This is a genomic window from Roseibium sp. FZY0029 (assembly GCF_036350355.1).
GTDB lineage: Bacteria > Pseudomonadota > Alphaproteobacteria > Rhizobiales > Stappiaceae > Roseibium.
In genome coordinates, this window is sequence record NZ_JAZDVZ010000011.1 from 1 (window position 1) to 57,671 (window position 57,671).

Below are 57,671 nucleotides of genomic sequence, written 5' to 3' on the forward strand. Positions count from 1 at the left end.
TGTCGACCTCGTAGCCCCAGTTACCGGCGCGGTCGATATGCAAGCTGCCGCCGAAGGGGTCCGAGACCGCGTGTTCGCCAAACCGGCTCGATTGGAAATGGTCGAAGGCCGTGCCGTCCGGATCGTGGATGGACAAGCTCCCGCTGGCCGAGAGGAGATGTGCGGATGACGGTCCAACATTCCGGTCCTCGGTGATGTCACCCGTGTCGGTGCCGGTGATGACCGCTGCATCCGGCGTTGCCGCCAGTGTCAGGGAAGCCGTCTGGGCGACTGTGCCACCGTGACTGTCCGTGACCTGATAAATCAAGGTCACCGGGCCATTGTAGTTCGGGTCCGGCGTGAAGGTGAAGCCGTGCGCTGCATCGCCGGTGATGGTCCCGTGGCTCGCGCTCAATCCTGTGACGGACAGCGTATCGCCCGTGTCGATGTCCGTGGCGTGCGCCAAAAGCTGCGCCTCGCTGATCTGGACCGCCTTGTCCTCCGTTCCGCTGCCCAGATCGACCGGTCCGGACACAACCGGGCCATCATTGCTGCCGTTGACTGTGATGACGAGGTTCTGGGTGTCGGTCGCTCCCGCGCTATCGGTGACCGTCACCGGAATGGTCAGTTGCTGTGTCTGGCCGGCCGCTAGGTGCTGATAGGCCGCATGGCTGGGATCGAAACTCCACGAGCCATCCTGGTTCATGGTGAAGCCGTCGACCGGGTGGCCGGCCGAGAAGCTCTTTGTATCGCCCGTGTCCACATCCGTTGCCGACATCTGGCCTGTGACGGCTTTTCCATCCTCTGTCGCCGTGGCGACTGAAGCCCCGAGAACCGGTGTGTCATTGGTGCCGGTGATGACAACCCGCAGTTCATGTGTTGTCCCGTCCGCGCTGTGCACGGTTATTTTGTCGATCAAGCTGTCGCTCGGCTTCAGCGCCTGAATGACCGCCTGGCTGTTGTCCGCGGTGTAGGTCCAGCGCCCGTTCTCATCTATCGAAAAGCTGCCGTAACCGGCTGAGCCCGGAACAGCGGTCACTGCCTGGAATTTCTCTTCGCCTGCGTCGGGATCCGTGACGGTCAGAAGTCCGCCGGCAGAGATTTTGCCACCAACAACATTGTGGTCTTCGGTCGCGGTAGACGTATCCAGTCCGGAAATTCTGGCTGCTGTTGCCGTGCCGCCAGAAGTCTGCGTTCCGCCTGGAGGCTGCGTGGTGCCGGTCAGTATCGAGGACGTGTTCGTTCCGCCCGAGGGCGGCGTGGTGCTGGTTGGTGGCGGTGTCTGGGGTCCGCCTTGCGGCGGCGTGCCGCCACTATGGATTTCCGGTGTGGCCCTTTCAGCTGGACCGGGAGCCGCATTTGCTCTTGTCCCGCTCGGCGCACCGGAGACAGTGCCCATCTGGGAAAGTCCAGATGGTGAAACCACGTCAGGGGAGTGGTTTAGAGCAACTTGCGGACCGGGTGCAGGGCCCGCATCCGGATCACCTTGCAAGCCGTGTGATGCGACCGGAGCAGTTTCGGCAGGCGGAGACACGGGCGCAGCAGACGGCGGCGTCCCTGTGGGGTGTTGGGGGTGTTCGGTTAACGTACCGGGTGCAGGCCGCTCTCCGGGGTCGGTGAAAGATCCCGCTCCGTCATCCGGCTGCGTGGCTGGGTGTCCTTCCAGGTCGTCGGCGTCGACGGTCCAGCCAAATCCCTCTTCGGACTGAACTTTTCTGGCGTCCTTGATCTCCTCCGAAGGAAGCTCTTTGTCCTTGTGTGAAGCCTTGCTGCCCGCCTGATCAGCCATGGCGTTTACTCCTACCGTTCGCTCAAGGCCAGATCCAGGTTGGTATAGATCGGCTTCCAGATGTATTCGAAGACAGTTTTCTTGCCGGTGAGAACGTCAACTTCTCCGGTCATTCCGGGGAGCAAGGCAAACTGTTCCGGATTGTCGCGGAAAAAGGTGACCGGGATATCGACCAGGACCTCGTAATAGGCGGTGCCGCGCTCATCCACGATTGTCGTCGGAGATACCTCCAGAACATTGCCTTCGAGTGCGCCGTAGCGGCTGAAATCGAATGCGTCGATCTTGAGCCTCGCCGGCTGTCCGGTGGAGACAAAACCGACGTCGCGTGGCTGCAGCTGAGCTGCGAACCGAAGGCCGACATCACGCGGGACAATCTCGGCAACAAGACCGCCTGCTTCGATCACCCGGCCGACGACCGTGTCCGGCACAGACTGCACATAACCGGACACCGGGCTCTTGAGTTCCGTGGCAAGAACCCTTTGGCGCAAACGTACAATTTGCTCATCCAAAACACGGCGTTCACCATTTATTTCGGCGATCCGGTCGCGCGCGTCAGCAGCCTCGTTCAGATCGACCCGCTCCATCGCCTCACGCAGCTCGGTGATTTCAGCCTCGATAACCGCCTTCCGGCCCGACAGGGTCGCCAATTCGTACTCGTAGCGTGCTTCTTCCTGGACGGCCTCAACCAGCCTGGGACGTGGCGCCAATCCCCGGTCGACCAGCCCGTGAAGCGTCGTGGTCAATTCCTTTGCGACGGCCAGTTGTCGTTCGACAGCCGGCCGCTCATGGAAAATCGCCTCGAGATCAGCGTTTTTTTCCGAAATCTGGCGCCGGATCACCTGTCTCTCATTGTCCAGAAACGCTTTTCGGGCGTCCAGAGCGGCTTCTTCCCGGGCGATCAACTCCCTTACTGCGGCAATGTCATGGTGAGGCACGGCCTCCGTCTGGGTATTGACCTCGAGGAGGTTTACAGGGGCAAGAGCGGCGCCGGAGGCTGTGTTGAAATCCGGTTCACGGTTTTCGACCAGCGCCAGTAGACGCTCCTTTTCAAGCGACAGGGCCAGTGCCTTGTCTTGCGTCTCGCGCAGTTCGGAGCGCACTTCCTCATGGTCAAAGACGGCGATAGTGTCACCTTGGGAAACAACATCGCCCTTGCGCACCAGAACGGATGCCAGGGCTCCGCCATGTTCGGACTGAAGCTGCTGTACCTCGGAGACCGGTTCGACCACACCACGCGCCTTTGCCACCTCATCGATCGGTGTCAGAACCGACCAGGCAACGAAAGCCGCAAGCGAAACGCCGATGGCAGCGGCGGCGACATTGGTCAGCCTGACGGCCTTGCCGTCATTCAGTTCAAACCGGTCACCCGCATTGGAGGGTTTCATAAGCTTGTCTCCTCGGACGGTGAAGGGGATAGGCCGGGGGGCGTGACAGGGCCGAAATAAGCCATGCTGCCTTCGTCCAGAATAAGGGCGTTGTCAGCGAGTTCGGCGAAGGCCGTGTCGTGCGTCGCGAACAGGATCGTCGCCTTGCCTTTCAGAGCCGTCAGCACCTGAAGCAGGTCGGAACGGTCCCTGGTAGCGGCAGGGCCGCTGCTGTCATCCAGCAGGATCAGGTGACTTTTGGCCACGACTTCATGGGTTTCCTGGGAACGCCACATCGCGCTGTCGGAGGCTTCAAGACGAAGCAGGCAGGTGGATCGCGCCAGGTCATCCGCATCATATTGGGTCACCGATCGTCCGTTGATCGAAAGACGACCCGACTGCGGCGAAACAAGACCGGCGACCATCTTCAGGAACGTCGATTTTCCGGATCCGTTCGGGCCCATGACAATGGTGAAGCTGCCGGGAGCGCAATCGAAGGAAATGCCGGTCAGGGCCGGGTCCGCATTCTGGTCGTACTTGAAGAACAGACCCTTGCCACTGATTTCCGGTGCTCCGGTCTCCAGTCTTTCGAGCGCCGCTGGCTGCGCCTGCGGCGCTCCCATCGAAATCGACTGCTCCAGGCCCGAAACGGCCTTGCGAATGGCCTTGAGCCTCGGCATGGCCAGGAAAAAGGCCTGGGAAGGACCGGTCACGCGCCAGGTCAGCAGCATCGTGCCGACAAGCGCCCCGGCGGTGATCGTCCCGGACATGGCAAGGGCGATGCCGATACAAAGGGTTGTCAGCGCTGCGCCGGTGCCAAGCACATAGGCAAGCGATTGAAGAGCCGCGGATCGCTGTGCCTGCCTGTGTTTTGCAAAGGCTGCCCGCCGGGCGATGGATGCAAACCTGGCGAACCAGGCAGAGCCATGATCGATGCTCTGGATGTCCGCCGCCTTGTCGCTCAGTTCCGTAAGCGCTTCCACGCGTTTTGCATTCGCGTTTTCAAGCTGTGGGTCGAGGCCCTGTCTCGCTTCGCTCAAAATCCAGCTCAATGCAAAGAAAAGCGTAAGATAAACAGCGGGCACCACGGCCATCCACCCTCCGACAAACGCGATTGCAAAGATCGACAGCGGGACGAACGGCGCGTCAAAGATTGCCGCAGTGTTCTGGGCGGCGAACACTTCTGCGCTCAGTGAAGTTGTCTGCAAACGGTTTTGGAGCCGGTCAAAGCCGAGCCGCTGGCGGACCATTTGCGGCAGGCGCAGGATACGCGACAGCGATATGAGCCGGGTTGTTGCAACGAGCCTCGCATATTCTGCTGCAAGGATTCGGGAACGCGTGCTTCGCAGAACCAGGATTGCCAGAAGAACGACGCTTGCTCCGGTAAGAAGCGGCACCAGGCTTTGCGATGCCTGTGCGCCCAGGACCCGGTCGAAGATCGCCATCGAAAAGAACGGAATGAAAAGCGCCAGGAGGTTCAGGACGAGGGACAGAAACAGCGCCGTAACGGCAACCTTGTTTATCCGGGTCCGGATGGTCGTTGCGTGAACGGTTGCAACGGAATGCTCCGGGTCGTGGACGAAGAGCATCTTACCGGCATGGTTGATCCGGCGCACAACCTGCTCGTGGGTAAGGTTTGCGGATGAGGACGCGGTCAGACGGGTATCCTTGCGCACGAGGGCATGGACGCCCGTCTTGTCCTGAACCAGCAGGGCGCCATCAAGGCCGCTGCGCCAGGCAGCCGGAACTCGTGCTTCGACACTTGCGCCCACGTCGATGAGGTCGAGCACCATCGCAGCCTCGTCAAGTGTGGCAACACCGGTTTCACGTGGTGTCGCTGCAAGCAGGACGTCATGGGACCGCCGCCAACCGAGGTCGGTCAATGCGCTGTGCAGGATGCTTTCCAGGTTGGTCTCCCGTCTCGCAGTGCCTGTCTCTTCTGTGGCAGGCGTCGACTTATCCCTGGCCAGTTTGGTCTGGACGTTCATGCGGCAGCTTCCGTCTTTTGCGGCGGCAGGCAGACCAGGTCCTCGACCGTTTCAAAGTGTCGGACCAAGCCGCCGGCATCCTCGAACACGACGACGGTCGTCTCGCCCGCAAGGTCTTTCAGCAGCGCGGCAAGCAGCTCCGTGCCACGCGCATCCAGATAGAGCGAGGGATTGCGAAGCAAAAGTAGCTTCGGCTGTCCTGACAAGGCCCGGACAATCATAAGGCGCCGAAGATGGCCGTCGGAAAGCGGAACACCGAGCCCCGGCGACAGCGGCGTTTCCAGCCCCTCCCGCAGGCGGCCGATGGCAGCGTCGAGGCCAAGTCGTTCCGACAGCCAGAGTGCGCGCCCCGTTGCGTCGCTGTTAAAGGCCGTCATGTTCTCAAGTATCGTGCCGTTGAAGACAGTCAGCGCGGCATCGCAGACCGAGACATGGCCCTGGTGCGACGGCATCGGTTCGCCATCGGACGCGACCAGTTCCACGTTATCAAGATTTCCCGCGGTTTCCGGCCTGCCGCTCTCCACGGCGCGCACAAGTTCCTGAAAGAGTAGTTTTCCCTGCTGCGCATCGGCCGGTCTGACGACCAGGCACCGGCCGGGACGCACATCGTGGAGCTGGCCGTCGACCCGAAAGCGCAGCCCGGGAACCTCCTTGCCCTTGTGCGACGGGAGGTCCAGGGAGGACGTCGATGGCAGCGAAAGCAGGTCCTCAATGGTTCTGAATGCGGACGCCGAGACCCGGTGCCGCGCCATCGCGCTGATGAGGCCGAGCAGGCCGGCGACGCCTCTTTGACCGAGAATGAGGCAGGCCGCGAGCCCACCGGTTGTCATGTCGCCTGCGAGGACAACAAGCGACCCGACCCCGAGAACCAGGACCGTCGTTGCAAGCCCGCCGGTCTGGCTCAGGTTGAGCGCGGCAGCCAGGTTGCTTTCGACGACTTCCTGCGCTGCGGCCTTCTGTTTCTCGTAATGGCGCAATTCGCCGGCGAAATCGCCCAGATCTCCTCGCTCGACAATCCGGTCGATCCGCTCCCGATCATTCATGATCAGGGACGTCTGGTCCGCGGATGCCTCGAACAGTCTCACGCCGGCGCGTGCTTGTCGGAAGCCGGCGTAGAGCGCGAGGGCACCAAAGACAAGAAGTACCGCCAGCGGTCCGAAAACCGTGGGCCCTCCAAGGAACCAGACCAACACAAGAAACGTGACGGCGAAGGGCGCGTCGAAAAGGGCGAGCGTCGACTGACCCACGAGAACATCGTTGGATCTGTTGATGGCCGTAAACAGTTCGCGAATGCGCCCCGGGCTGAAACCGGCGAGCTTTTTCGCGTCGATCGTCAGCAGCTTTTCAGCAGTCTTCAGGGAGAGCTCGTATTCGGCCTTGGCGGCAAGGCGCCCGAGAATGGCGGCGCGTGCGTATTTGACCAGTCCATCCATGAGAATGGCGAGGGCCACGGCCGTAAAGATGACGATTGCAGTCCCAACAGCCTGATTGGCAAGGATCCGGTCATAGACCTGAATGAGTGCCAGCGGAAGGGCAAGCGCCAGAATGTTCGAGATCAGGGAGAGAACAATGAGCCAGAGTCGCGTGGTCATGAAACTTGACTTCTGTGACGAAGGAACGAGGCAATTTTCAGTCAGGGCTCGGCACTGGACCCAAACCTACAACCCGCAGAACCTAAATGTTCTACGTGAAATTTTACTTAACGTAACTCAAGACTAAATTCGTAAGTAAAAATTACAATATGATTTTATACTAGATAGCTTTGAAATATCCACATTCGAATATTGAAATATTTTCAAATTTTATTTAAAAAATATTATTTCGAATTCTTCTTTGAAGATTTAATAGCTCTTACTTATTGAAGTTCAGTAATTAGAGTCTATGGTCTTGGCCGGTATCAAGTCTCCAGCTGTCCGCTTGGACAATCCTGCCCCCGGCAGCCGACAGACTTCTTTCGGTCAATGTGCTTTAACAGCTATCCGGGGAACGCGAGCTTCCGCAAACGCACCAATTAGCACCGGATAGTCGGCTCCAGGCCCCTTTTCGGTCGTTCGTTCCGACCAAAGAGAACGTCCCAGTTAGCAGCACATTGCAGCCATTGATGGCTCCAGCCAGTACCAGACCCGAAGCTGTTTCGCCTCACAGGTCCGCGTGCAAAGGCGTTCGGAAATAATGACGCTCGCGTTGATGGATGGTTTTCAAAACACGCTTTCGGGACGAGAGCATAACAAGAACAGATTTCCCGCCACCAACGGCCCCTGAGGATATGGAACCCATCGCAGACATAAAACAAAGCGGACGGTGGCAGGTTGTGCTGTGCCGTTCTTGCGGACGCTCAATACAATTTCCGTCAGCGCGTTTTCCGTCCAAGTTGATCGCGGATCTGCCAATCAGCCTGGCAGCGATTGCTGACCATCTTCGTTCGCCGGACTAAAGGTGGCGCTCCGAAACCCCTGCATTTCCTTCCGTCGATTCAACCGAAGGTCCATTTCGGTTTTTCGAGTTGCGGCGCGATGACCCTTGCTGAGCTCGCGTCAAGTCCGCGTTGAAAGATCCGTGTGTTTGTCAATATTCTGTCGCCGGGTACCCCAAGTTTCCGCGCGATGAAGCAAGTCGCATTTCTGCGTTCAGTTCGGAATTAGCTGGGCTTTCGAGCGAAACCGAAATCTTTGTCGAGCACTCCGCAGTTGAATCGGCAGAACTGAGAGAAACTGGTCGAGAGAGTGGGGATCATTTGATCAGCTACAGGGACATCTAGCCAAGATCAGCCAATTCCGCAGTGCCGACATCTGGAGGGCAACACCCCTCCCCTTACAGGTTTCCCTGTTTCCGCCGACCTGACCGGGCTGAATTTCTGCTTCGTGAACTTGATTCTGAAAGCATTTGTCGCTCCACACCGTTCGAAACAAATGGTCCCTCCTATTTGGACAGGAAGGTGATCTCCGCGCCAAGCTCCCTGGACACGTTGCAGAAGCTTTCCAGCAACGTATCTTCCAGTTCCGGCAGGCCTGTGCCGGTTCGACGGAAAAGCCCCCATTCGTAGGGAATCTGTTCGACCAACGGCACGATCCGGGCCCCAGCGACAGCGATCCCGCGGGCCGAGACACAATCGACCAGCGCAATACCCAGGCCTTCGGTGGCGGCCCGAATGGCGTTGAGGGAACTGTTGGTGACAAGTTCGGCCACCGGTTCGACCCCGTGTTTGGCCAAGTGCGCGTTTATCGCATGCCGAATTCGATAGGAATTCCCCAACGACAACAGCCGATACTGGCGAAAAAGCGTGACGTCCAGCGGTTCTGTCGGCAGGTCCGGCGGGAGAACGGCCACCAGTCCGGCGCGCGCCACGCAGAGACAATCGAGATCGGAATGAGACAGCGGCATGGCACAAGCGCCGTAGTCCACTGCCCCGGAAAGCAGCACTTGGGCCAGGTGTTCCGCATCCATTGTCTGCAGGCTGACCTTCGGCGGCAGACCTGAGTGACGCTCAAGCGCTGCCAGCATTCCCGGTACCAAACCCGCAGCCATAGCGGGGTTCGCCACCAGTGCAAGCGATTGTATTCGCCCCTCGCGCAGGCTGGTCGCGCGTTGCGTGACCTGCTCGAAGGAGGCGAGAAGCTGCCGGGCGTCTTCAAAGAACTGCACGCCTTTGGACGTCGGCGAAATACGCGGGCCGTTTCGGCGGAAGAGCTCGAAGCCGATGGTTGCCTCAAGGTCGCGTACCATGCGGGTCACGGCCGGTTGCCCGATCCCGAGCTGTCGTGCGGCACCTGTCATTGAGCCTGTTGCCATAACGGACACAAAAACTTCCAGTTCGCGAATGCCGAGAGTTTCATTATTTCCATTTGACATGATTGCGCCTGCATGATCAGAAAGCATGATAAAGAAGCCTCTATCATGCGTTATTGGCATTCTTAGCATGCCAATGCCGTATTCGCCATGTGGAAAGTCCTGTTATGACAACATCTTCTGCCGCTCTGGTCGTGATCGACGGCCGTGTTCTGGACGCCCTGAATGCCAGGCGTCCCGCGTTCGTAGAGGGGATAGAGACCTGCCGTGATGCTGTCTTGTTCCCCGAGGAAGATCTCGGCTTGTCATCCGACTTGCGCGCTGCCCTTGGGCGCCGGGTGGTAGCAACCGCAGAAAATGTCCTGCTGCTGGAGACCTATCCCGCGCCGGGGACGGCGGATCTGAAGGCTTTGGCCTCGGGCGAAATGCCGTCGGATCCAGCACTTGCGGTCTTGGCGCGGCATGCGGACATGATTGCGCGCGAACCGGTGACTTCGGGGCCACAGCATCTGCAGTCTCTTCAGGACGCCGGTTACAGCGTGCCACAGATCATCGCCCTGTCGGAACTGCTTGCCTATGCATGCTACCAGATACGTGTGGTGCATGGCCTCAATTTGCTGGCCGGGAAAACGGATGTGCTGGAACAGGTCGAACCGGGTTCGAGTGAAACAGACGGAATTCCTCAGATTAATCTGAAACCGCTGACCTGGACGCCCTATTTGCCACCGGTGGAGATCGCGGATGCCACGCCGCGCCAACTCGAGGCAATGAAGGTCACTCCCTCGGCCAAGAAGGTTTCGCCCTATGTGCGCACTCTGGCGCACGATCCTGACAGCTATGTAGCCCGGACAGTTCTTTTCAACGCCATCATGTACGCTGACGGTGGCCTGAACCGTGCGGATCGGGAACTTGGTGCGCTGGGGGCGTCGCTCGTCAACGGGTGCCAATATTGCGCGAACGTCCACGCGCGACAGCATGCGCGCCTGAGTGGCACGGCGACGACCTCGGCTCTTTATGCCGGAAGGCGTGACGCTCTTTCCGTGCGTGACGGAACAATCATGGATTTTGCCGAGGCCCTGACGGCAACGCCTCCTCTTGCTGATACCAGCCATATCCAGCGGCTGAAAAGGGTCGGCTTGGATGATGCCGAGATTCAGGACCTGGTGCATTCCATTGCCATTTTCGGCTGGGCCAATCGCTTGATGCATCCGCTGGGTCATTCCAGCTAACGGCAGACCCGGCAACTCTGACCCCATCTTGGCTTCCGCGTTTCAAGCGTGGCTGCCGGATGGGGTTTTTCGTGCCTGATCAGGGGCAAGAAGAAGCGTCGTTTCACCCATCGGGCTGCAACTGATGGCCGGTGAGGAGAAGTTAGGGCGCATTTTTTAGCATAATAAGCTTTTTATCATGCCTATTTCAGCATCATAACGCTCAAATTATTTGCTTTTAGGTCTCGGGAATTGATCTATGTCATTTTTGAATTGATTCCATCGATCAATTCAGAAAACATCAGGTCATGAACAAAAGAGATCTGCAAACCTTTCTGAAAGTCGCTGAAACCGGAAATGTGACCCAGGCAGCCGAACTGCTGGATCGGTCACAACCATCAGTGACGCGCTGCCTTCAGGACCTTGAAAGCAGCCTCGGCTTCGCGCTCACCGAAAGAGTGGGGCGCCGCATTTCGCTGACCGCCGAAGGGGTCGCTTTCGAGGAAGAAGCCCGCCGCCTTCTGGCGATGTTTGAAGATCTGCCTGCTCGTACGCTCGCCCGTGCGAAGGGTTCGGCATTGCCCATGTCGATTTCGGCAACTTCCGCGTTGGGCACCGGATTGGTTCCTCACGTTCTTGAGCGCTGGCCGGAGGCGGATCGCCCAAAAGAAATCCGGCTGATGCAGGCGGCGCCCAACACGGTGGCGCAGGATCTCTTGAGCGGGAATGCACGGATCGGTTTGTCTTCCTTGCCGCTTGATGTGCCCGGCGTGACGGCCGAGCGCGTCTTTTCTGCGCCGCTTGTCGTTGCGCTTCCCGAGTCGCGTGCAGCTGAATTTCCCGAGAACGTTCCCGTATCCCTGACCCAGGTTGCCACCAACACGGTGGTGACGATGCTGGATCAGACGCGTCTTCAGGGCCGCATTCTGCAGGCTCTCGATAAGGCCAGTGTGCATCCTGAACGCGCGATCCGCGTAAATTCCTCCGTTTCGGCGTTGCAGTTCACGCGTCTGACCGGAGCCACGGCCATCGTCGAGCCGATTACCGCCCACGGCATGCGGCCGTCGGGCGTCATCCTGCGGTCGTTGGTGGAGCAGATCGATTTCTCGATCGGCTTCTTCGCCGCAGCAGGTCTCGCAGGGGCGCGCGACACCAAGGAATTCTTCGACCTGTGCGAAGCGACCCTGTTTGATCTCATCCCTCAAGTCCGCCGCATCGACGGCCCACTCCCTTCCAATACCAGAGACTGAAAATGACACATGACCTCGCCGGCATTGCTGGCCTTGAAGCCCGTCTTGCCAAGGATTTGAGCCTCCTTGAAATGCCTTCCAAGTCCTGGGTTCCGGCTCGGACGAAGGATGGGCAGCGAGTGCGTGACGTGATCTTCGTCGGCGCCGGCATGTGTGGGCTGACGGCAGCCGCACGTCTGATGCTGTCCGGCGTGGACAACATTGTCCTCTATGACGCAGCTCCGGAAGGTTTTGAAGGTCCCTGGGAAACCTTTGCCCGCATGAACACCCTGCGCTCGCCGAAGACGCTTGCCGGGCCGGCCCTCGGCCTCCCGGCTTTGACGTTTCGCGCCTGGTTCGAGGCGCAATGGGGCGAGAAGGAATTCGATGCTCTCGGCAAGATCCCGAAGGGCATGTGGATGGATTACCTGCGCTGGTATCGATCTGCACTGAAGCTGCCGGTCATCAATGAAACCCGGGTGACCGGTGTCCTGGATGCCGGAGACGATCTGATTGCCGTGAGCCTCCTGGATGCCGAGGGACCGCGCACCGAATATTGCCGTCACCTGGTCCTTGCCACGGGCCGTTCGGGGCTCGGCGGCGGCGCTGTCCCGGGGTTCCTGGAAAAGGTGGATCGCCGGTTCTGGGCGCATAGTGCCGACGAAATCAACTTTGGGTCCCTACAGGGCAAGCGTGTGGCCGTTATCGGTGCAGGTGCTTCCGCCATGGACAATGCGGCGACGGCCCTGGAAGCAGGGGCTGCAAGCGTTGACATGTTGATCCGTCGCAAGGACTTGCCCCGGGTGAACAAGATGACCGGGATCAGCAGTCAGGGGGTCGTGCATGGAATGCGCCATCTGCCTGACGCCTGGAAGTATCGCTTCAACGACTACGTCAACGATCAACAGGTGCCGCCTCCTCACACCTCGACTTTGCGTGTCACAAAACATGCAAATGCGCGCACCTTCCTGGGGTGCCCGGTAGAGGACGTGATCGAGGCTGGTGATCATGTCATCGTCAAGACGCCCCATGCCGATTTCGAGATGGACTTCGTGATTGCGGCAACCGGCTTCCGCAACGATTTCACGGGCCGCCCGGAATTTGCTTCCTTCTCCGGCCAGATCAAGACCTGGAAGGATGGTGTCTACGAACCGTCGATGGGCTCTGCCAAGCCCTTCATGGTCGATGCGCCCTATCTGGGGGATGCCTATGAGTTTCTTGAAAAGGACCCGGGCAGCTGCCCGATGCTGGCGCGTATCCATTGCTTCAATGATGCAGCGATGCTGTCCCACGGGAAGCTTTCCGGCGATATTCCGGCCATTTCAGCGGGTGCGGATCGATTGATGCGTGGCATCGTTTCCGAGGTCTTCGCGGCCGACGTCGAGATCCATTTTGCGGGTCTGCAGGCCTATGACGTTCCCGAGTTGCAGGGGGATGAATGGGTGGATTCCACTCCAAGCCTGATGGAAGCCGTGAAATGACGTCGAAAACTTCCGGGCGTGAAGACTATATCACCCTGAACGGATGCCGTTTCCGCTACTGCATGGCCGGTGAGCACAATGAGGAGACCATCATCCTTCTTCACGGTGGACGCGGAGCGGGGGACTATCTCGGCGAGTGGGCGGCCTATTCCGCCCTTGCCGACAGATACCGGGTCATAGCCTTTGATCAGCGTGGCTGCGGTCTGAGCGAAATCGCCTACCCAATGAACTTCCGTCAGTACGCAGATGATGTGGAAGCCTTCCGCCGTCATTTCTGTGGCGACGACGGTAAAATCATCCTGCAGGGCGGCAGCTTTGGAGGGATGATTGCCCTGACCTATGCGGTTCACTATCAGAACCATCTCAGCAGGCTGATCCTGCGCGGCACCGCTCCGAGCCACCATCACGAAGCAGAGGCCATCGAGACCTTCAAGGCACGGATCGACAAGGTGCCATCCGCGTCTGCGGAAATGATCGACAAGCTGTTCGGCACCACCATTCAGGACGACACCGAATTCCGTTTGATCTGGTTTGCCCTGCAGCCGCTCTACTACGAGGTTTTCGACCCCAACAGCGCGTTGGAGCGAACTCGGACCATGCATCTGCACGCCGAGACCCACAACGAGATGTTCCGTGAAAAGGAATACGACCTGCGTGAGCAGCTCAGGGACATGACCGTCCCCACCCTCGCCTTCTGCGGGGAGAAGGACTGGATCTGTCCGCCGAGCCAGACCGGGTTGATTGCCGAACTCTGCCCGAATGCCGAACGCTGGCTCGTGCCGGGCGCCAATCATTCCTGCCACCTCGAGAAGAACGATGAGGTCCTGACGCGGATCCGTACATTCCTGGAGGGTGGTAGCACATGACCGGTTTCATTCTCCGAAGACTGGCTGAATCCCTGTTGGCCGTATGGGGTGTCGTGACGATTGTTTTCTTCGTCACCCGCGTCCTTGGCGATCCGGCAGCCCTGCTGCTGCCCATCGGCGCGTCCGAAGCCGATATTCAGGCCCTTCGTGTACAGCTCGGGCTGGATCAGTCCCTGATAGCGCAATATGGCCATTTCCTTGTGAATGTGGTCCAGGGCGACTTCGGTACATCTTTCCAGCATGGCCGTGGTGCAATGCAGGTGGTTCTGGAGCGGCTGCCGGCGACCGCTGAACTGGCGATCAGTGCCATTGTCATCGGACTTCTCATCGGTGCCGTCGCTGGGTCCATCGCGGCCCTGAGGCGCGGCAAGGCGATTGAGCTTGTCGTAATGGCCGTGGCGCTGTTGGGACAGGCTACCCCGGTTTTCTGGCTGGGGATCATGCTGATCCTCTTCTTTGCGGTGAACCTCGGCTGGCTGCCGACCGGAGGGTATGGAACGCTTGCCCACCTGGTCCTGCCGGCCTTCACTCTGGCGGTCTTCGTTTCCGCTTCGATCGCCCGCTTGCTGCGATCCTCAATGCTGGAAATCCTGAAGGAAGATTATATTCGCACGGCCAAGGCCAAGGGTTTGCTGCGGCACACAGTGTTCTTCTGGCATGTGGCGCGCAACGCCCTCATCCCCGTCGTGACCATGACCGCCATTTTGACCGGTGAACTTCTGGGCGGTTCGGTTGTGACGGAAACCGTCTTTTCCTGGCCGGGCATCGGACGGCTGATCATTCAGGCCATCGAGGCCAAGGACTTCCCGGTCATTCAGGCCGGTATCACGCTCATCGCCACGATCTTCGTTCTCATCAACTTCCTCGTCGACCTGCTCTATGGCGTGCTCGACCCGCGTATTCGCGCCAATCGCTGAGGAGCCGGACCATGAAACATTTCTTCAAGGATCTCACGAGTTCGAAGGCGGGTCTGTTTGGCGCGGTGCTGCTGGTGATCATCGTTGCCCTGGCCCTGTTGGCGCCAATGCTGCACCTGCCGGACCCGACCCGCGGTGACCTGCGCGCGCGGCTCGCCGGCCCGACCTGGGATGGTCTCTTCAGCCCTGGAGCCCACCCGCTGGGAACAGACGAGGTGGGACGCGACATTCTCTCGCGCCTGATCTTCGGCTCCCGCATGACGTTGATGGTTGCCTGCACCGCAGTGGTGCTTGGAGGCATCGTCGGCACGATCCTGGGTATTCTTGCCGGTTACAAAGGCGGGTTCGTCGACAAGTTGCTGATGCGGCTGGTCGACATCCAACTGGCCATTCCCCTGATGCTTCTTGCGCTTCTGATTGTCGCGGCCCTCGGCCCTTCAATCCAGAATGTGGTGCTGGTGCTGGCCCTGACCTCCTGGATCCGATATGCGCGCATCATTCGTGCCCAGGTCCTCAGCCTCAGGGAGCGTGAGTTTGTGCAGTCTGCCCATGCCATCGGGGCGTCGACCTTGCGGATCATGTTCCTGCACATTCTGCCGAACGTCATGACACCTGCCCTGGTCGTCGGCACGCTGGAACTTGCCCGCATCATCATCATGGATGCCGCCCTGTCCTTTCTCGGTCTCGGCGTTCAGCCGCCGACCCCGTCCTGGGGCCGCATGCTGGCGGACGGCCGCGTCTACCTCTCCTCGGCATGGTGGGCTGTGACTTTCCCCGGTCTCGCCATCGTGCTGACCGTGCTGTCGGTAAACCTCTTCGGTGACTGGCTGCGCGACTATTTCGACCCCAAAACCCGGAGCGCCAAATGAGCCTCGAAACCACAGCCCCCCGCCCCCGCATCGCACGCCTCAAGGCAGCGATGGCCGAGAAGGGCATCGATGCGCTGGTCTCCTTCAAACCCGAGCACACTTTCTATATGTCCGGCTTCAACCCGGTGCTCTACTCGCATCCGGTGGTGATGATCCTGCCGGCCAATGGTGAGCCGACCCTGCTGGTTCATGCTCTGCGCGATGCGCACGGCCGGGACGAGGGCTTCGTTGAGGATACGCGTGCGTATGGCGTGTGGTCGACAACGAAGACCATGGGCCCGACCTGGCCGGAAGCCCTGCAGAAGATCCTCGGTGAGAAGGGGCTGGAAAATGCCACCATCGGGCTGGAAGCAGACAGCACGCCAATCGCGCGCTGGCAGCAGGTCCAGGGTTTGGTACCGAATGCCAGGTTGCAGGACAGCTCCAAGCTGATCGACCGTTGCCGTCTGGTCAAGGACCCGGACGAGATTGAAATGGCCCGGGTTGCTGCCGATCTCGCCGACCGCGGCATGGAGGCCGCCATTGCAGCGCTGGCGGCAGGCGGCACGGAGCGCGACGCCCATACGGCCTCGCAGATGGCCATGAACAATCACTGGACAAAGAACCTGCCCGACAGCATCGAAGTCGCGGATTTCGGTGGGCTAGAAGGCGGCATGGTCAACGGCCTTGCCACCTGGGTGCTTTCCGGCGAGCGCATGTTCCGCAACTGCGACAATTCCATTGCGCGCAAGCCTGAGCAGGGTGAGACATGCGCAATCTTCATCTGGGCTGTCGCCAACGGTATTCACGCCGAAAACGAGCGCACTGTCGGCATCGGGGCTTTGCCTGAAAAGCGTCGGCGCGCACTCGAAACCATCCTCTCGATCCGCGAGCAGATTGCCCCGGTGATGAAGCCGGGCACGCGCCTTGCCGAACTTTACGAGATCACCAAGGCTGGTCTGGTGAAGGCGGGCTATGACGCCAATATCCCCGGCCGTATCGGTCATACGATTGGTATCGGTGCGCATGAGCACTTCTCCATCGATGGCAAGTCCGACGTCATTCTCGAGCCGGGCATTCTTTTCACTCTGGAACCCAACTTGCGCGTCCCCGACCAGGGCGTGGCCACTCAGATTTCAGACACGATCCTGATCACCGAAGATGGCCACGAGTTCCTGACGAAATCGCGTGGCGGCTATATCGAGGTCTGACGTGGCTCTGCTTGAGATCAAGAACCTGACGATCGAGTTCGACACCCCAGGCGGTGTCGTCCATGCCGTCAACGACCTCAGCTACTCCATCGAAGCTGGCGAAACCCTTGGGATTGTCGGTGAAAGCGGATCGGGCAAGTCTGTCCACATCCTTGGGATGCTGGGCCTGTTGCCCTGCCCACCGGGACGGATCGTTTCCGGTGAAGCCTGGTTCGATGGCAACAATCTGATGGCTCTGTCCGACCGCGAGCTGCGTGAGATCCGTGGCGGACAGATCGGCATGGTCTTTCAAGATCCGATGTCTTCGCTCAATCCGGTGCTGACTGTCGGACGGCAGCTGAAGGAAGTTCTTCAGCGGCACACGACCCTCAAGGGCGACGCGCTGAAGGCGCGAATGGTGGAGCTGCTCGACATTGTCGGCATTCCCCATCCGGAAGCCCGTCTTTCGCAATACCCGCATGAGTTTTCCGGCGGAATGCGCCAGCGTGTGATGATCGCCATCGGCATGTCCTGCAATCCGCGCCTCCTGATCGCCGACGAGGCAACCACAGCGCTGGACGTGACCGTTCAGGCGCAGATCCTCGATCTGGTGCGCAAGTTGAAAGAAGACTTTGGCACGACGGTTATCTGGATCACCCATGACATGGGTGTGGTGGCGGAGCTCGCCGACACGATCCAGGTCATGTACGGCGGCCGGATCATGGAACGTGGACCGGTGCGTCCGGTGTTCCACGATCCACGATCGGCCTACACCTGGGGGCTGCTGAATTCCCTGCCCGACGAGGGCGCGCGAACGCAGCGCCGCCTTTACCAGATCCCCGGCAGCCCGCCCGACATGGCCAATCCGCCGGCCGGCGATCCCTTTGCCCCGCGCAATCCTTTCGCAACCGAACGATGCCACCGGGAAGTTCCTGCCTTGCGTGATGTCGGTGACGTGCCGGGCCACAAGGTCGCCGCCTGGTACGACCTGCCAGCGTTGATGGCGGCCGAGAAGGAGAAGACGCGATGAACAGCCTTCCCGTTCTGGAAGTCAACGGCCTCATGCGCAGCTACGGCGGCGGCAAGTCGCTGTTCGGTAAGCGGAAACCGGTGATTCATGCCATCAACGACGTCTCCTTCAAGATTGGTGAGGGCGAAACTCTCGGTCTTGTCGGCGAATCCGGTTCCGGGAAATCGACGACGGGGCGAGCGGTCCTGCACCTGGAAACGCCGGATGCAGGGTCGGTGCGGTTTCGCGGGAATGAGCTGACGCTTCTGGGCCCCCAGGGGTTGAAGCCATATCGCCGTCAGATGCAGATGATCTTCCAGGATCCCTATTCCGCGCTCAATCCGCGTATGAAGGTCGGACGCTTTGTTGCAGAGCCGCTGGTGGTGCACGGCGTTGAAAAGGGGTCAGCCCTTCGGGATCGGGTTGCGGAACTCTTCAAGCGCGTCGGTCTCGATCCGAGCTTCATGTCGCGCTATCCGCATGAATTCTCCGGCGGCCAGCGGCAGCGGATCAATATTGCCCGTGCCATTTCGCTAAACCCGGCTTTTATCGTCGCGGATGAGCCGATCACCGCGCTTGACGTGTCGATCCAGGCCCAGATCGTCAACCTGTTTCAGGATCTTCAGGACGAATTGGGACTGGCCTATCTGTTCATCGCCCATGACCTGTCGATGGTTCGATATCTCTGCCAGCGCGTGGCCGTGATGCTTCGCGGCCGGATTGTCGAGGTTGCTCCGACCGAGCAGATCTTCTCCGATCCGCGCCACCCCTATACCCGCTCGCTACTTGCCGCGATACCGATCCCCGATCCGGACCGGCGCCGCCCGGACCGCACCCCTTTTGACGTTGCCGCGAACATTCCGGCACGTGAAGCGCAGATGGTCGAAGTTGCGCCCGGCCACTTCGTCCTCGATCAAACCACACAATAAGAGCCAAAAGGCCCCAACCTTCAGAAGATAGGGAAACAATGACCAGACTTACCAAACTTCTCGCCGGCTCGGCGATTGCGTCCATGCTCACGCTCCCCGCCTTCGCGATGGATGTCACAATTGCGCAGACCTCCGCCGTGAACACGCTCGACCCACATGGTTCGGCCTCTGTCGGTCTTGACCTGTCGGTCCTCAGCCATGTTTACCCGACCCTGATCCTGCGTCAGCCGGACTATAAGCTCGTTCCCTCCCTTGCAGAGTCCTGGGAAGCGGTCGACGATCTGACCTGGAAGTTCACGCTCGTTCCCGGCGCCAAATTCGCAAATGGCGAGCCACTCGATTCAGAAACCGTGGCCTGGAACATCGAGCGGGTGACCAACCCTGACAAGCCGATGAGGATCTCTTCCTGGTTCCGCCAGATCGAGTCCGTAAATGTGATTTCGCCGACCGAATTCGAGATCAAGACTTCCTCGCCCTATCCGGCCCTGCCGGCGCAGCTTTCGATGTTCATGCTGCTCCCGCCGAAGTGGGCCTCCGAGCATGATCCCGTCACCGAGACCATGTCCGGCTTCAAGTACAAGATGGTCGAGAATGTTCCCGGCGATCACATCACCCTTGAGCCGAATCCGGACTTCTGGGGCACGCCGGCGCAGTTCGATCATGTGACCTTCCGCGTCATTCCCGAAACGGCAAGCCGTATCGCGGCCCTCATGGCGGGTGAAGTCGACCTGATCAACAAGGTGCCTGCTTCCGAGATCGGACGCATCAAGGAAAGCCCGAAAGCCGATGCCGGTGCTGTGGACAGTACCCGCTCCGTGTTCATCAAGCTCAACACGGAAAAGGCTCCGCTCGACAACAAGAAATTCCGCCAGGCCCTGAACTATGCCGTCGACAAGACCCTGATTGCGGAGGCGCTGTTCGACGGTCTGGCTACGGTTTCGAAGTGTCAGGTCATGACGCCCGACTATTTCGGCTACAACCCGGATCTGAAGCCTTATCCGTATGATCCGGAAATGGCCAAGAAGCTCCTGGAAGAATCCGGTGTCGACCTGAGCCAGACTTTCGAATTCGAGCTGCCCGCTTCCACCTATCTACAAGGAGAAGAAGTTACGCAGGCCGTGGCCCAGATGTTCGGCGATGTTGGCGTCAAGACCGAGATCCAGACCATGGAATTCGGGGCATATCTCGACAAATACCGCAAGGCGCATGACCTTGGCCGGATGTCTCTCCTTGGGCAGGCCTGGGCAACCATCGACGCTGACGGTCTGTTGACATTGTTCAAGCCGGGCAACCAGTATTCCTACTGGAATGACCCGGCGTTCGATGAACAGCTCGTGGCCGGTGGTTCGACTACGGACGAAGCTGCGCGCAAGGCTGCCTACAAAAAGGCCACCGAGATCATGTGCGACGAAGCACCGGTCGTCTTCCTCTATGCCCAGCCGGCCACTTATGGGGTCTCCAAAAACGTGTCCTACAAAGCGCGTGGGGATGACTGGATGCGTGCGTACGACATGACGCCAGCCCAGTAATCTAGGGTCTGTCAAAAGAAGGCGGACGGCAAAGACCGCCCGCCTTCATTCTCATCTGCGGAGCTTGCCATGAACCTCTTTGCCAGTCACTTCGGCACTTACGAGATCGAGCAGGGCTCCGACGGGCCATCCCTTCAGGCCTTCCGACATGATCCGGCGCCCTCCCCTGTGGGCGCAGGCTTCCTCGATCTTGCCGACCACCCCACCCGTATCCGCCAGCCCATGGCGCGACGGGGATGGCTGGAGGGGGACAAGGGCAAGGCTCGAGGGGACGACACGTTCGTTCCCCTCGATATCAAGACGGCTTGCGACCTGGCGGCCGATGAAATGGTGCGTATCCGCAAGAGTTTCGGCAACCGGTCGATTTTCGGAGGTTCCTACGGCTGGGGATCGGCCGGTCGTTTCCATCATCCGCAAAGCCAGTTGAAGCGCTTCCTCAATCTTGCAGGTGGTTTCGTCTCCACCGTCAACACATACAGTTACGGCACGGCGAAAGTCCTGATCCCGCATCTGGTGGGGCGTGAATATTCCGACCCCGGCGCGCTCAGCCCGAGCTGGGACCGCATCGTCACCATGCGGCCGTTCATCCTGTCTTTTGGCGGCATGCGCCTTGCCAATGCGCAGGTTGAGGCAGGAGGGACAGGTGCACACCGGACCCGGGGCTGGATCGAGGCCTTTGAGCGGGCAGGCGGCGAGATGCTGACGTTGTCTCCGGATGGGCGCGACGCTCCGATCGGCGAGCATCTGGCCATCAATGCCGGAACGGATGCCTGCGCCATGTTGGCAATGGCCTACATTCTCGTCACCGAGAAGCTGGTTGATGAAACTGCCGTTCGGCGCATCGCCAACGGCTATGAGGATATTCAGGATGTGCTGCTCGGAAAAACGGATGGGCAGCGCAAAACGCCCGAATGGGCGGAAGGTCTGACCGGCATTCCGGCGCAGACCCTGGTCTCTCTGGCACACAGGCTTGTCGAGGGGCCGGCCCTGATCAATCTGGCCTGGTCGCTCCAACGCGCGGTCGCAGGCGAACAGCCCTATTGGGCCGCGGTGGTTCTTGCGGTTCTGTCCGGTCAGATCGGGCGTCCCGGATGCGGGGTGGCTTGTGGCCTTTCCGCCGTGTCCTCTGTCGGCAATCCTCTGCGCCGGCTGCGCGGACCGGCTTTCGAGCAGGGCAAGAACCCGGTCACCGACTTCATCCCGGTTGCAAGGATAACCGAGATGCTGGAGCGGCCAGGCGGCACCATTCGCTATAACGGCAGCACGCTGACCTTGCCGGATATTCGACTGATCTGGTGGGCCGGCGGAAATCCCTTCCATCATCATCAGGACCTCAACCGCCTCGCGCGGGCCTGGAAGCGACCCGAGACGGTGATTGTCCACGAAAGCGTCTGGACAGCCACGGCACGTCACGCCGACTTGGTTTTTCCCTCGGCTCTGCCTTTCGAACGGGACGACATTGCAGCAGCTTCGCGAGATGACTGGATCATCCGCTCGTCACGTGTGATGGATCCGCCCGAGGGGGTGGAGACCGATCACGAGGTACTGGGCCGCATTTCTGACCGTCTTGGTCTGGGTGACAGTTTCCGGGGTCGTCGAAGTATCGGTGAATGGATCGAAACGCTCTACCAGGGTTACCGCGAGGCCTTCCCGGAACTCCCCTCTTGGGAGGACTTCCAACGCAAGGGGTACGCCCGTCTGGCCGACCCTGCGCCCGAAGAGGTCGCTCAACCACTTGAGGCCTTTGTCGACGCACCGGAAGAGCATCCCCTGGCTACCCCAACGGGCCTGATAGAGCTGATACCCGACCTGATGCGCTGCAATGATCAGCGTCTTGGAGCAGCTCTGAGCACCCCTCGCCCCGGCGATCAGGAAGAGGACACCGCCCTGCCCCTCCGCCTTCTGTCGCCGCAACCGGAAGTCCGGCTGCACAGTCAGCTTGACGGGGCGCGCGCCGCGACCGATGCAAGGGTCGAAGGGTGTGAGGTGGCCCGCTTGAACCCCGCTGATATTGCCGCCGCGGGTTTGTCAGATGGCGCGCTGGCCTGCCTCTGTAACAGCCGGGGCATCGTGAAGGTAGCGCTCAAGGCAGACGCGCGCGTGATGCCCGGCCATGTCGTGCTGCCCACCGGTGGCTGGTACCGGCCCGAAATTGACTCCGACGGCGTGCGCATCGACCTGGGGGGCAACCCCAACACACTCACCCGCGACTTCGGTTCTTCCGAGCTGTCGCAAGGGGCCAGTGCAGGCGGTGCAAGAGTGGAGATTAGAGCAATTTCCGAACATCCTGAATCGAAATAGGATTCCCATCTGGCTTCAGATCTCATTCAAAATAAGGCGCGGCGAAGAGGATCGAGGGGATGATCCTGACGGAAGGTTCGAAGGTCATCGGTCTGTCCTCTGAGGTTTGCTTGAGTGGTCCGGCTACTCCGCCGCTTGCGGCCGGGTGGCAAGGTCGGTATCGAGGCCGCCCCTGAAGACACGGCTCGCCCGAATGTCCGGTTCGCAGATCATCGACAGGGCGTCGGCATCCAGCGGACCTTTGGCGTCACTGAAGAGACGGTTGGCCTGGCGCAGGCGCGCCCGGTCGAGGGCATTGCGCACCGAGCGGGCATTGGCGAAGTGCGGCTGCTGCCGGCGGAGGCCGATATAGTCGGCCAAAGCCCGCTCGGCGGCGTCATCGAGAAAATAGTTCTGCGCCGCCAGCATGGACCTGGCGATGCGCAGCAATTCCTCCTCCACGTAGTCCGGAAAATCGATGTGATGGGCGATGCGGGAACGGAAGCCGGGATTGGCTGAAAAGAACTGGTCCATCTTGTTGGCGTAGCCAGCCATGATGACGACCAGGTCGTCGCGGTTGTTCTCCATCACCTGCAACAGGATTTCGATCGCTTCCTGGCCGTAGTCGCGCTCGTTGTCGGGCTTGTAAAGGTAATAGGCCTCGTCGATGAAGAGGACGCCACCCATGGCCTTTTTCAACACCTCCTTGGTCTTGGGCGCCGTATGGCCGATGTACTGACCGACCAGATCGTCGCGTGTCACGGATACAAGATGGCCCTTTCGCACATAGCCGAGGCGATGCAACAGGCCTGCCATCATCAGCGCGACCGTGGTCTTGCCTGTACCCGGATTGCCGGTGAAGGACATGTGTAAGGTAGGGGTCTCCTGGGTAAGTCCCATTTCGCGCCGGGCACGGTCGACCAGCAGCAAAGCCGCAGTCTCGCGGATGCGCTGCTTGACCGGCGCAAGGCCGATCAGGTGCTCGTCCAGTTCCCTGAGGACATCGGCAACCCCGGACGATTCATACTCGGTGGCCAGATCGATCGTGGTCGGCGGAGCCTTTTCAGTTGCATCGATCATCTCGGTGGTCATTGCGCACGCTCCTGCATTTGCGGAAGAGCCGCACGCTGTCCCGCAGCGTGCGAAGGTGGGCCGGTCGAGGTTCAGTAGCGCACGTTCCAGCTGTATTTCTGGGCGCGGTCGACGAAGTCGATGCGCTGCATATGGATCTTCGGCTCTGCGGCCGGACGGTTGACGATGAAGGACATCTTGACCGACTCGATGCCGCGCACGTCGTCGAAGGCATTGATGCGGATATAGGCGTCCGGATGAGCCTTGCGGCAGTCTTCCAGTTCCATCATCACGCCCTTGGCGTCCCGCAGGTCGAACATGGGGTTGCCCCACATATCCCAATAGGTGTTGCGCGGATGCGGGTCGTTGGTGAACTCCACACCGATCGCCCAATCTTGCTGCAGGCAGTATTCGATCTGGGCGCTGATCTGGGCATCGGTTAGATCGGGCAGAAACGAAAAACATCCTTGAGTGATGCGCATGAGTCGTTCTCCTCACATTGCAACCGAGGCGGTCGGGACGAAGTCCGATGTGTCGGTCGAGGTGTAGTTGAAGGTGATGTTGCCCCAGGTATCGAGGGCCGCTTCCAGCGGTTTGCACCATCTGGCGGCCTCACGCAGGATCTGCGGCCCCTCGTTCCTGATGTCTCGGCCTTCGTTGCGCGCGAGCACCATGGCCTCCAGCGCCACACGGTTGGCGGTCGCTCCCGCCTGGATGCCCATCGGGTGGCCGATGGTGCCCCCGCCGAACTGCAGCACGACATCGTCGCCGAACAGATCCAGCAACTGGTGCATCTGGCCGGCATGGATGCCGCCCGAAGCAACGGGCATGACCTTTTTCAGATCGGCCCAGTCCTGCTCGAAGAAGTTGCCACGCGGCAGATCGACCTCATTGTACGTTTCTCGGCAGACATTGTAGTAGCCCTGGACGGTCAGCGGGTCTCCCTCGAGCTTGCCGACAGCGGTGCCGCAATGCAGATGATCGACGCCTGCAAGACGCAGCCATTTGGCGATGACGCGGAATGAGATGCCGTGGTTCTTCTGCCGCGTATAGGTGCCATGGCCTGCGCGGTGCATGTGCAGGATCATGTTGTTGTCGCGACACCAGTTGCTGATGGATTGAATCGCGGTCCAGCCGACGATCAGGTCCACCATGACGACCACGGAGCCGAGTTCCTTGGCGAATTCGGCGCGCCTGTACATTTCCTCCATCGTCCCGGCGGTAACATTGAGATAGTGCCCCTTGATCTCACCGGTCTCGGCGCTCGCCTTGTTGACGGCCTCCATGCAGTAAAGGAAGCGGTCACGCCAATGCATGAAGGGCTGGGAGTTGATGTTCTCGTCGTCCTTCATGAAGTCGAGACCACCCTTGAGGCCTTCGTAGACAACACGGCCGTAGTTCTTGCCGGAAAGGCCGAGTTTCGGTTTGGTGGTTGCGCCCAGGAGCGGCTTGCCGAACTTGTCGAGGCGCTCGCGCTCGACGATCAGACCGGTCGGTGGTCCGGCAAAGGTTTTGACATAGGCAACCGGCAGGCGCATGTCCTCGAGGCGCGCGGCCCTGAGAGGCTTGAACGAGAACACGTTTCCGATGATTGAAGCGGTAAGGTTCGCGATCGAACCTTCCTCGAACAGGATCAGATCATAGGCGACGTAGGCAAAATACTGTCCTTCCTGGTTCGGCACCGGCTCGACCCGGTAAGCCTTGGCGCGGTAGCTGTCGCAGGCAGTCAGCCGATCGGTCCAGACGACTGTCCAGGTTGCCGTGGAGCTTTCGCCGGCAACGGCGGCAGCGGCCTCGATCGGATCGACGCCATCCTGTGGCGTGATACGGAAGAGGGCCAGAATGTCGGTGTCCTTGGGCACATAGTCGCCGTCCCAATAGCCCATCTGGGCATATTTCAGGACACCGGCCTTGTAGCGTTCCTTGCCCTTGATTTCCTTGGGCGTGCTGATCTGGTTCATGGTCCGTCTCCTTGGTTGGCGGGTTATGCGGCCCGGGAAGTCACGGTCTGCGGGTCGAGAGCCCCCGACCTGTAGCGCTCGGCCATTTCATCGAGCGACACCGGCCTGATCCTGCAAGCCTGTCCGGCGGTGCCGAACCGCTCGAACCGGTCGCGGCAAAGCGTTTCGAGTTCGGTCATCGCGGGGATCATGAATTTGCGCGGGTCGAATTCGGCCGGCTTCTCCCTCGCGACCCTGCGGAACTGACCCGTCATTGCCATGCGGCAATCGGTGTCGATGTTGACCTTGCGCACGCCCATCCTGATGCCACGCTCGATCTCTTCCACCGGCACACCATAGGTCTGGGGCATATCGCCACCATTTTCGTTGATGAGATCCTGCAGATATTGCGGAACCGAACTCGAGCCGTGCATGACGAGATGGGTCGAGGGCAGTTTCCGGTGGATTGCCTCGATGGTCTTCATCGACAGGATCTCGCCATCGGGCTTGCGACTGAACTTGTAGGCCCCGTGGCTGGTACCGCAGGCGATGGCGAGCGCATCGCATCTGGTCGCCTGGACAAAATCTACCGCCTGGTCCGGATCCGTCAGGAGCTGGTGATGGTCGAGCTTGCCCGAAGCGCCCGAGCCGTCCTCCTCGCCGGCCTCGCCGGTTTCCAGGGAGCCCAGAACGCCGAGTTCGCCTTCCACCGATGCACCGACCGAATGGGCGGCGCGTGTCACCTTGCGGGTGATCTCGACATTGTAATCGTAGCTTGCCGGCGTCTTCATGTCCTCCTCCAGCGAGCCGTCCATCATCACCGAAGTGAAGCCGTGGCGTATCGCCGAAAGGCACGTGGCTTCATTGTTGCCGTGGTCCTGATGCATGACAATCGGAATGCCTGGATGCATCTCGGCGAGCGCGGCAACCATGTTGCGAAGCATGATGTCGCCAGCATAGGAGCGCGCCCCTCGGCTTGCCTGCAGGATGACTGGCGCATCGCAGCTTGAAGCCGCGCGCAGGATCGCCAGTCCCTGTTCCATGTTGTTGATGTTGAACGCCGGAACGCCGTAGCCGTGCTCGGCGGCGTGGTCCAGAAGCTGCCGGAGAGTGATGAGCGCCATGGAGATCTCCTCGAGGTTACAAAAGTGCTTTTGCAGCGGTGGCGACGGCGACCGGGGTGATGCCGAAATGGTCGTAGAGGTCGGAAGCCGGGGCCGACGCGCCGAAGCCGGTCATGCCGACAAATGCGCCGCCGGAACCGATCAGGACGTCCCAGCCCTGACGGACAGCCGCTTCCACACCCACGCGTGGCGCTGTGCCGAGCACTGCGTCGCGATACGCCTGATCCTGACAGGCAAAAAGTTCGAATGAGGGTGCAGAGACAACGGCGGCCTTGATGCCGTTGATCGCCAGAAGGTCTGCGGCAGCAAGCGCGATCTCGACCTCTGACCCGGTGGCGATCAGCGTCAAATGACGGGCACCGCACGGTTCCTTCAGCAAATAGGCGCCGCGGCGGGTCCTGTTCTCGCATGTATGATCCCTGCGGACCGTCGGCAGCCCCTGCCGGGACAGGCACAGCACCGTCGGCGTTTTCTTCGCGGTCGCGGCAATTTCCCAGGCTTCGGCGGTCTCCACGGCGTCGGCCGGACGGATGACGGTCAGGTTCGGCATGGCTCTTAAAGAGGCAAGCGTCTCGACCGGCTGATGGGTCGGGCCGTCCTCGCCAAGGCCGATGCTGTCATGGGTCATGACGTAGGTCACCGGCACGCCCATCAGGGCTGACAGACGAATTGACGGCCGGCAATAATCGGCAAATGCCAGGAACGTGCCACCATAGGTGCGGAACCCGCCGTGAAGCGTGATGCCGTTCATGGCCGCCGCCATGCCGTGTTCACGAATGCCGTAGTGGAGATAGTTGCCGCCGAAATTTGTCCGGGAGACCGCTCGCATGCCACTCGTCCGGGTATTGTTTGACCCGGTCAGGTCGGCCGAGCCGCCGATCGTGTTCGGCAGCACGGAATTGACCACCTCAAGGGCCAATTCCGAAGCCTTGCGCGTTGCGATCTTCGGCGCGTCCACGCTGAGCTGCCGCTTGTGATCGCTGATCGCCTTACCGAGGGTATCTGCGTCCGGTTCGGCGAAACTTGCGTCGAACTCTGCCACCCGGGGGTGTGCTGCCTTTCGTCGTTTCCAGGCCTCGTTCGCAATGCGGCCGCGCCGCGAGACCGCCGCCCAGGCATCTCGAACCGTTTGCGGAACCTCGAAAGCAGCATGCGGCCAATCCAGCGCCTTCCGGGTCGCCGCGATCTCCTCGTCTCCGAGGGGCTCGCCATGAACCTTGTGGCTGCCCGCCTTGTTGGGTGCGCCCTTGCCGATGACCGTGTTGCAGGCGATCAGCGACGGCTTGCCTGTTTCTTCGCAAGCATTGGCTATGGCGTCGGCGATCGCATCCATGTCATGACCGTCGATAGCCTGCACCTGCCAGCCGGCGGCATCAAACCGTTTCATTTGATCCATTGATGTCGACAGATCCGTGGCGCCGTCGATGGTGATCCGGTTGTCGTCCCAGAAGACGATCAGGCGTCCGAGGCCGAGGTGGCCGGCGAGGTCGATCGCCTCGTGGCTGATGCCTTCCATCAGGCAGCCGTCACCGGCAAGAACATAGGTGTAGTGGTTGACAAGATTGTTGTCGAAACGGGCATTCAGCATGCGTTCTGCCAACGCCATGCCGACTGCGGTGGCGATGCCTTGGCCGAGCGGTCCGGTGGTCGTTTCGATGCCCTTGGCATGGCCATACTCGGGATGGCCCGCCGTGCGTGAGCCGAGTTGGCGGAAGCGGCGAAGCTGCTCCGCGTCCATGTCGTCATAGCCGAGCAGGTGGTGGATTGCGTAGAGCAGCATCGAAGCGTGACCCGCGCTCAGCACGAAGCGGTCACGGTCTGGCCAGCCGGGATCTGACGGATCGATCTTGATGAAGCGGTTGAAGAGCACCGTAGCGACATCCGCAAGGCCCATCGGCGCGCCGGGATGCCCGGACTTTGCCGCCTGGACCGCATCCATCGCAAGGGCGCGAATGGCGTTGGCCATCGCGGTTTCCGTTGCTTGCATGGTGACCTGAATGTTCATTGGGCTCTCCTTTAGGCGCGTCTGGATTCGTTGACGAGGCGGAGGATCATCGGGGTGAAGATCAGCTGCATCGCCAGATCCATCTTGCCGCCGGGAATGACGATGGAGTTGGCGCGGGTCATCCAGCTGTCGTGGATCATGGTCCGCAGATAGGCGAAATCGATACCGCGCGGGTTCTTGAAGCGGATGACCACGAGGCTCTCGTCCGCGGTCGGAATCCAGCGCGCGATAAACGGGTTTGACGTGTCCACCACCGGAACCCGCTGGAAATTGATGTCGGTTTCGGTGAATTGCGGGCAGATACAGTGCACATAGGCATGCATGCGCCGAAGGATCGTGTCCGTCACGGCCTCGGTCGAATAGCCCCGCCGGGCCTTGTCGCGGTGGATCTTCTGGATCCACTCCAGATTGATCACCGGGACGACGCCGATCTTAAGATCCGCGAGCGCTGACAGGTTGACGCTGTCATTTACGACGGCGCCATGGAGCCCTTCGTAGAACAGCAGGTCCGAGCCTTCCTCAAAAGGCGCCCAGCCGGTGAAGGTTCCAGGTTCAGCGCCATAACGTTCGGCTTCTTCCTCGTCATGGATATAATGGCGGGTTTCGCCCCGGCCGGTTTCGGCATAGGTGCGGAAGACCTCTGCAAGCTTTTCCAGTTCGTTTGCGTCATAGCTGAAATGGCTGAAGGTCTCGTCGCCGGCGCTCTTGCGGACATCAAGCTCCCGTTTCATCTCTGCCCGGTCGTAACGGTGAAAGGCATCCCCCTCGATCGAAACGGTGCTGATGCCCTCCCGACGGAATATCTGATCGAAGGTGCTCTTGACCGTCGTAGTGCCCGAACCCGAGGAGCCGGTCACCGAGATAATCGGATGTTTCTTGGACATGATAAATCCTCAGATCCTTGTTGTGCCAACGCGGGCACAGGTCTCAGCCACGAAACAGGCCACGGGTGCCGAACAAGGCAGAGACTTCCTGGTCGGGCAGGTCGTGATAGGCGGTAACCCGGTCAACCTTGTCGGCCGATCCGAAAACAAACCCCGTGCGCTGGTGTAGCGTTTGAGCGGCCTGGTCGAGCACGCGGTCGGTGCCGGTGGTCGCCTTGCCGCGGGCCTGTTCAACCAGGAAAGCAATAGGCGCACATTCATAGACGATCCTGAGACGCCCTTTTTCGTAGCCGGGCCGGCTGTCCGCCGGATACAGGAAGATGCCTCCCCGGCTCAGGATCCGGTGAGTTTCAGCCACCAGCGAGGCCACCCAGCGCATGTTGAAGTTTTTCGACCGGGGGCCTTCGTCGCCTGCCAGGCAATCGTCGATATAGGCCCGTACCGGCCTGGACCAATGGCGGTAGTTCGACGCGTTGATGGCGAATTCCCTGGCGTTTTCGGGAATGACCAGGTGGTCATTGATCAGCTTGAACTGCAGATCGATGGGGTCCAGCACATAGTGCAGCACGCCTGCGCCGAAGGTCAGGATAAGCGCGGTCTGCGGGCCATAGATGAAATACCCGGCCGCAATCTGTTCCCGGGCCGGCCGCAGGAAAGAGGCTTCGCGATCCGCTTTGGCATCGAACACGGAAAATATGGTGCCGATAGATACGTTGACATCAATGTTCGAGGAACCATCGAGCGGATCGATCGCGAGCGCCAGCCAGCCGTTGGGATCGATCTCCAGGACACTTTCCTGTTCCTCGGAAGCATACCAGCGCACGCCGCAACCGGTCACCGCGTCGGCGAAGGCGAGATCGGCTTCGACATCAAGCGCTTTCTGCGAGTCGCCTCCGGTGTTCTGGCCGACTTCGGCTGCGAACGCCCCCTCCAGCGGTCCCCTTGCTATCTTTCGCGACAGCGTAATGGCCACGCGGCAGAGAGCGTCGACCAGGGCCTGGCAATCAGCCGGAAGATGGTCGCATTTTTCTGCTAGGCGATTGTCGATCATCAAGGCCTCCCGTCCTCGTGGATGGCCTTGATATTCAGGGTTTTGAAAATAAACTAAATTTAAAAATTCAGAACCTTGTTTTAGAATAATTAAATGACACGTCTTAACGCCATCACTTTCAAACAGTTGCGAGCTCTGAGCACCGTCGTCAGAACAGGCAGCATCAGTCATTCTGCTGACTTGCTGGGCCTGACGCCACCTGCCGTCCATACCCAACTCAAGGTGCTGGAAGAGAATTTCGGCTGCGCTCTTCTCAACCGCACCCGGGCCGGCAGTTTCGAGGCGACAACGGCGGGCCGGGCGTTGCTGGACGCGTACGAAACCTCACTGTCAGCCCTGAACAGGGCGATCGGCAGTATCGATGCAATGAAGAAGGGCCTGGCCGGACGCGTGGTCCTGGGAGTGGTCAGTACGGGCAAATATCTCGCACCATCAATCGTCGCCCAGCTGAAAAGGGACTATCCGGACATTGAAGTGGTGCTGCAAGTTGGCAACCGAGACCGTACCATTTCCGATCTCGATTCAGGCAAAATCGACATTGCGATCATGGGACGTCCACCGCGTCGACCCGAGGTAACCGCATACAATATCGGGGACCATCCCCATGTGTTGATTGCCCATCCCGCCCATCCCCTGGCACAAGGCGGCACGGCCGAAAGTTCAGACATCGTCAACGAGAACTTCATCATGCGCGAGCCCGGTTCGGGGACCCGCATCCTGTCAATGCGTTTTCTGGATCAGCTGGGTGACGGCCAGGCCTTCACTTTCACGGAAATGGAATCGAACGAGTCGATCAAGCAGGCCGTGATTGCCGGTCTCGGCATCGCCCTGATTTCCGCGCATACCGTGATCGAGGAACTGAAATCGAACCGTCTTGCTATTATCCGCGCCGAACTGCTGCCGATCGTGCGGCACTGGTTCGTCCTGCACCGCTCCGACCTTACGCTGGATCCTGCAATGCAAAAGGTTCTGGACTATATCCGTAGCAACGGCGAAAACCTGCTGGCAGAAGAGGAGATCACCGGCCTCCTGTCGGCACCAATATAAGTCCGGGCGGACAGCGATGACTTGCGGAAACGCAGCTCGAAGGATGACTTTAAAGGCAGACAGTTCGAGGCTTGGCAGATCATCCAGGCAGTGTCCCTGGTACTTGCGTTATCCGCTGAGCTATCGGGACCTAGACGAAATGTTCCTGGACGCGGGTTTAAAGTGAACCACAGCACCATCAACCGGTGGGTTCTGACCTACGCTCCTCTTATGGAAAAACGGTTGCGGAGTTTCCGCAAACAGCATTGTGGCTCGGTCCATATCGATGAGACCTATGTGCACATCATGGGCCAGTGGGCTATGTGTATCGGGCCATCGACAAGCATGGAAATCCGGTCGACTTCCTGCTCTCAGCGAAGCGCAATCTGAATGCGGCCAAGCGGTTCTTTCGAAAAATGTTGCAGGATGCCCCGCTGCTGTCACCGGGCAAAATCGGCACCGATGGTGCCGGCACGTTTCCTCCGACCATCGACGGCTTTGAAGCCATGCTGTGGCTCAAGAAGGGCTTCGACTTTACCGGTCAATGGGGTGTCCGCGCTCGGTAATCTGCGCCACTGCGTCCCCAAGTGGGACGTTCGCCTGTTCGCAAACGAGACCTAAAAGCTGCGGTTCGTCGCAAACTAGTCAGGCGCTCCGTTGAGGCGGTGGGTTTACCCTTGGGCGCTCGAACGCTCACGTTTTCATCCGCATGGCAGCAAGAAAAGAACCATCTCTACAGGGTGTCCGATGCGCCGTCATCTCGACTGCGCGCATATTCCAACGTCCGATTGCAAGCGCTATAGGGACGGCAATCCATTGAATTTCAATATTAAAAACGCGTCGTAGATTTGATCGGCCAGGCCTTGAGTCAAATTTTCCTTGCGGGCAACGACAGTCTGTGGTTCCCTTTTTCGAAATAAATTTCATATCTGGAATTTATTTCAAATGAATAGAATGGGTAGAGAGATGAACGACGGCCAGGGCCTGATGCCAACGAAAAGCGATGGGGACGCCGATCTTGCGGCACGCGCCGCATGGCTGCACTACGTCGGAGGCATGACCCAGGCCGAGGTTGCAAAGCGCCTCAACGTCCCCAACACCCGCGCCCACCGCTACATCGCCCGAGCTCAGAACCAGGGCCTGGTACGCATCTTCGTAGACGTGGAGGCCACCGATTGCGTTCAGCTCGAAACAGAGCTGATGAACCGCTATGGCCTTGGTTTCTGCCGGATAGGCATGGATATTCCGGACAACAATCCAATTCCGCTGAAGACGCTTTCGGCCGTCGGTGCAAATTTTTTCATGCAGGCCGCCGCTGGGCGCAAACATCAGGTTATCGGCGTCGGAAACGGCCGGACACTCGCCGCGTCGGTGAACGCCATGGGACGGCAGGCCACACCGGATGTGCGCTTCGTGTCGGTCCTTGGTGGCCTGACCCGGTCCTTCGCTGCCAATCCCTACGACGTCATCCATCGGCTGGCACAGAAGACCAACGCAGCCTCGTTCCTCATGCCGGCACCGCTTTATGCGAATTCCGCTGAAGACAAGCAGGTGATGCTAAAGCAGTTCGGCATCGTCGAAACGATGGAGCTAATCGAAGAGGCCACGCTGGTCGTTGTGGGTATCGGCGATGTCGGCAGCGACGAAGGCGGCATCAGCTGTTCCATGCTTGATGGCGGTTCGGCGGCGATGGATCTTCGCAAGGCTGGCGCGATTGCGGAAATGCTCGGACAATTTTTGAGCGAGGACGGCGGCATCCTGACCAGCCCCTATGACGACCGTGTCATGGCGCCGCCCCTCGAATCCCTGAGGGGGCGGGAGGTGGTCGCCATCGCAGGCGGAAAGACCAAGATTCCAGCGATCAGCGCGGCACTCGCAAGCGGCTTGCTAACCGGATTGATCACAGACGAGGCCACGGCCCGGGCTATCGTCGAGCGGCCTCCGGCATAGACGCCGGGAGCACTTTCTAGTCAGGGCTTTTTGGGAGGAAAGACCATGTACGAAAAGGAAAAGGATCTAATTTCCACGTTTCTAAACGGTGGAATGAGCAGACGTACCCTGATCCGGCGGCTTGGGGCCTTGGGGCTCACGGCGGCGTCTGCCGGCACATTGCACAACATGATGGCAACCCGTGCTCTGGCTGCGGATTTCGACTGGAAAAAACATTCCGGCAAAAGCATCAAGCTGCTTCTGAACAAGCATCCCTACACGGATGCCATGATCGCCAATCTGGACACGTTCAAGCAACTGACTGGCATGGATGTCTCCTATGACGTCTTCCCGGAAGATGTCTATTTCGACAAGGTCACGGCGGCATTGTCCTCCGGATCCACGGAATATGACGCCTTCATGACCGGCGCCTACATGACCTGGACCTACGGACCGGCCGGCTGGATCGTCGATCACAATGAGTGGCTGAACGACCCGGAAAAGACCAATCCGCATTATAATTGGTCGGACATGTTGGAAGGCGTGCGTAAGTCCTGCGCCTGGAACGGCATCCCGGGCGGAAAGCTCGGCTCAGACGATGCCAAGCAATGGTGCATCCCCTGGGGTTACGAGCAGAACAACCTCACCTACAACAAGGCGATGTTCGACAAGGCGGGCGTCGCCGTCCCGACCAATATGGACGAGCTCATCGAGGCCGCCGCCAAGGTTCAGGCTGGAAACGACGGCATCTACGGCATCGGCGTACGCGGCTCACGCTCCTGGGCAACCATCCACCCAGGCTTCCTGTCGGCCTACGCCAACTTCGGTGAAATGGACCTGACCAACGACAACGGCAAGCTTTCCGCCGCCATGAATACCGACGGATCGAAGGCTTTCCACGCCAAATGGGTCAAGATGATCCAGGAAAGCGGCGCGAGCGACTGGTCAACCCATACCTGGTACCAGGTCGGCACGGATCTTGGGGCCGGCAAGTCGGGCATGATCTTCGACGCCGACATTCTCGGCTACTTCATGAACGGCGGCGACAATGCCATGGCCGGCCAGTTGGCCTACGCGCCGTTCGCGGCCAATCCGGATGCCAAGGCGCCCACGCCGAATATCTGGATCTGGTCGCTGGCCATGTCCAAGTTCTCCAAGGACCTGGATGCCACCTGGTATTTCATGCAGTGGGCCTCGGGACCCGAGCACGCCCTCTTCGGCGCGCGGCAGATGGACTTCGTGGATCCGGTCCGCAACACGGTTTGGCAGGACGAGATGTTCCAGGAGAAGCTCAACAAGAGCTATCCGGGCTACGTGGACATGTACAAGACGTCCGCGCCCGGCGCCTCGATCAAGTTCACGCCTCAGCCGCTGTTCTTCGATCTGACCACGGAATGGGCCGCCATGCTGCAACGCATGGTCGCCAAGGAAATCCCGGTCGATGAAGGTCTGGATCAGCTCGCCGACAGCATGAACGGTCAGCTTTCCGAAGCCGGCCTGCGCTGATCAGCATCAACGTCAAGTGACATGTGCAGGGCAGTCCGCCCTGCACACCCTTCCAGCGAACAGGCAGCGGCGGGAGCGCCGCGCGCCATGGAGGTCTTATGTCCGTTCAAGCCGACATGCCCGTCTTGCGGCGCTCCAGCCGCCTGTCCAGGACGCTGCTGCCCTACCTGCTCAGCCTGCCGGCGCTTCTGGTCTGCATCGGGATCCTGATCCCGTTCGTGACGGCCATCTATTATTCGCTTCAGCGTTACCGCATGTCTCAACCCTGGAACCGGGGCATGAACTGGGGCGAGAACTATGTGAATTTCTTCACCGATCCCGACTTCTGGAACACCTTGAAGGTGTCGCTCGTCTACGCGGGACTGACGGTTGGTATCGAACTTGTCCTCGGGCTCGCCATAGCGCTGCTGCTTCAAAGGCGCAGCCGGGTGAACAACTTCGTGTCGATCATGCTCCTGATGCCGCTGATGACCGCGCCCGCGCTGGCGGCGCTCATGTTCAAGCTGATGACCAATCCGAATTTCGGCATCCTGAGCTACTTCATGCAGCTGCTTGGCTTCCAGGATTTCCGCTGGGCGTCGTCGCCGAGCACAGCGCTCCTGACCGTCATCCTCGTGGATGTCTGGGTCTATACGCCATTCATCATGATCCTGCTGCTGGCGGGTCTGCGGTCCCTGCCGACCCAGCCGTTCGAGGCGGCCGCGCTCGATGGCGTGCCGCGGTTCGAACAATTCTGGCGGATCACGCTGCCGATGCTGTCACCCTACATCCTGACGGCGGCCCTTTTCCGCCTGCTCGATTCCATCCAGCAGTTCGACATCATCTACGCCATGACCCAGGGCGGCCCCGGAAACCGTCTGATGGTGTTCCAGGTGGAGGCCTATCTGAACTTCTTCCAGTCCACCAATGTGGGAAGGTCGGCGGCATTGCTCATGATCCTCTGGGCCATCACCTACGTGCTGTCCAATGTCTTTGTGAAAAACTGGCTGCGCCTGCGCGAACGCGCCAAAGGAGGGGCATAACCATGGATCACCGATCAATATTAGAGCGCCTTCTGCGCGCCATCGCCCTTACCGCCATCGTGGTTTTCTTCATGTTCCCGATCTTCTGGATCGTGCTCATGTCGCTGCAGACCAACGAGACCATTTTGCGCTCACCGCCCAGCATGTCCTTCGTGCCGACCCTCAAGAACTATGCGGCGATCATTTCCGGTGAACTCGATTCCAACGCGGGCACCATGAGCATCCACTTCATGAACAACCTGCTGAACTCGATCCTGCTGTCGGTGTTCTCTGTGGCGCTGGCGCTGATCCTGGGGGTTCCGGCGGCCTATGCCTTCGCCCGGCACAAGTTCCGCGGCTCGGAGGACATTGCGTTCACGCTGCTGTCGTTCCGCTTCGCGCCGCCCCTGCTGGTGCTGTTGCCACTGACGCTCTATTTCCAGGCGCTTGGACTGGCGAACACCTATCTCGGGCTGGTCTGGGTCTACCAGCTGATCTGCCTTCCCCTGATCCTTTGGATCGTGCGCGGCTATTTCGAGGATATATCCCCGGACATCGAACATGCCTACCGCATCGCCGGGCACGGCTGGTTCGCCACCTTCAGGAAAATCGCCCTGCCGCTGGCCGGTCCGGGCATCGCAGCGGCCGGCCTCCTGGCGTTCATTTTCGCCTGGAACAATTTCATCTTCGCGCTGGTTCTGGCTTCCGCCGACAAACAGCCGGTGACGGTCGGCGCCCTCGCCTTCGTTACCGCCTCAGGCATCCAATACGGCCAGATCGCCGCCGCGATCGTAATGTCGATCGCCCCGACCCTGCTCCTTGCCCTGTGGGCGCAACGCTATCTGGTGGAAGGCCTTTCGCTCGGCGCGGTGAAAGGATGAACTCATGAGCCGTATTGAACTTAGAAAACTCGTCAAGCGCTTCAAGGACACCGAAGTGCTTTCAGGTATCGATCTGGATGTGCCCGAAGGCAGCACTCTGGTTCTCTTCGGCCCGTCCGGAGCGGGCAAGACAGTCTTGCTCCGCTGCATCGCCGGTGCCGTCGAACAAGACGATGGCGAGGTTCTGATTGGCGGAGAGGATGTGACTGACGTGCTGCCGGAGCATCGCGGGATCGGTATGGCGTTTCAAAACTTCGCCCTGTTTCCGCACATGGATGCCTTCGACAACATCGCAAGCCCCCTCACCGCCTGTGGCAATACTGCCGATCAAATCCGTGCCGGCGTCGATACGGTTGCCAGACTGCTCAAGATCGACCATGTGCTCACCCACACGCCCAAGGCGCTGTCGAACGGTCAAAAGCAACGGACCGCGCTCGCTCGCGCGCTCGTTTCCCACCCCAAGGTCCTGCTGCTCGACGATCCTCTGCGCAACGTGGATGCGAAATTGCGGTTCGAGATGCGTCTGGAACTACCCCGCCTGCTGGCGGATCAAGGCGCTACGGTCATCTATGTCACCCAGGACTACCGCGAAGCCATGGCGCTCGGGGACAGGATCGCCGTGCTCGACGGCGGCCGCATCATCCAGAACGGCACGCCGGAGGAAATTTACCGGCGCCCGGCAACGATCAATATCGCCAAACTGTTCGGCGATCCGACCATCAATCTTCTGGATGTGGTTCCCCAGAGCGACGCCTCCGGCGTCTATGCCAGCCTGTCCGACCAGAGAATCCAGCTCGACCCCGGACTGTCCGGCACTGTCGGCAGGGAGTGCGTCCTCGGCCTGCGCCCGGAGGCGTTGAGCTTTACAGATGCAAATGAAGGCGTGCCCGTCACCATCGAAGCGGAAACGCCTTTCAACGAAAAGGCGGTCACCCTGGTCACCACGCTGCGCAAACGAGAAATTCTGGTCTCCCGCCCTGCGGAAATGCCCGCGCCCACGTCGGGAACGGCACACATCACCATCGATCCGAGCGACGCGGTCCTGTTCGATCGTCAGACCGGCGTCCGGCTCGACCCGAAGGGAACCAGTCACGCAGCGGAGAAAGCGGCATGAGCGACGTTCTGCTCGACCTTAAACAGATCGACAAGATCTATAACGAGACTTCCCGTCATCCGGTCCGGGCTGTCAAGGATCTGAACCTGAGCGTGACCCAGGGCGAAATCGTCGCGCTGTTGGGATCGTCCGGCTGCGGCAAGACCTCCACCTTGCGCATGATCGCCGGGTTCGAAGCGGCGTCTTCGGGCGAGATCCTCATCAAGGGGCGCCCGGTTCACAAGCTCGCGCCGGCCAAGCGGAATGTGGCTATGGCCTTTGAGGGATATTCGCTCTATCCGCCGCTGACGGTTGAGGAGAACATCGCCTTCGCTTTGAAGTCTGAGCGTCTGGCGAAAGACGAGATTCGAAAAAAGGTGGCCGAGATCGCCCACCTGCTGGAGATCGAGGACATTCTGGATCGCTATCCAGGATCGATCTCCGGTGGGCAACAGCAAAGAGCAAGCCTCGCCCGCGCCCTGATCCGCAAGGCGGATCTGCATTTGCTCGACGAGCCGATGGGCCAGTTGGAGCCGCAGCTCAGGGCCTTGTTGCGCGGCCGGCTCAAGCACTTCATCAAGGAACGTGGGCTGACCGCCATTTTGGTGACTCATGACCAGACCGAAGCCAACGCGCTTGCTGATCGGATCGCGGTGATGGAAGGCGGAGTCCTGCAGCAATTCGACTCGCCGCTTCACCTCAAGGATCGGCCTGCCAATCTGTTCACCGGTACTTTCATCGGCGAACCGCCCATGAACGTGTTTCCTGCACAGGCGGAAACAGACGGCGACGATCTGAAACTGAATCTCGCCGACGGGGTTTGCCTGACCTATCCGGCAAGCGCCTTTTCCGACGATCTCAAGGCGCGTCTGCTGGCATCGGATGCGTTCGTCATCGGTGTGCGGCCCCATGCGGTGAAAATCACCTCTGGTGGCCACCCTGCCAGGGTCTATGCCAATCAATGGCTTGGCGACCAGACACATATCGCGGCCCGTTTCGCCGGGCAGACCATCGTCTCGGTTCGCCACGACAGGGCGCATCACGCGCCGGGCGAAACCATCGGCATCGACGTGGCCGCCCATGACCTTCACATCTTCGCGGCGGATAGCGGTCGTGCCTTCTCCCACGGAGGAGCACTTGCATGAGCAAGGAGGTGCTTGTTGGAGTCGATGCAGGCACGTCGGTCATCAAGGCGGTCGCCTATGACCTGTCGGGCCGCCAGCTCGCCATGGCTCATCGACGGAATGTCTACCACTGCCGACCGGATGGCGGCGTTGAGCAGGACATGGACCGGACCTGGCGGGACACGGCAGAGGTCTTGAGAGACCTGGTCGCGAAGCTCCCGGGCGACGCGTCGAATGTCCTGGCCCTCGCCATCACAGGTCAGGGAGACGGAACATGGCTGGTCGACGCCGATGGAGAGCCGGTCCACGACGGCTGGCTCTGGCTTGATGCGCGCTCAGCGGAGACCTCCCGGTCTCTTTCCGAGTCAGACGCGATCGAAACGATCTATCAAGAGACGGCGACCGGGCTCAACGTCTGCCAGATGCGTACGCATCTGGTCCACATGGCCCTCCACCAGCCGGAGCTTTTGGAGCGCAGCGCCGCAGCTCTCCACTGCAAGGACTGGCTCTATCTCAAACTGACCGGCGTCATCGCCGCCGATGTTTCGGAAGCCGGCTTCACGTTCTGCTCCTACAAAACCGGCGCTTACAGTGACGCAGTCATCGACGCGCTCGGTTTGAGGTCTCACCGGCACCTGCTGCCGCCCATAGTGGACGGTACCCGGCGGGCCGATGCTCTTACCCCGCAAGCAGCTGCCCTCACGGGCCTGCCGGCTGGTCTGCCAGTGTGTCTGGGAGGCGTGGATGTCATGTGCTGCGCGCTTGGGGCCGGTCTGCACGATCCCGCCGCCGACCGGGGTATTACCATTCTGGGTTCGACGGGCATGCATATGCGCTTCATTTCCGGCGCCGATCAAGTCGTCCTCAACCCGGAACGGTCGGGGTACACGATGCCGTTCCCGGGTGGCACGTTTGCCCAGATACAGACCAACATGGCGGCGACGCTGAACATCGACTGGGCGCTCGGCCTGATGCGCGAGGTGCTGCTCGACGCAGGCGTCGAGAAAACGCAGGACGAGCTTCTGATCGGCCTGGACGACAAGATTCTGGCCGCTCGACCGGGCGCCGCCTTCTACCTGCCCTACATTTCCTCTGCCGGCGAACGAGGCCCCTTTGCCGATCCATCCGCCCGTGCGGCCCTGACCGGCATGGATCAAAACACCGGCTGGTTCGACATCCTGCGCAGTGTCTTCGACGGTCTGGTTCTCGCGACCCGCGACTGTTACCGTGCACTTGGACATGTGCCCAGCGAAATTCATCTGACCGGCGGCGCGGCCAAATCGGGCGCGCTCAAGAAACTTCTGGCTGCGGCTTTGCGGGCACCGGTCAAGACGGTGGCGCAGCCTGAGGCCGGAGCGGCAGGGGCGGTCATGATGGCCGCCGTGCAACAAGGGCTTTATCCGGACCTCACATCAGCGACGCGCGCCTGGGTCGACCCCCTGGTCGAGCCCGCCGAGGAGCCGGATCCCGAGCTTGTCGACACGTTTGACACCCTGTTTTCCACCTATCTAGCCACCCGAGGCGCCATGCCGGAGACATGGACCGCACAAGCCCTCGCCCGGAGGAAGCTGTCATGAGAACGGAAGTGGCCATTATCGGCGACCGCTTCATGCTGTCCGAGATGTTCGCCGCCGCGCTGCACGAGGCTTGCGGTGACCGCATCGTGTGCCGCAGCCTGGATCTTCCCTGGCCGGATGAGCCGATGGAGCACGGTTACGCGGTGCCGGGCATGGAGGGCTTGAAGGAATATATGGGAACACCGGAGCAGGTCCTTGCTCATCTGGGTGATGCCCCGGTCCTGGTGACCCATCTGGCGCCGTTGTCGAGGTCGGTGTTTGAAGCTGCGCCCGAGCTCAAACTCGTCGCGGTTTCCAGAGGCGGACCGGTCAATGTGGCCATGGACGCCGCGGCCGCGCACGGGGTTCTTGTCGTAAACACACCCGGACGCAACGCGTCCGCCGTGGCGGAATTCACCATCGGCGCTATCCTCGCCGAAACCCGCAACATCACCAAGGGCCATGATGCCCTGCGTAAAGGTGAGTATCGGGGCGATCTTTACCGCGCCGATGTGACCGGAGACGAACTCTCCGACATGACCGTCGGAATTATCGGTTACGGCGCAGTCGGCACACGTGTGGTGCGCCTGCTGCGCGCCTTCGGCACCCGCATTCTTGTGTGCGACCCTTACGTTCAACTGTCAGCCGATGACACAAATGCCGGCGTCGAACATGTGTCTCTCAACACAGTGTTACATCAGTCGGATGTGGTGTCGCTCCACCCTCGGGTCACCGATGAAACCCGGGGCATGATCGGCGTCAGGGAGCTCGCGGCTATGAAGCCCGGCGCCGTTCTGGTGAACACGGCCAGAGGGCCTTTGATGGACTACGACGCGCTCTATGGCAGCCTGAAAAGCGGCCATCTGGGCGGCGCCATGCTGGAGACCTTCGCCATTGAGCCGACCCCGCCCGACTGGCCGCTGCTGCAACTGCCTAATGTCACGCTGACACCGCATATCGCCGGTGCGTCGCTCAAGACCGTTCGCATCGCCGCCTCGAAAGCCGCCGAGGAAGTTCGGCGCTGGCTCGATGGCGAGCCACCTGTGAACCCATGCTGAGGACAAGCCAAGGATGAGTGTCAGCGGTTCTCGAACGCCAAACATCGGAAGCAAGGAAAATCCTGTCGATCTTCTCGTCGCCGGCGGAGGCATCAACGGGGTAGGTGTCGCGCGCGACGCGGTAGGCCGCGGCCTGTCTGTCATTCTATGCGAGAAGGACGACTTGTCAGAAGGCACGTCCTCCCGATCCGGAAAATATATTCATGGCGGCCTCCGGTACCTGGAATATTACGAATTCCGGCTGGTGCGCGAAGCATTGATCGAGCGCGAGGTCGTTCTCAACGTCGCCCCACATCTGTCGAAGCCGCTGCGTCTCATTCTGGTTCACAGCCCCGAACAGCGGCCGCGCTGGCTGATCCGTCTGGGCCTGTTTCTTTATGATCATCTGGGCGGGCGCAAACGGATCCCGGGCTCGAAAGGTGCCGATCTCAAGGCGGAATGGGGCAACACGTTGCTCCGGCCGACGTTCGACAAGGGCTTTGCCTACTGGGATGTGTGGATTGATGACGCCCGGCTTGTTGTTCTTAACGCGATCGACGCGGCAAGACGGGGTGCAGAGATCCTGACGCGGACGGCCTTGAGCGCTGCTGAACGCGAGGGCGATCTCTGGCGCGCGACCTTGCAGGACACGCGCAGCGGAGCGGAGCGCACGGTCCATGCCCGGGCGATCTTCAACGGCGCCGGTCCGTGGGTGGAAAAGGTCATTACATCCATTGACGGTGCCGCCTCCAAGTCCAGCGTCCGTCTGGTCAAGGGCAGTCACATCATCATGCGCAAATGGTGGGACGGAGAAAACGGTTTTGTACTTCAGGCACCGGACAAGCGCCTCATCTTCGTCAACCCCTATTTCGACGATCTCGCCCTGGTGGGCACAACGGATGTGCCGTTCAACGGCCGGCCGGAAGACGTCCGGATTGATCAGGACGAGATCGACTACCTGCTCGATATCCTGAACAGCTACTTCCTCCGGCAGCATGGCTCGTCGGACGTGCTGCACGCCTATTCTGGCGTCCGGCCCTTGTTCGATGACGACGACGGCAAATCTGCATCCGCCGTTACCCGCGACTACACGTTCGAGTTGGATGAAGGACACAAAGGCGCCGGCCGGCAGGCCCCTTTTCTCAGCGCGTTTGGTGGCAAACTGACGACCTACAGAAAGCTCGCCGAACATGCGCTTGAACGTCTCGCCCCGTTCTTTCCAGGGATGGGGGCCGCCTGGACCGACAGCGCGCCTCTGCCCGGCGGCGACATTCCCGATGCAAACATGACCGTCTGGCTTGCCTCCCTCCAAGACGCCTTCCCGGAGCTCCCGCCGGACCTGGTTCGCCACTATGGGCGCTGCTATGGCACAGCAACCTTCGATCTGCTGTCAGGCGCCCATTCCCTCGCCGATCTCGGAACGCATTTCGGCGGGCTCTTCTATGAAATCGAAGCCCGCTGGCTGACCGACAACGAATGGGCCCAGACAACCGAGGACATGCTGGTTCGACGGACGAAGCACGGGCTTTTCCTGAACGAAGCGGAAAAAGCTTCTGTCGACGCTTGGATGACATGCAGACAGGGGGCGGCATGACGGCTTACGAGGCCTTGCAGGCAAATCCGGAATTCGCGGCCTTGCGGACGGTCTCGACCCGGTTGGGTCTGGATCCGTTGCAGGTTCAAGGGCCGGGCGGTAATACATCCATCAAGTGCGGTGGCATCATGTGGGTGAAGGCCTCCGGGACCTGGCTCGCGGACGCGGAGACACGGGATATTTTTGTGCCCGTCGATTATGACGGCCTGACCCAGGCGATTACGTCGGACGACGAAAGTGCCGACGACGTCGGACCGTTTACGCACGCATCCGAAAATCCGTCAGGCCTACGGGCCTCCATCGAGGCCACCGTGCACGCCAGCTCGCCGGCCAAGGTCGTGTTACACACCCACTGTGTGGCCACGATCGCGGCGGCGATCCGGAAAGACGCGCCCGCGTTTCTGGCGGAAAAGCTCGACGGTCTCTCGTTCGCATTCATCCCCTATGCCAAACCCGGCAGCGGCCTTGCTCGCGCCATTCGCGAAAACGCACCGGTCGGAACGGAAATACTGGTTCTCGGCAATCACGGTCTCGTCGTTTGTGGCGAGACGGTTGCTGAAGCCGACAGTCTGCTGCGAGAGGTCAGCGCCAGATTGACGCCGGCAACCAAGGCGGACCCGGCGGATGCCTCTCCTGCGCTTAAGGACCGGCTTTCGGGAACCGGCTGGATGCCTGTGCCTCATCGACCCACCCAACGGATCGCGTTGGATGAACGCCTGCTTGCGATAGCCGATGGGCGAACGCTTTATCCGGACCACCTGGTGTTCCTGGGACCGGGTGTCACCGTGACCATGCCTTCCGAGACGGTTTCGCAAGCAGTGGCAAGAGCTGCGCAAGCCCCATTCCCAAGCAAGCTGGTGCTCGTCCCCGGCCACGGCGCTGCCATGCCGCAAACGGCTTCCCGCTCCGAGCTGGCCCTTGCTTCGGCATTCGGTGACGTGCTGACGCGGGTCGATCCAAATGCGAGCGTTACGCGTCTGTCGAGGGACCAGGAAGCGGAACTTCTCGACTGGGATGCGGAGACTTACCGGAAGTCGCTCAACAAGGAGCAAAGCACGCAGAGACACGCCACATGACCGGTGGCTCGTTGTTTATCGGGATCGATATCGGAACCTCCGGTGTCCGAGCCGCAGCCATCGGTGCGGAGGGAACGATACTGGGACTTGGCCGCGCTGTTATCGAAACGGATGACCACATCCGGCGTGACCCCGTCGTGTGGGAACAAGCGCTCAATGACTGCCTCCGTGACCTCGGACGGACGGTGGACCTTACCGCGACTGCCGGTATTTGCGTGGATGGGACGTCAGGCACCGTTCTCGCTCTGGACGGAAAAGGACATCCGATCGGGCACGCTCTGATGTACAACGACGCGGTCGAGGACCAGCGTATTCCCGAAGAGATCGCGGCTGTCGCGCCGAGCCAAAGCGCGGCTCACGGCGCTAGTTCCGCCTTGGCCCGCGCAATGGAGCTGCAGCGTCGGCCCGGCGTTGCCCGGATCGTGCATCAGGCCGACTGGATTGCCGAGCGGCTCGCGGGTGCGCCTGTGCCGAGTGATGAAAGCAATGCACTCAAGACCGGTTACGACCCGGTCAACCGCAGCTGGCCGGACTGGCTCGACGGAACCTCGATCCGGCGAACCCTGCTGCCAGAGGTCGTGCCGACGGGGACCGTCACAGCCCGCACCGGCGGAGAATTCGGGCTGCCGGTCGGCAGTCCGATCGTCGCCGGAATGAGTGACGGCTGCGCGTCGTTCCTTGCCACCGGCGCCAAGCGCCCCGGAGAGGGAGTGACGGTGCTCGGTACCACCATGACTTTGAAAGTGCTGTGCGATGGTCCGTTGTTCGCCCCGGAATATGGCATATACAGTCACCGGATCGGCGATCTTTGGCTCGCGGGCGGCGCGTCCAACAGCGGCGGCGCGGCTCTTCTCGCGCATTTCGATCTCGATGAAATGGCGCAGCTTACCGCCGGCATCGATCCGGAAACGCCCAGCGAACTCGACTACTATCCACTGCCCCGCCCCGGCGAGCGGTTTCCAATCAATGACCCGAAGCTGCCGCCCCGCGTGACACCACGGCCGGAGGATAATGCCGCCTTCTTCAAGGGATTGCTGACCGGGATCGCGCGGATCGAGAAGCTCGGTTACCAGCGCCTCGTGGAACTCGGCGCTCCGGCATTGACCAGCGTGAGGACCGTTGGCAGCGGCGCGGGCAACCCCGTCTGGACCCGTATCCGGCTCAAGCTGCTTGAAGTTCCAGCCGAACCGGTTCTTGCCAGGGAAGCGGCGGTCGGGTCCGCGCTCATCGCTCGCGAGGCCTTGTCCTGACATGCCGCAAACGATCACCCATCTTTCTGAAATCCTTGACTCTGTAGACGGCGTGCTGCTCGACCAGTTCGGCGTGCTGCATGACGGCAAGAAAGCTTTCCCGGGCGCGATAGAGTGCGTTCAGGCCCTTCAGGAGCGCGGGATGCCGATTGTTGCCCTGTCCAATTCGGGACGGCTCGCCAAACCCAACGCGGATCGCCTGGCCCGGCTTGGCTTCCCGTTGAGTGCCTTCAAAGCCATTGTCACATCGGGCGAACTTACGCGCGAGTTGCTGCTTCAACGCCTTGCAGATAACCGCCTTTCCGAGGGTGGAGCCGTTCTGCTCCTGTCGCGGGAAAACGATCAAAGCCTGACTGACGACTTACCCATTACAGCAGCAGGTCCCGGGGATCCTGTCGAACTCGTGATCATCAGCGGCAATAATCCCGAAACACACAGCCGAGAGGATTACAGGCGCCTCCTTACCCCTCTGGCCCAGATCGGCGTTCCCGCCATCTGCGCCAATCCGGACACCACCATCTATGCTGGAAACCAGGCTTCGTACGGACCTGGCCTCGTGGCGAAAGACTATTCCGATGCGGGGGGCGAGGTCGTCTATCTCGGCAAGCCGGATGCGGCGATGTTTTCCGCCGGCTTGCGGGCACTCGGTGCGGTGACGCCAGGGCGATGCCTGATGGTCGGCGACAGCCCCCGTCATGACATTCTCGGTGGCAACCGCGCAGGATGCCGAACCCTGCTGATCACCGCCGGGGTCCAGGCCGACACACCAGACAGCGGGGCCACCGCGGATTTCTCGATGAAAACCCTGAGGTATTAACGGCACGCGACCACCACACGACTTGCGCACGCCCGAACTCGAAACAAACAGGAGACGCTCAAAATGAAAAAGGTAGAACTCTCGCTCCGCGAAGAATTGATCGCCCGGTGCCGGGAAATGAACGCGAACGGACTCAATCAAGGAACGTCAGGCAACATTTCGGTCCGTCATAAAGACCGCATGCTCATTTCGCCATCAGCGACCCCTTACGATCAAATGGAACCGGACATGATTGCGTCCGTCGACCTAAACGATCCGTCGGGCGCCTGGGAAGGCCCACTGAAACCTTCGACCGAATGGCGCTTCCATCACGCCTTGTTGCGCGAGCGCAAGGATGCCGAAGCCGTCGTGCACGCCCATCCGACATATTGCACAACGCTGGCCATCGCGAGGAAAGAAATTCCTTCCTGCCACTACATGATCGCGGCTTTCGGGGGCACTAACGTGCGCTGTGCCGGATACGCGACCTTCGGCACGGAAGAGTTATCCAAGCTCGCAATCGAAGCGATGCAGGACCGGACCGCCTGCCTGCTGGCCAATCACGGCATGATCGCGGTCGGTGAAAGCCTCGCCAAAGCCATGTGGCGGGCTGTCGAACTGGAGACGATCGCCCGGCAATATTACCTGAGCCTCCAGATCGGCGGCCCGGTTCTTTTATCCGATCAAGCCGTCGCCGACACACTCAAATCCTTTTCCGGATACGGACTTCAGGATGGCAAAGGCAAGAAGAAGGCTGGCGCCTGACTTTTGTCTCCAACACTGCAAATGGCTTTTCGCACCTGATATGGTCTGCGATGCAGCACCGCGAAGTTGCCATTCTCTGCACTGACGAAGACTATTGCTGTCAGACACCGGCAATCTCACCTTCAGCACTCGGCGCGGAATGCTCCATGTGTCCAAGGCCTTTCACGGTCAGATTGAAAGGCCCTGAAGGAGCTGGGAAGTCAGGTAGAAACCAGGAGCAACTCGAAGGTGACACACACCGGCGCGCCACCGGGAACAATGTCGCCGGAAAAAAAATTTCCATCCGGATCGACACAAAACATCGGCAGATAGGGATCGGCAGCCCCCTTGCCTCTGGCTTCATTCAAAAGCAGCACCTCGGAAATCGGGGATTCCATGGAAGGCGCGTCCACGAAATCGGCCCCGATCAAGCTGCCAATGCCCAGAAGCGCCGGCTCCCCCAAATCGAGTTCCTCGATCAGTTCGGTCACGGACGTCGCAAGGTCCTCATGCGGGGCCAGGGAAACGATGGCCGCGTTGACACGGTCAGGTTCCCTGAGCTTCCGGGGTCGGAAAAAGGAGAAATTCGTTTCCGCGTCCTGGGTCACATCGAAACATCCGCCGTGGAAGGCATAGCCCGTGCCCTCGTAGGCCGCGGCGATCATCACCTGATCCGGTAGCAGATGGCCGACGCAACGCCCGTTTTCCGGGTCCTCCCAGATCGCATGACAATGCAGGAACCATGCCTCGTCCCGTCGACCAACGATCGCGGTGCCCTGGGTCAGGGTGGCTGTCTTGCCCGAATGTGTCTGGCTGTACCAGGCGGCATGTGCGTCGTCCGGCGACCGGTCCGGCATGACATAGTCGTAGGGACCGATCTCCAAACCGTCGAGCCGGATCACCGCGCTGTCGCACCCGGCCTTGTCCATGGCAGCGGCGACTGCCGTCATGAACGTCATGCCCTTGGGCAGGACAAACTCGAAGGAAACCGCGTTGCCTGACACCACGTGACGGCGCGGCGTGGTAGGTGGGCCCGGGTGCTTGATCAAATGCGAGCGGCTCATGAAGCGCCCTCCAGTTCCGGCATCAGGCCACGCGCGATCAGTTCTTCGCGAATGAGCTTCTTGGTGATCTTGCCATAGCCGGTTTTCGGCATTTCCGTCAGGAACACGAAATGGCTGGGCTGCTTGTATTTCGCCAGCCGCCCCTCCAGCATGGCGAGCAAGGATGTCTCATCGAGCCTTCCGCCTCCCTCCGCGACGCAGACCGCGAGCCCGGTCTCGCCCCACTTGGGATGCGGTATCCCGAGAACAGCCACTTCCTTGAGGGCTGGATGGGTTAGAAGCAGTTCCTCGACTTCACGCGGATAGACGTTGGAGCCGCCGGAAATGTACATGTCCGAGGCTCGGCCGGTGATGTAAAGATACCGTTCCGCATCCATGTGGCCGAGGTCGCCGGTGCGGAACCAGCCGTCCCGGAACGCTTTCGTATTCGCCTCGTCGTCCTTGTAATAGCCGGCGCAAACGGCCGGACCGGTAACACAGATCTCACCAGTGGCCATCGGTGGCAGATGCGTCCCGTCTTCATCCTGGATACTGATCTGAAGACCGGTCCGCTCTATGCCGCACGTGCCGATCCGTGCCTCCGGAACATCTTCGGCATAGTGATCGTGGCGCGGCAGAACGGTAATCGCACCCGTGACCTCTCCCAGACCGAAATACTGGACGAGAACACGGCCAAGTTTCCGTAAGGCGTATTTCTGGTCCTCCCGGTACATGGGCGCGCCGGCGTAGATGACATAACGCAGGCTGGAATGGTCGTGCGCGTCGACGGACGGATGCTCAACCAGCATCTTCACGATGGTGGGAACGGTGAACATGTTGGTCACCTTGCAACGTTCCACCAGGTCCCAGGCAACCGCCGGGTCGAACCGGCCGGAAGGCAGCAGAACGCTGACGGCGCCAACCGCAAGCTGGGTCAGTTGATGCATACCGGCGCCGTGGGACAGCGGTGCCACGACGAGACTTACGTCGTCCGACGTAGAGGCCGGCATGAGATCGTTCAGGTGATTGAGGATGGTGAAGGTGAGTTGCCCATGGGTGAGGACAACGGCTTTCGGCCGTCCGGTGGAGCCGGAGGTAAAAAACAACCAGCACGGGTCGTCCCGATCCACGTCGGCATTGGCCACGTCCGTTCCCTGATAGGCATCAATCAATGCTTCGTAGGAGGGACCGAATTCCGCATCGCCGATCGAGATCACGTCTACCAGATCCGGCACGGCGGCGCGGCAGGCCTCGGCGTGCGCGCGAAATCCGGCTTCGCAGAACATCAGGCTCACTTCAGCCTTCTGTCCGAGGTAGGCGACCTCATCGGGTCCCTGGCGGAAATTGGACGGCACCCAGACTGCACCAAGCCGGAAACACGCGAGCATGATCTCAATGATCTGGTTGTTGTTCGGCGATTGTACGAGCACCCGAGCGCCATGTTTGATGCCGAATTTCTCGCGCATGGCTGCGGCCAGCGCCGATACGCGGGCGTCGAGCTGCCGCCACGTCCAGGTCTTCTCAGACCATATGATCGCCGGGCGAACTCCGAGGCGGCCCGCATTCCGTGTCAGGAAGTGCGCAATATTGGATGTTCGCGTTGACCACGGCAAAGCCGTGTCCCGTTCGCAGGTCGCCGAATTCATTTCACACGCTCCAGAATGGAAACATAATTGGCGACGGCAGCGCCGCCCATGTTGAACACCCCGGCTAGTTCCACGTCGGGCAGTTGCATATCGCCTGCCTCGCCGGCCAGTTGCATCGCGGCCATGACGTGTTGGGAAACACCGGTCGCCCCCAGGGGATGGCCCCGCGATTTCAAACCGCCGGATGGGTTGACCGGCAACTTTCCGTCTCGCGCAGTGATCCCCTCGCGGATAACACGGCCACCCTTCCCACGCTCGGCGAGACCCATGGCCTCGTATTCCAGCAATTCGGCAATGGTGAAGCAGTCATGTGTTTCCACCATATCGAGGTCATCGAGAGTCAGCCCGGCTTCATCAAGCGAGGCTTTCCATGCCCTCCGCGGGCCGGCGAATTCAGTCACGTCCCGGCGGGACAGGGCCAGGACGTCATTCACCTGATTGCGCGCGCGGAAGCCGATGGCCCGTTCCATGGTTTCTGCAACTTCCGGCGCGGCGACGACCAGGGCCGCGGCTCCGTCGGAGATCAGGGAGCAGTCGGTCCGCCGCAGGGGACCGGCGACCAACGGGTTCTTGTCGGACACGGTATTGCAGAATGTGGTGTCCAACGCTTTTTGCATATGCGCATAAGGATTCAGCAAGCCGTTGCGATGGTTTTTCGCTGCGATCATCGCCAATTCCAGGGAATGATCGCCGTTTTCCTGAAAATAGGTCTGGGCGATCTTGCCGAAGATTCCCGCGAAGCCGGCTTCCACCTGATCCTCTTCTTCTCTGTAACAGCCGCTCAGCATGATATCGCCGGCCAGGGTGGTCGGAACAGCAGTCATCTTCTCGGCACCGACCACGAGTGCGATCTTTCCACGCCCGGCCGCAATGAAATCCATGGCTGCATAAAGCGCCGCCGTTCCCGTGGCGCAGGCATTTTCCAGGCGTGTCGCCGGCACATGACGCAAGTCGTCAAGGGTCATCCCAACCAGCGCGCCCTCGAAGGCCTGTTGTGAGAAGCCGTTGTTGAAGACACCAACGAAGATACCGTCGACGTCGCACGCGTCGACACCGGCATGGCCGAGGGCGGCCGGCACGACCTCTGCCATCAAACCTTCCAGGCCCGGCGCGTCGGACTTGCCGAACTTGCTGTGGGCCCAGCCAACAATCTGAGCATGCTGCATCTTATTTCCTCCCGAACCCCAGACCGCGTCACTCAGGCGGTGCTTGGGATGTCAAAATCCAGTTTTCTACTTAACTTGGTTTCTATCGAGCGTTTCTCTCGCTTCAAAAGATCCGCGATCCTGATCTGGCGATCCGCCTGCATGCGCGCGTCCAGAGCCGCGATGGAGAGGGCCCCGATCGGTTTTCCGTCAGGCGATAAGAGAACAATGCCCACCGCCCAGGAGTTCGGCACATACAAGCCCGGGTTCACCGACCAGCCACGCTTCCGCGTGTCCCTTACATGCTGTCTCATGAGGTCCAGCGAGTAGCCGGGATAATCGCGCGCGAGCAGGTCCGCGTTGTCCGCAATAGTGTTTTCCGCTTCCTCGTCAGACAGCGCCGCCAGAATTGCCATGCCGCCGGCTCCAACTCCGAGCGGGTGCTTTTGTCCAGCCTGGAGAGCATGTGTCCGAATTGGAAAAGACCCTTCCTCGCGATGTAGGCAGACCGAGTGCGCCCCACGCCGGATCGAAAGAAAGCTTGTGTCCTCGCTCTCCCGAGACAGCGCAACAAGACTGTCAATGGCGAGGTCGAGAAGGTTGAACCTCCGGTTCGCCATCAGGCCGATGACATAGCTCTCCGTGCCAAGCGCATAGGTTCGGCTGTCTTCATCCTGCTCGACAAATCCCGCGCGGATGAGCGCCAGCATCATGCGCCGCACAGTTGGACGACTGAGTCCGCTCTCCTCCACCAGAAAGTTGATGGACACGGACTTTCCGCCCGCCCTGGCGATCGTCGACAGCAAGCCGAGTACACGGTCGACACTTTGAGCCCCGGTCGACCCGTCTGATTTTTGCTGCGTTGCAGTATCCATATTATGGATATATCTCCCCTGGCAATCTCCGTATTCTGTCGCTGAATTTTGAAGATTGCAATATTTTCCAATTTTTCCCTTACATATTTATGATCGTGGCGCTACTCTGTGGCAAGCTCACATATCCATGATATGGACATAAGTCTTTAAGTCATGGATTCATCCTTTGGTGATGAGAGCGCGATTGGGAGGAGAAACTGATGAAGACTTTTGCCATTGCCGCCGCCGCGGCTCTTTCGCTTACATGTGCGGCCCAGGCTGAGACCCTGGTCATGCAAAGCGTATATCCGTCGTCGCTGCCGCTTCTGGGAGACAGCGGTGTCGGCTTGACCAAGCAGGTTGAGGCCTTGACCGGCGGCGAGTTGAAGATCGAGTTCAACGAGCCCGGTGCAATCGTTGGCGGCAACGAGATGTGGGATGCCATCTCCACCGGTGCCGTGGATGCAGGTTGGTACAGCCCTGGCTTCGCCCAAGGCATTATACCGTCCGCGGCGATCTTTACCTCGGTCCCCTTCGGGCCGGACATCCGCCCCTACACCGCCTGGTGGTACTATGGTGGCGGCAAGGACCTTTGGGCTGACATCACGGCCAAGTACAACATTCACACCGAGCTTTGCGCCATCCTGGTCCCGGAAGCCTCCGGCTGGTTCGCTAAGGAAATCAACAAGCCGGAGGATCTGAAGGGCATCAAAATGCGCATCTTCGGCCTCGGCGCTGCCGTGATGGCGAAACTCGGCGTCGAAGCGCAGTCCATGCCCGTCGCCGACACCCTGACCGGTCTCCGTCTTGGCACCATCGATGCTGCCGAAGTTTCGTTCCCGCTAATCGACAAGGCCGTCGGTATGAACGAATACGCATCGCATTATTACTTCCCCGGCTGGCACCAGCAGACCTCGCTGATTACCTTCATCATCAACCAGGATGTCTGGGACGGCTTGTCGGATCAGCAGCGCACCGTCATCCAGACCGCCTGCCAGGCCAATGTCGCCCTGACCGCGGCGGAAGGCGAAGCCAAACAGCTTCAGCCGTTGGCCGATCTGGAAGCCGCCGGTGTCCAGGTTCACCAATGGAACGATGAGATGATGGCCGCATTCCGTCAGTCGTGGGACGAGGTTGTCGTCGAGCAGTCCGCAGCCGATCCGGATTTCAAACGCGCTTGGGAAAGCCTGTCGGATTTCCGCAAGAAATTCCAGACGTGGTCCGACTTGGCATACGTGAAGAAATAAGCAACCAGGGAGGTCGGGCGATAAGATGCGTCCGGCCTCCCGGCTGATCTTCCGACAGATTTCGGGCAGACCTGATGAACACCCTGTTGCGACTATCCGACTTTTTGGCCTTGCCTTGCCGTCTCGCGGCGCGCCTGTGCGGCTGGCTTCTGCTGGTTCTGGCGGCGGTCATTCTCTACGACGTCGTCGGTCGGCGCTTTTTTTCGACCGGATCCTTCAAGCTCCAGGAACTGGAGTGGCACATTCACGGCACGATTGCACTGCTCTGTTTCGGCTGGACCTACCTGGCGGATGCCCATGTCCGGATCGACATTTTTTCCAGCAACATGCGTCGCAACACCCGGCTTTGGATCGAGATCGTCGCGATCGTGGCTTTTCTCATTCCGTTCATGGTGCTCCTGACCTGGTATGGGACCGACTTTGTGCTGCGCTCGTTCGAACGTGGTGAAGGCAGTCCCGGCGGCATCGGTCTGCCGAACCGCTGGATTATCAAATCCGTGATCCCGCTGGGCGCCATGCTCACCATTTCGGGCGGACTGGCCGTCCTGTTCAAGGCCATCGTCGCGCTGCGCCGGCCCGACATCCTGCGCACTCCCTGGGAGGAATGATCATGGCCGAGATCGTCTCCGCCTTTCTGCCGGGTGCGATGTTCCTGTCGCTCATCGTGCTGCTTTTTTCCGGCGCTCCGGTCGCGATCATGCTGATGGGTATCAGTTTGGTCTTCGGACTGCTTGCGATCTGGACTGGAGACATGCGGCTGGTCCAGGCCACCTTGCTGCCCAACCGCATTTTCTCAGGAACAATCGACAACGCCGTCCTTGTTGCGGCCCCCATGTTCATTTTCATGGGGCTTGTTATGGAAAAGACGCGCATCGCCGAGGATTTGCTGCTGACCCTGCAGCGCCTGATGCGCATCATTCCCGGCGGCCTCGCGCTGGCGGTCATTCTCATGGGTACCATTCTGGCAGCCGCGACGGGCATCATCGGAGCCTCGGTTGTCATGCTGACCATGCTGGCCATCCCCACCATGCTGGAGCGCGGCTATGACAAGGGCCTGTCCGCCGGCACGGTTGCCTCGGCGGGCACGCTCGGCATTCTCATTCCGCCCTCCGTGATGCTGGTGTTCATGGGCGACCTGCTGTCGATCTCGCTCGGCCGCTTGTTCGTCGCCGCTCTTTTGCCTGGCCTTCTCCTTGCCGGCTGCTATGTGATCTACATCGTTGTCCGCTCGTTTTTGCAGCCCTCTATCGCCCCCAAGGCAGCGCCCTTGAGTGACGATGAAAGGCGCGGCCTTTGGCTGGAAACGATCAAGTCCGTTCTCGCGCCGCTGCTGATGATCATCGCCGTCCTGGGCTCCATCCTGGGAGGCGTCGCCACTCCGACCGAGGCCTCGGGGGTTGGCGTTGCGGCCGCCCTGTTGCTTGGACTGCTACGCGGTCGCCTGAACCGGACGACGCTGAGAGAGTCCATGGACGGCGCGGTTACCTCGCTGGGAATGCTGTTCTTCATCTTCGTCGGCGCCACGGCTTTTTCCTACATTTTCCGCAAAGTCGGCGGTGAGCATTTCATCGTCGAGACGGCTCGCGCTCTGCCCTTCGGCGACTGGGGTCTGCTGATCTCCATGATGGCGATGATCTTCGTGATGGGCTTCTTTTTCGACTGGATCGAGATCACCCTGATCATGCTGCCGATCTTCGCGCCGGTGGTGCCTTTGATGCATCTTGGCAACCATATCGACAGTTCTCAGATGATCTATTGGTTCGCCATTCTGGTGTCACTCAACTTGCAGACCAGTTTCCTGACACCTCCCTTCGGATTTGCGCTGTTTTATCTGAAAGGCGCCGCCGGTGACATGCTGACCATGCGCGACATCTACCGCGGCATCGTGCCCTTCGTGCTGGTGCAACTCGTTCTACTCGGGCTCGTCATCGCGTTTCCGGAGATCGCGCTCTGGCTGCCCAATCAGGTGATGCAATGACAAAGATCGGTAAACCAGGCCGGGTTGAAGGCAAACGTATCGCGGTGATAGGTGGTGGATCCGTCGGTCCTGGCTGGGGCAACGGCAAGGCAGCTGCCGTTCTCTACGCCCGCGAAGGTGGCCAGGTGCTTGTGGTGGATCAAAACGGCAAGGCTGCGATGGAAACGGTCGACCTGATCCAGGGCGAAGGCGGAAGGGCGGCGTCCTTTGTCGGCGACATGACCGACCCTGAGGCCGCGGCCGCCGCCGTGGCAGAAGCCGTCAGCGCTTTCGGCGGTCTGGACATCCTTCACTATAACATCGGCATCAGCACCCGGGGCGGCATCGGCGACACGCCTTACGAGGACTGGCGCCGCGTCTTTTCGATCAATCTGGACGCCGCGTTCCATATCACCCAGGCCGCCCTGCCGGAGCTTGAAAAGAACGGGAGCGGCTCCATCGTCTATATCACGACACTGGCCGCCCATCTGAACGGTCCTTACCCTTATGTCGGCTACGAAACCTCCAAGGCAGCTCTTAGCCGCCTGTCCCGTAGCGTCGCCACGGAATATGCCGCCCGCGGCGTGCGCTCCAACACGGTCGTACCCGGCATGATCGATACGCCGCATGTCCAGGCGCACATCGCGACGGCTGCCAATGCGGAAACGATCGCGAAGACGCGTGCCGCCCAGGTTCCGATGAAACGGCAGGGCACTGGATGGGACGTGGCTGAAGCCGCTCTCTTCCTTGCGTCCGATGCGGCCGGGTTTATCACCGGCGTCGATCTGCGCGTCGACGGCGGCATGGCAATCCTGATGGGCAACGCCGCAATCTGATTTTCTCCCGGAGACAACCAAACATGACACAGAAACTCGCTCTTGTGACCGGCGCGGCCCGGGGTATCGGCTTGGCGACAACGAAGTTATTCCTGCAAGAGGGCTGGCAGGTCGCGATGATCGACCGGGATGAGCCCGCCCTGGAGGAGGCCTCGAAGGGACTGGACGGTGCCAAGGCCTTCGTCTGCGACGTTTCCCAACCGGAAGCGGTGGACCGGCTCATCACGGACGTGATGGCAACCTTCGGCCGCATCGATGCCCTGGTCAACAATGCCGGTGTCGCCGATTTCGGCCCGATAGAGGACACCAGTTTCGCCCGGTGGCGCACTGTCATGGAGACCAATCTCGACGGCGTCTTCCTGATGTCTCAGGCCGCCACACCCGCCCTCAAGGCCTCCAGGGGTGCTATCGTCAATATCGCAAGCATCTCCGGCCTGCGCGCCTCGACCCTGCGCGTGGCCTATGGCACCTCAAAGGCCGCTGTCATCCATCTGACCAAGCAGCAGGCCGCAGAACTTGGCGAATACGGCATCCGCGCCAACTGTGTGTGCCCGGGCCCCGTCCGCACGAAGCTGGCGATGGCCGTCCATACCCCGGAAATCATTGCCGCCTACCACGATGCCATCCCACTCAACCGCTACGGTTCGGAAGGCGAAATCGGCGAGGTTATCGTTTTCCTGTGCAGTGCCAAGGCCAGTTATGTCACAGGCCAGGTCATTTCCTCGGACGGTGGTTTTGAGAGCACGGGCGTCGGGCTGCCCGCGCTAAGGGCTTAACCTTGTGGCGCGTTCGAAGATTGCGCGTCTGGTCGTTCGCCTTCATCACGTCTGCTCCTTCTCCCAGTCGGGACCCAGACGCGGAAAACTCCGGCCCAAGCGGTTCCAGTTTCGGGATTCAGAGCATGACACTCTTGCCGGTTGCTTCGGCAATGGTCTGGTAGGACGGCCACGTTTGGATATTGCTCCATCAATCCCGTCGGCGCCGGAAACATGATCGCCCTTGCCGGGTAATCAATCGATGTCAGTCGCAGGGTTCCGACCACGCCGCCGCGCGCCTCCCTGAGCTCAGTCAGACTTTCCTCGATCAGTCGCAGTGCCGGTCTCGCGTTCGAACTCGGCTATGAGAGCGCCTCGCAATTCTACCGCGAATATGTCCGGGAGTTTGGAACTCCGCCAGCTCGCGACGCGGCCGGAATGCAGGCTACGATGGCGGCGGAGTAGTGCACGCGTTCGGCCGATGACGGGCGACCTCAGCTCCTTGTCTGCTGCACGTCATTGTTGAGTGTTGGTCTCAATTCAATGCATTCGCCGTCGTAGGAGACGTTCGCGGCAACTACCAAGCTGGGACACGCGGCAAAGTTGGCAGGGCGGACAAATCCGCCGTTCCTCTTAGCTGTATGGCTCGGTGCTGCGAGCTCGGACGGCGGCGGTTGAGAGGCGGATGTCTTTACCAGGAGAGGCATCGAACAGGCGACCGTATTCGCGGGTGAACTGCGGTACGCTGGCGTAGCCGACTGCATGGGCCGCCTGGGCGATCTGCGTGCCTTCGGCCAGCATGAGCCGTCTGGCTTCGATCAGGCGCAGCTGTTTCTGGAACTGGAGTGGCGACAGGGTCGTGATGGCCCGGAAGTGCCTGTGAAACGCGGGCTCGCTCATCCCGGCGGCCTCGGCCAACTCCTCTACCCGGATCTTTCGCGCGAAGTTTCGCCTCAGGATGTCGACGGCGCGCCCGATCCGTCCCGCATGACTGTACGGCGCTCCGAGCGCGCGGATGGCGGGACCATGGACCCCCATGAGCAGCCAGTAGTGCAGCTCTCGCAACAGGCCGTCGCCAAGCACCGACAGGGCCCCGGGCTGATCGAGA

General features: G+C 60.4%; 47 protein-coding genes and 1 pseudogene (1 of these 48 running past the window's edge). 31 read left to right on the forward strand and 17 right to left on the reverse strand.

What is annotated here, in order from left to right; all coding sequences use genetic code 11:
• From V1T76_RS25380 to V1T76_RS25400, 5 genes are all read right to left on the reverse strand, one after another.
• Nucleotides 1-1,768 (reverse strand): VCBS domain-containing protein (locus V1T76_RS25380; protein ID WP_330563476.1); only part of this gene is annotated, 1,768 nt, incomplete at its 3' end.
• An 11-nt stretch (nt 1,769-1,779) separates the two neighbouring features.
• Nucleotides 1,780-3,153 (reverse strand): HlyD family type I secretion periplasmic adaptor subunit, encoded by a 1,374-nt coding sequence (locus V1T76_RS25385; protein ID WP_330563477.1) that lies wholly within the window; start codon nt 3,151-3,153, stop codon nt 1,780-1,782.
• The gene (locus tag V1T76_RS25390; RefSeq protein ID WP_330563478.1) at nt 3,150-5,120 is read right to left on the reverse strand and encodes an ATP-binding cassette domain-containing protein; all 1,971 of its coding nucleotides are present in this window, start codon (nt 5,118-5,120) and stop codon (nt 3,150-3,152) included. The genes V1T76_RS25385 and V1T76_RS25390 overlap by 4 nt, the downstream gene beginning before the upstream one ends.
• Nucleotides 5,117-6,712 carry an ABC transporter transmembrane domain-containing protein gene (locus V1T76_RS25395; protein WP_330563479.1) on the reverse strand — a complete coding sequence of 532 codons (1,596 nt, stop codon included), beginning with the start codon at nt 6,710-6,712 and terminating at the stop codon, nt 5,117-5,119. The genes V1T76_RS25390 and V1T76_RS25395 overlap by 4 nt, the downstream gene beginning before the upstream one ends.
• A 1,327-nt stretch (nt 6,713-8,039) precedes the next feature.
• Complete coding sequence (locus V1T76_RS25400; RefSeq protein ID WP_330563480.1) at nt 8,040-8,969, reverse strand: LysR family transcriptional regulator; 930 nt, start codon at nt 8,967-8,969, stop codon at nt 8,040-8,042.
• Nucleotides 8,970-9,583: 614 nt separating this feature from the next.
• On the opposite strand from V1T76_RS25400, the gene V1T76_RS29065 reads away from it, so the two are divergent.
• The 11 genes from V1T76_RS29065 to V1T76_RS25455 all read left to right on the forward strand — a co-directional run bounded on the left by V1T76_RS29065 (nt 9,584) and on the right by V1T76_RS25455 (nt 22,413).
• Nucleotides 9,584-10,135 carry a peroxidase-related enzyme gene (locus V1T76_RS29065; protein WP_442970185.1) on the forward strand — a complete coding sequence of 184 codons (552 nt, stop codon included), beginning with the start codon at nt 9,584-9,586 and terminating at the stop codon, nt 10,133-10,135.
• A gap of 287 nt (nt 10,136-10,422) precedes the next feature.
• Nucleotides 10,423-11,364, forward strand: a complete 942-nt coding sequence (locus V1T76_RS25410) for a LysR family transcriptional regulator (RefSeq protein ID WP_148584031.1) — start codon at nt 10,423-10,425, stop codon at nt 11,362-11,364.
• Between the two features lie 2 nt (nt 11,365-11,366).
• Complete coding sequence (locus tag V1T76_RS25415; RefSeq protein WP_330563482.1) at nt 11,367-12,824, forward strand: NAD(P)/FAD-dependent oxidoreductase; 1,458 nt, start codon at nt 11,367-11,369, stop codon at nt 12,822-12,824.
• Nucleotides 12,821-13,690 (forward strand): alpha/beta fold hydrolase, encoded by an 870-nt coding sequence (locus tag V1T76_RS25420; RefSeq protein ID WP_330563483.1) that lies wholly within the window; start codon nt 12,821-12,823, stop codon nt 13,688-13,690. The genes V1T76_RS25415 and V1T76_RS25420 overlap by 4 nt, the downstream gene beginning before the upstream one ends.
• Nucleotides 13,687-14,607, forward strand: a complete 921-nt coding sequence (locus V1T76_RS25425) for an ABC transporter permease (RefSeq protein ID WP_330563484.1) — start codon at nt 13,687-13,689, stop codon at nt 14,605-14,607. Before V1T76_RS25420 ends, V1T76_RS25425 begins: the two co-directional genes overlap by 4 nt.
• Nucleotides 14,608-14,618: 11 nt before the next feature.
• Nucleotides 14,619-15,476, forward strand: coding sequence for an ABC transporter permease (locus V1T76_RS25430; protein WP_148584035.1), 858 nt, complete (start codon nt 14,619-14,621; stop codon nt 15,474-15,476).
• On the forward strand, nt 15,473-16,666 hold the full coding sequence (locus V1T76_RS25435) for a M24 family metallopeptidase (protein ID WP_330563485.1): 1,194 nt from the start codon (nt 15,473-15,475) through the stop codon (nt 16,664-16,666). Before V1T76_RS25430 ends, V1T76_RS25435 begins: the two co-directional genes overlap by 4 nt.
• A 1-nt stretch (nt 16,667) precedes the next feature.
• Nucleotides 16,668-17,675 carry an ABC transporter ATP-binding protein gene (locus tag V1T76_RS25440; protein WP_330563486.1) on the forward strand — a complete coding sequence of 336 codons (1,008 nt, stop codon included), beginning with the start codon at nt 16,668-16,670 and terminating at the stop codon, nt 17,673-17,675.
• Nucleotides 17,672-18,583 carry an ABC transporter ATP-binding protein gene (locus V1T76_RS25445; RefSeq protein ID WP_148584038.1) on the forward strand — a complete coding sequence of 304 codons (912 nt, stop codon included), beginning with the start codon at nt 17,672-17,674 and terminating at the stop codon, nt 18,581-18,583. The genes V1T76_RS25440 and V1T76_RS25445 overlap by 4 nt, the downstream gene beginning before the upstream one ends.
• Before the next feature lie 38 nt (nt 18,584-18,621).
• Nucleotides 18,622-20,112, forward strand: coding sequence for an ABC transporter substrate-binding protein (locus V1T76_RS25450; RefSeq protein WP_330563487.1), 1,491 nt, complete (start codon nt 18,622-18,624; stop codon nt 20,110-20,112).
• Between the two features lie 69 nt (nt 20,113-20,181).
• Entirely contained in the window at nt 20,182-22,413 is a 2,232-nt protein-coding gene (locus tag V1T76_RS25455; protein ID WP_330563488.1) for a molybdopterin-dependent oxidoreductase, read from the forward strand.
• Nucleotides 22,414-22,536: 123 nt separating this feature from the next.
• Here V1T76_RS25455 and cbbX read toward each other — a convergent pair whose 3' ends face one another.
• From cbbX to V1T76_RS25490, 7 genes are all read right to left on the reverse strand, one after another.
• Nucleotides 22,537-23,484: a CbbX protein gene (gene cbbX, locus V1T76_RS25460; RefSeq protein ID WP_330563489.1), complete on the reverse strand. Its 948-nt coding sequence runs from the start codon at nt 23,482-23,484 to the stop codon at nt 22,537-22,539.
• Nucleotides 23,485-23,555: 71 nt separating this feature from the next.
• The gene (locus tag V1T76_RS25465) at nt 23,556-23,945 is read right to left on the reverse strand and encodes a ribulose bisphosphate carboxylase small subunit (protein WP_330563490.1); all 390 of its coding nucleotides are present in this window, start codon (nt 23,943-23,945) and stop codon (nt 23,556-23,558) included.
• Nucleotides 23,946-23,957: 12 nt separating this feature from the next.
• Nucleotides 23,958-25,424 (reverse strand): form I ribulose bisphosphate carboxylase large subunit, encoded by a 1,467-nt coding sequence (locus V1T76_RS25470; RefSeq protein WP_330563491.1) that lies wholly within the window; start codon nt 25,422-25,424, stop codon nt 23,958-23,960.
• A gap of 23 nt (nt 25,425-25,447) precedes the next feature.
• Nucleotides 25,448-26,527 (reverse strand): class II fructose-bisphosphate aldolase, encoded by a 1,080-nt coding sequence (gene fba / locus V1T76_RS25475; RefSeq protein WP_330563492.1) that lies wholly within the window; start codon nt 26,525-26,527, stop codon nt 25,448-25,450.
• 16 nt (nt 26,528-26,543) lie between these two features.
• Nucleotides 26,544-28,532 carry a transketolase gene (gene tkt / locus V1T76_RS25480; RefSeq protein ID WP_330563493.1) on the reverse strand — a complete coding sequence of 663 codons (1,989 nt, stop codon included), beginning with the start codon at nt 28,530-28,532 and terminating at the stop codon, nt 26,544-26,546.
• A gap of 11 nt (nt 28,533-28,543) precedes the next feature.
• Complete coding sequence (locus tag V1T76_RS25485) at nt 28,544-29,416, reverse strand: phosphoribulokinase (RefSeq protein WP_330563494.1); 873 nt, start codon at nt 29,414-29,416, stop codon at nt 28,544-28,546.
• 43 nt (nt 29,417-29,459) lie between these two features.
• The gene (locus V1T76_RS25490) at nt 29,460-30,467 is read right to left on the reverse strand and encodes a class 1 fructose-bisphosphatase (protein WP_330563495.1); all 1,008 of its coding nucleotides are present in this window, start codon (nt 30,465-30,467) and stop codon (nt 29,460-29,462) included.
• 93 nt (nt 30,468-30,560) lie between these two features.
• On the opposite strand from V1T76_RS25490, the gene V1T76_RS25495 reads away from it, so the two are divergent.
• From V1T76_RS25495 to V1T76_RS25565, 15 genes and pseudogenes are all read left to right on the forward strand, one after another.
• Entirely contained in the window at nt 30,561-31,514 is a 954-nt protein-coding gene (locus tag V1T76_RS25495) for a LysR family transcriptional regulator (protein ID WP_330563496.1), read from the forward strand.
• A gap of 21 nt (nt 31,515-31,535) precedes the next feature.
• Nucleotides 31,536-32,059: pseudogene (locus tag V1T76_RS25500) on the forward strand (IS6 family transposase).
• A 400-nt stretch (nt 32,060-32,459) separates the two neighbouring features.
• Nucleotides 32,460-33,443 (forward strand): sugar-binding transcriptional regulator, encoded by a 984-nt coding sequence (locus V1T76_RS25505; protein WP_330563497.1) that lies wholly within the window; start codon nt 32,460-32,462, stop codon nt 33,441-33,443.
• A 45-nt stretch (nt 33,444-33,488) separates the two neighbouring features.
• The gene (locus V1T76_RS25510; RefSeq protein WP_330563498.1) at nt 33,489-34,928 is read left to right on the forward strand and encodes an extracellular solute-binding protein; all 1,440 of its coding nucleotides are present in this window, start codon (nt 33,489-33,491) and stop codon (nt 34,926-34,928) included.
• 98 nt (nt 34,929-35,026) lie between these two features.
• On the forward strand, nt 35,027-35,950 hold the full coding sequence (locus tag V1T76_RS25515) for a carbohydrate ABC transporter permease (RefSeq protein ID WP_330563499.1): 924 nt from the start codon (nt 35,027-35,029) through the stop codon (nt 35,948-35,950).
• A 2-nt stretch (nt 35,951-35,952) separates the two neighbouring features.
• Entirely contained in the window at nt 35,953-36,810 is an 858-nt protein-coding gene (locus V1T76_RS25520; RefSeq protein WP_330563500.1) for a carbohydrate ABC transporter permease, read from the forward strand.
• Nucleotides 36,811-36,814: 4 nt separating this feature from the next.
• Entirely contained in the window at nt 36,815-37,924 is a 1,110-nt protein-coding gene (locus V1T76_RS25525; RefSeq protein ID WP_330563501.1) for an ABC transporter ATP-binding protein, read from the forward strand.
• Nucleotides 37,921-39,048: an ABC transporter ATP-binding protein gene (locus tag V1T76_RS25530; RefSeq protein WP_330563502.1), complete on the forward strand. Its 1,128-nt coding sequence runs from the start codon at nt 37,921-37,923 to the stop codon at nt 39,046-39,048. The genes V1T76_RS25525 and V1T76_RS25530 overlap by 4 nt, the downstream gene beginning before the upstream one ends.
• Nucleotides 39,045-40,604 carry an FGGY-family carbohydrate kinase gene (locus tag V1T76_RS25535; RefSeq protein ID WP_330563503.1) on the forward strand — a complete coding sequence of 520 codons (1,560 nt, stop codon included), beginning with the start codon at nt 39,045-39,047 and terminating at the stop codon, nt 40,602-40,604. The genes V1T76_RS25530 and V1T76_RS25535 overlap by 4 nt, the downstream gene beginning before the upstream one ends.
• Complete coding sequence (locus V1T76_RS25540; protein WP_330563504.1) at nt 40,601-41,641, forward strand: 2-hydroxyacid dehydrogenase; 1,041 nt, start codon at nt 40,601-40,603, stop codon at nt 41,639-41,641. Before V1T76_RS25535 ends, V1T76_RS25540 begins: the two co-directional genes overlap by 4 nt.
• A gap of 13 nt (nt 41,642-41,654) precedes the next feature.
• The gene (locus V1T76_RS25545; protein WP_330563505.1) at nt 41,655-43,214 is read left to right on the forward strand and encodes a glycerol-3-phosphate dehydrogenase; all 1,560 of its coding nucleotides are present in this window, start codon (nt 41,655-41,657) and stop codon (nt 43,212-43,214) included.
• Nucleotides 43,211-44,290 (forward strand): class II aldolase/adducin family protein, encoded by a 1,080-nt coding sequence (locus V1T76_RS25550; RefSeq protein ID WP_330563506.1) that lies wholly within the window; start codon nt 43,211-43,213, stop codon nt 44,288-44,290. The genes V1T76_RS25545 and V1T76_RS25550 overlap by 4 nt, the downstream gene beginning before the upstream one ends.
• Nucleotides 44,287-45,540 (forward strand): FGGY-family carbohydrate kinase, encoded by a 1,254-nt coding sequence (locus tag V1T76_RS25555; RefSeq protein ID WP_330563507.1) that lies wholly within the window; start codon nt 44,287-44,289, stop codon nt 45,538-45,540. The genes V1T76_RS25550 and V1T76_RS25555 overlap by 4 nt, the downstream gene beginning before the upstream one ends.
• Nucleotide 45,541: 1 nt before the next feature.
• Entirely contained in the window at nt 45,542-46,357 is an 816-nt protein-coding gene (locus V1T76_RS25560; protein WP_330563508.1) for a TIGR01459 family HAD-type hydrolase, read from the forward strand.
• Nucleotides 46,358-46,420: 63 nt separating this feature from the next.
• Complete coding sequence (locus tag V1T76_RS25565) at nt 46,421-47,101, forward strand: class II aldolase/adducin family protein (RefSeq protein WP_330563509.1); 681 nt, start codon at nt 46,421-46,423, stop codon at nt 47,099-47,101.
• A gap of 200 nt (nt 47,102-47,301) precedes the next feature.
• On the opposite strand, the gene V1T76_RS25570 is transcribed toward V1T76_RS25565, so the two are convergent.
• The 4 genes from V1T76_RS25570 to V1T76_RS25585 are packed head-to-tail and all read right to left on the reverse strand — an operon-like array spanning nt 47,302 to nt 51,789.
• Complete coding sequence (locus V1T76_RS25570) at nt 47,302-48,144, reverse strand: hypothetical protein (protein ID WP_330563510.1); 843 nt, start codon at nt 48,142-48,144, stop codon at nt 47,302-47,304.
• Nucleotides 48,141-49,769 (reverse strand): acyl-CoA synthetase, encoded by a 1,629-nt coding sequence (locus V1T76_RS25575; RefSeq protein WP_330563511.1) that lies wholly within the window; start codon nt 49,767-49,769, stop codon nt 48,141-48,143. The genes V1T76_RS25570 and V1T76_RS25575 overlap by 4 nt, the downstream gene beginning before the upstream one ends.
• Nucleotides 49,766-50,935: an acetyl-CoA acetyltransferase gene (locus tag V1T76_RS25580; protein WP_330563512.1), complete on the reverse strand. Its 1,170-nt coding sequence runs from the start codon at nt 50,933-50,935 to the stop codon at nt 49,766-49,768. The genes V1T76_RS25575 and V1T76_RS25580 overlap by 4 nt, the downstream gene beginning before the upstream one ends.
• A gap of 32 nt (nt 50,936-50,967) precedes the next feature.
• On the reverse strand, nt 50,968-51,789 hold the full coding sequence (locus V1T76_RS25585; protein WP_330563513.1) for an IclR family transcriptional regulator: 822 nt from the start codon (nt 51,787-51,789) through the stop codon (nt 50,968-50,970).
• 200 nt (nt 51,790-51,989) lie between these two features.
• On the opposite strand from V1T76_RS25585, the gene V1T76_RS25590 reads away from it, so the two are divergent.
• The 5 genes from V1T76_RS25590 to V1T76_RS25610 all read left to right on the forward strand — a co-directional run bounded on the left by V1T76_RS25590 (nt 51,990) and on the right by V1T76_RS25610 (nt 56,584).
• Nucleotides 51,990-53,015, forward strand: a complete 1,026-nt coding sequence (locus V1T76_RS25590) for a TRAP transporter substrate-binding protein (protein ID WP_330563514.1) — start codon at nt 51,990-51,992, stop codon at nt 53,013-53,015.
• Nucleotides 53,016-53,089: 74 nt separating this feature from the next.
• Nucleotides 53,090-53,623, forward strand: coding sequence for a TRAP transporter small permease subunit (locus V1T76_RS25595; protein WP_330563515.1), 534 nt, complete (start codon nt 53,090-53,092; stop codon nt 53,621-53,623).
• 2 nt (nt 53,624-53,625) lie between these two features.
• Nucleotides 53,626-54,993: a TRAP transporter large permease gene (locus V1T76_RS25600; protein WP_330563516.1), complete on the forward strand. Its 1,368-nt coding sequence runs from the start codon at nt 53,626-53,628 to the stop codon at nt 54,991-54,993.
• Nucleotides 54,990-55,808 (forward strand): SDR family NAD(P)-dependent oxidoreductase, encoded by an 819-nt coding sequence (locus V1T76_RS25605; protein ID WP_330563517.1) that lies wholly within the window; start codon nt 54,990-54,992, stop codon nt 55,806-55,808. Before V1T76_RS25600 ends, V1T76_RS25605 begins: the two co-directional genes overlap by 4 nt.
• 23 nt (nt 55,809-55,831) lie before the next feature.
• Nucleotides 55,832-56,584, forward strand: a complete 753-nt coding sequence (locus V1T76_RS25610) for an SDR family NAD(P)-dependent oxidoreductase (protein ID WP_330563518.1) — start codon at nt 55,832-55,834, stop codon at nt 56,582-56,584.
• A 612-nt stretch (nt 56,585-57,196) separates the two neighbouring features.
• Here the strand turns inward: V1T76_RS25610 and V1T76_RS25620 are convergent.
• Nucleotides 57,197-57,671 carry the 3' portion of an AraC family transcriptional regulator gene (locus tag V1T76_RS25620; RefSeq protein WP_330563519.1) on the reverse strand. The gene runs 455 nt beyond the window's last position, so 475 of the gene's 930 nt are visible here — the last part of the coding sequence; its start codon lies off the right edge, out of view; it ends in the stop codon at nt 57,197-57,199.

Excerpts from the sequence above, each read along its gene's own strand:
- V1T76_RS25580 (WP_330563512.1), bottom strand. The coding sequence starts at position 50,935 with ATGCAGCATGCTCAGATTGTTGGCTGGGCCCACAGCAAGTTCGGCAAG.
- V1T76_RS25545 (WP_330563505.1), top strand. The coding sequence starts at position 41,655 with ATGAGTGTCAGCGGTTCTCGAACGCCAAACATCGGAAGCAAGGAAAAT.
- tkt (WP_330563493.1), bottom strand. The coding sequence starts at position 28,532 with ATGAACATTCAGGTCACCATGCAAGCAACGGAAACCGCGATGGCCAAC.
- V1T76_RS25555 (WP_330563507.1), top strand. The coding sequence starts at position 44,287 with ATGACCGGTGGCTCGTTGTTTATCGGGATCGATATCGGAACCTCCGGT.
- V1T76_RS25520 (WP_330563500.1), top strand. The coding sequence starts at position 35,953 with ATGGATCACCGATCAATATTAGAGCGCCTTCTGCGCGCCATCGCCCTT.
- V1T76_RS25560 (WP_330563508.1), top strand. The coding sequence starts at position 45,542 with ATGCCGCAAACGATCACCCATCTTTCTGAAATCCTTGACTCTGTAGAC.
- V1T76_RS25540 (WP_330563504.1), top strand. The coding sequence starts at position 40,601 with ATGAGAACGGAAGTGGCCATTATCGGCGACCGCTTCATGCTGTCCGAG.
- V1T76_RS25470 (WP_330563491.1), bottom strand. The coding sequence starts at position 25,424 with ATGAACCAGATCAGCACGCCCAAGGAAATCAAGGGCAAGGAACGCTAC.
- V1T76_RS25585 (WP_330563513.1), bottom strand. The coding sequence starts at position 51,789 with ATGGATACTGCAACGCAGCAAAAATCAGACGGGTCGACCGGGGCTCAA.
- V1T76_RS25400 (WP_330563480.1), bottom strand. The coding sequence starts at position 8,969 with ATGTCAAATGGAAATAATGAAACTCTCGGCATTCGCGAACTGGAAGTT.
- V1T76_RS25575 (WP_330563511.1), bottom strand. The coding sequence starts at position 49,769 with ATGAATTCGGCGACCTGCGAACGGGACACGGCTTTGCCGTGGTCAACG.
- V1T76_RS25390 (WP_330563478.1), bottom strand. The coding sequence starts at position 5,120 with ATGAACGTCCAGACCAAACTGGCCAGGGATAAGTCGACGCCTGCCACA.
- V1T76_RS25430 (WP_148584035.1), top strand. The coding sequence starts at position 14,619 with ATGAAACATTTCTTCAAGGATCTCACGAGTTCGAAGGCGGGTCTGTTT.
- cbbX (WP_330563489.1), bottom strand. The coding sequence starts at position 23,484 with ATGACCACCGAGATGATCGATGCAACTGAAAAGGCTCCGCCGACCACG.
- V1T76_RS25485 (WP_330563494.1), bottom strand. The coding sequence starts at position 29,416 with ATGTCCAAGAAACATCCGATTATCTCGGTGACCGGCTCCTCGGGTTCG.
- V1T76_RS25505 (WP_330563497.1), top strand. The coding sequence starts at position 32,460 with ATGAACGACGGCCAGGGCCTGATGCCAACGAAAAGCGATGGGGACGCC.
- V1T76_RS25565 (WP_330563509.1), top strand. The coding sequence starts at position 46,421 with ATGAAAAAGGTAGAACTCTCGCTCCGCGAAGAATTGATCGCCCGGTGC.
- V1T76_RS25605 (WP_330563517.1), top strand. The coding sequence starts at position 54,990 with ATGACAAAGATCGGTAAACCAGGCCGGGTTGAAGGCAAACGTATCGCG.
- V1T76_RS25415 (WP_330563482.1), top strand. The coding sequence starts at position 11,367 with ATGACACATGACCTCGCCGGCATTGCTGGCCTTGAAGCCCGTCTTGCC.
- V1T76_RS25465 (WP_330563490.1), bottom strand. The coding sequence starts at position 23,945 with ATGCGCATCACTCAAGGATGTTTTTCGTTTCTGCCCGATCTAACCGAT.
- V1T76_RS25535 (WP_330563503.1), top strand. The coding sequence starts at position 39,045 with ATGAGCAAGGAGGTGCTTGTTGGAGTCGATGCAGGCACGTCGGTCATC.
- V1T76_RS25515 (WP_330563499.1), top strand. The coding sequence starts at position 35,027 with ATGTCCGTTCAAGCCGACATGCCCGTCTTGCGGCGCTCCAGCCGCCTG.
- V1T76_RS25455 (WP_330563488.1), top strand. The coding sequence starts at position 20,182 with ATGAACCTCTTTGCCAGTCACTTCGGCACTTACGAGATCGAGCAGGGC.
- V1T76_RS25395 (WP_330563479.1), bottom strand. The coding sequence starts at position 6,712 with ATGACCACGCGACTCTGGCTCATTGTTCTCTCCCTGATCTCGAACATT.
- V1T76_RS25510 (WP_330563498.1), top strand. The coding sequence starts at position 33,489 with ATGTACGAAAAGGAAAAGGATCTAATTTCCACGTTTCTAAACGGTGGA.
- fba (WP_330563492.1), bottom strand. The coding sequence starts at position 26,527 with ATGGCGCTCATCACTCTCCGGCAGCTTCTGGACCACGCCGCCGAGCAC.
- V1T76_RS25410 (WP_148584031.1), top strand. The coding sequence starts at position 10,423 with ATGAACAAAAGAGATCTGCAAACCTTTCTGAAAGTCGCTGAAACCGGA.
- V1T76_RS25600 (WP_330563516.1), top strand. The coding sequence starts at position 53,626 with ATGGCCGAGATCGTCTCCGCCTTTCTGCCGGGTGCGATGTTCCTGTCG.
- V1T76_RS25495 (WP_330563496.1), top strand. The coding sequence starts at position 30,561 with ATGACACGTCTTAACGCCATCACTTTCAAACAGTTGCGAGCTCTGAGC.
- V1T76_RS25445 (WP_148584038.1), top strand. The coding sequence starts at position 17,672 with ATGAACAGCCTTCCCGTTCTGGAAGTCAACGGCCTCATGCGCAGCTAC.
- V1T76_RS25435 (WP_330563485.1), top strand. The coding sequence starts at position 15,473 with ATGAGCCTCGAAACCACAGCCCCCCGCCCCCGCATCGCACGCCTCAAG.
- V1T76_RS25490 (WP_330563495.1), bottom strand. The coding sequence starts at position 30,467 with ATGATCGACAATCGCCTAGCAGAAAAATGCGACCATCTTCCGGCTGAT.
- V1T76_RS25590 (WP_330563514.1), top strand. The coding sequence starts at position 51,990 with ATGAAGACTTTTGCCATTGCCGCCGCCGCGGCTCTTTCGCTTACATGT.
- V1T76_RS25550 (WP_330563506.1), top strand. The coding sequence starts at position 43,211 with ATGACGGCTTACGAGGCCTTGCAGGCAAATCCGGAATTCGCGGCCTTG.
- V1T76_RS25420 (WP_330563483.1), top strand. The coding sequence starts at position 12,821 with ATGACGTCGAAAACTTCCGGGCGTGAAGACTATATCACCCTGAACGGA.
- V1T76_RS25385 (WP_330563477.1), bottom strand. The coding sequence starts at position 3,153 with ATGAAACCCTCCAATGCGGGTGACCGGTTTGAACTGAATGACGGCAAG.
- V1T76_RS25570 (WP_330563510.1), bottom strand. The coding sequence starts at position 48,144 with ATGAGCCGCTCGCATTTGATCAAGCACCCGGGCCCACCTACCACGCCG.
- V1T76_RS25425 (WP_330563484.1), top strand. The coding sequence starts at position 13,687 with ATGACCGGTTTCATTCTCCGAAGACTGGCTGAATCCCTGTTGGCCGTA.
- V1T76_RS25595 (WP_330563515.1), top strand. The coding sequence starts at position 53,090 with ATGAACACCCTGTTGCGACTATCCGACTTTTTGGCCTTGCCTTGCCGT.
- V1T76_RS25610 (WP_330563518.1), top strand. The coding sequence starts at position 55,832 with ATGACACAGAAACTCGCTCTTGTGACCGGCGCGGCCCGGGGTATCGGC.
- V1T76_RS25525 (WP_330563501.1), top strand. The coding sequence starts at position 36,815 with ATGAGCCGTATTGAACTTAGAAAACTCGTCAAGCGCTTCAAGGACACC.
- V1T76_RS25530 (WP_330563502.1), top strand. The coding sequence starts at position 37,921 with ATGAGCGACGTTCTGCTCGACCTTAAACAGATCGACAAGATCTATAAC.
- V1T76_RS25450 (WP_330563487.1), top strand. The coding sequence starts at position 18,622 with ATGACCAGACTTACCAAACTTCTCGCCGGCTCGGCGATTGCGTCCATG.